The sequence below is a fragment of the Foetidibacter luteolus genome (genome assembly GCF_009650435.1).
In the GTDB taxonomy this organism is placed as follows: domain Bacteria; phylum Bacteroidota; class Bacteroidia; order Chitinophagales; family Chitinophagaceae; genus Foetidibacter; species Foetidibacter luteolus.
Window position 1 is genome coordinate 288,358 of record NZ_VVIP01000043.1, and the last position, 49,159, is coordinate 337,516.

Annotated in this window: 38 protein-coding genes (1 of these 38 cut by a window edge); 18 read left to right on the forward strand and 20 right to left on the reverse strand. The window is 44.3% G+C overall.

All coding sequences use genetic code 11. The annotated features are described in order from the left end of the window. Together F0364_RS13820 and F0364_RS13825 are read right to left on the reverse strand one after the other, a co-directional pair. Positions 1-305: the 5' end (the start) of a response regulator gene (locus F0364_RS13820; protein ID WP_153798372.1), read on the reverse strand. 751 nt of this gene lie to the left of the window's left edge; the window shows 305 of its 1,056 coding nt (coding positions 1-305); the start codon lies at positions 303-305; its stop codon lies beyond the left edge, outside the window. After that, positions 302-1,567 carry a sensor histidine kinase gene (locus tag F0364_RS13825; protein ID WP_153798373.1) on the reverse strand — a complete coding sequence of 422 codons (1,266 nt, stop codon included), beginning with the start codon at positions 1,565-1,567 and terminating at the stop codon, positions 302-304. Before F0364_RS13825 ends, F0364_RS13820 begins: the two co-directional genes overlap by 4 nt. A 250-nt stretch (positions 1,568-1,817) precedes the next feature. Here F0364_RS13825 and F0364_RS13830 point away from each other — a divergent pair, with 250 nt between their 5' ends. Continuing rightward, complete coding sequence (locus tag F0364_RS13830; RefSeq protein WP_153798374.1) at positions 1,818-2,267, forward strand: DoxX family protein; 450 nt, start codon at positions 1,818-1,820, stop codon at positions 2,265-2,267. Positions 2,268-2,404: 137 nt separating this feature from the next. Here the strand turns inward: F0364_RS13830 and F0364_RS13835 are convergent, their stop codons facing one another. From F0364_RS13835 to F0364_RS13845, 3 genes are all read right to left on the reverse strand, one after another. Continuing rightward, positions 2,405-2,815 carry a hypothetical protein gene (locus F0364_RS13835; protein ID WP_153798375.1) on the reverse strand — a complete coding sequence of 137 codons (411 nt, stop codon included), beginning with the start codon at positions 2,813-2,815 and terminating at the stop codon, positions 2,405-2,407. 678 nt (positions 2,816-3,493) lie between these two features. Next, positions 3,494-4,255, reverse strand: a complete 762-nt coding sequence (locus F0364_RS13840; protein ID WP_153798376.1) for a glucose 1-dehydrogenase — start codon at positions 4,253-4,255, stop codon at positions 3,494-3,496. A gap of 33 nt (positions 4,256-4,288) precedes the next feature. Beyond that, entirely contained in the window at positions 4,289-4,666 is a 378-nt protein-coding gene (locus F0364_RS13845) for a hypothetical protein (protein WP_153798377.1), read from the reverse strand. Between the two features lie 201 nt (positions 4,667-4,867). On the opposite strand from F0364_RS13845, the gene F0364_RS13850 reads away from it, so the two are divergent. The 3 genes from F0364_RS13850 (at position 4,868) to F0364_RS13860 (ending at position 7,987) form a co-directional block, all read left to right on the forward strand. Further along, a complete protein-coding gene (locus F0364_RS13850; protein ID WP_153798378.1) occupies positions 4,868-5,341 on the forward strand; it encodes a pyridoxamine 5'-phosphate oxidase family protein in 474 nt (157 codons plus the stop codon). A gap of 45 nt (positions 5,342-5,386) precedes the next feature. After that, complete coding sequence (locus F0364_RS13855) at positions 5,387-6,226, forward strand: putative universal stress family protein (RefSeq protein ID WP_153798379.1); 840 nt, start codon at positions 5,387-5,389, stop codon at positions 6,224-6,226. Between the two features lie 306 nt (positions 6,227-6,532). Further along, positions 6,533-7,987, forward strand: a complete 1,455-nt coding sequence (locus F0364_RS13860; RefSeq protein WP_207632668.1) for a c-type cytochrome — start codon at positions 6,533-6,535, stop codon at positions 7,985-7,987. Positions 7,988-8,139: 152 nt separating this feature from the next. On the opposite strand, the gene F0364_RS13865 is transcribed toward F0364_RS13860, so the two are convergent. Then, positions 8,140-9,228 carry a DUF3784 domain-containing protein gene (locus F0364_RS13865; protein WP_153798381.1) on the reverse strand — a complete coding sequence of 363 codons (1,089 nt, stop codon included), beginning with the start codon at positions 9,226-9,228 and terminating at the stop codon, positions 8,140-8,142. A 170-nt stretch (positions 9,229-9,398) separates the two neighbouring features. On the opposite strand from F0364_RS13865, the gene F0364_RS13870 reads away from it, so the two are divergent. The 3 genes from F0364_RS13870 (at position 9,399) to F0364_RS13880 (ending at position 10,842) form a co-directional block, all read left to right on the forward strand. Next, positions 9,399-9,842: an Hsp20/alpha crystallin family protein gene (locus F0364_RS13870; RefSeq protein ID WP_153798382.1), complete on the forward strand. Its 444-nt coding sequence runs from the start codon at positions 9,399-9,401 to the stop codon at positions 9,840-9,842. A gap of 140 nt (positions 9,843-9,982) precedes the next feature. Continuing rightward, on the forward strand, positions 9,983-10,627 hold the full coding sequence (locus F0364_RS13875; RefSeq protein WP_153798383.1) for a hypothetical protein: 645 nt from the start codon (positions 9,983-9,985) through the stop codon (positions 10,625-10,627). A gap of 17 nt (positions 10,628-10,644) precedes the next feature. Beyond that, positions 10,645-10,842, forward strand: coding sequence for a YgaP family membrane protein (locus tag F0364_RS13880; protein ID WP_153798384.1), 198 nt, complete (start codon positions 10,645-10,647; stop codon positions 10,840-10,842). Between the two features lie 18 nt (positions 10,843-10,860). Here the strand turns inward: F0364_RS13880 and F0364_RS13885 are convergent, their stop codons facing one another. After that, a complete protein-coding gene (locus F0364_RS13885) occupies positions 10,861-12,282 on the reverse strand; it encodes an Ig-like domain-containing domain (RefSeq protein WP_153798385.1) in 1,422 nt (473 codons plus the stop codon). A gap of 378 nt (positions 12,283-12,660) precedes the next feature. Here F0364_RS13885 and F0364_RS13890 point away from each other — a divergent pair, with 378 nt between their 5' ends. Further along, positions 12,661-15,837, forward strand: a complete 3,177-nt coding sequence (locus F0364_RS13890) for an ATP-dependent helicase (protein WP_235921104.1) — start codon at positions 12,661-12,663, stop codon at positions 15,835-15,837. Positions 15,838-15,840: 3 nt separating this feature from the next. Here F0364_RS13890 and F0364_RS13895 read toward each other — a convergent pair whose 3' ends face one another. The 3 genes from F0364_RS13895 to F0364_RS13905 form a co-directional block, all read right to left on the reverse strand. Then, positions 15,841-16,602 carry a TIGR02757 family protein gene (locus F0364_RS13895; protein ID WP_153798386.1) on the reverse strand — a complete coding sequence of 254 codons (762 nt, stop codon included), beginning with the start codon at positions 16,600-16,602 and terminating at the stop codon, positions 15,841-15,843. A gap of 521 nt (positions 16,603-17,123) precedes the next feature. After that, the gene (locus F0364_RS13900; RefSeq protein ID WP_153798387.1) at positions 17,124-17,384 is read right to left on the reverse strand and encodes a hypothetical protein; all 261 of its coding nucleotides are present in this window, start codon (positions 17,382-17,384) and stop codon (positions 17,124-17,126) included. Positions 17,385-17,637: 253 nt separating this feature from the next. Continuing rightward, positions 17,638-18,288: an MBL fold metallo-hydrolase gene (locus F0364_RS13905; protein WP_153798388.1), complete on the reverse strand. Its 651-nt coding sequence runs from the start codon at positions 18,286-18,288 to the stop codon at positions 17,638-17,640. A 64-nt stretch (positions 18,289-18,352) separates the two neighbouring features. Here F0364_RS13905 and F0364_RS13910 point away from each other — a divergent pair, with 64 nt between their 5' ends. Then, entirely contained in the window at positions 18,353-21,802 is a 3,450-nt protein-coding gene (locus F0364_RS13910) for a hypothetical protein (RefSeq protein WP_235921105.1), read from the forward strand. A 205-nt stretch (positions 21,803-22,007) separates the two neighbouring features. Here the strand turns inward: F0364_RS13910 and F0364_RS13915 are convergent, their stop codons facing one another. Next, on the reverse strand, positions 22,008-23,081 hold the full coding sequence (locus tag F0364_RS13915) for a serine hydrolase domain-containing protein (protein WP_153798389.1): 1,074 nt from the start codon (positions 23,079-23,081) through the stop codon (positions 22,008-22,010). Between the two features lie 62 nt (positions 23,082-23,143). Further along, positions 23,144-23,581 (reverse strand): hypothetical protein, encoded by a 438-nt coding sequence (locus F0364_RS13920; protein WP_153798390.1) that lies wholly within the window; start codon positions 23,579-23,581, stop codon positions 23,144-23,146. 377 nt (positions 23,582-23,958) lie between these two features. Here F0364_RS13920 and F0364_RS13925 point away from each other — a divergent pair, with 377 nt between their 5' ends. Next, positions 23,959-24,780 carry a carboxylesterase family protein gene (locus F0364_RS13925; RefSeq protein ID WP_153798391.1) on the forward strand — a complete coding sequence of 274 codons (822 nt, stop codon included), beginning with the start codon at positions 23,959-23,961 and terminating at the stop codon, positions 24,778-24,780. Positions 24,781-25,072: 292 nt separating this feature from the next. Here F0364_RS13925 and F0364_RS13930 read toward each other — a convergent pair whose 3' ends face one another. The 4 genes from F0364_RS13930 to F0364_RS13945 all read right to left on the reverse strand — a co-directional run bounded on the left by F0364_RS13930 (position 25,073) and on the right by F0364_RS13945 (position 27,979). Further along, positions 25,073-25,957, reverse strand: coding sequence for a hypothetical protein (locus F0364_RS13930; protein ID WP_153798392.1), 885 nt, complete (start codon positions 25,955-25,957; stop codon positions 25,073-25,075). A gap of 17 nt (positions 25,958-25,974) precedes the next feature. Further along, positions 25,975-27,120: an anti-sigma factor family protein gene (locus F0364_RS13935; protein ID WP_153798393.1), complete on the reverse strand. Its 1,146-nt coding sequence runs from the start codon at positions 27,118-27,120 to the stop codon at positions 25,975-25,977. A gap of 77 nt (positions 27,121-27,197) precedes the next feature. Then, positions 27,198-27,683 (reverse strand): RNA polymerase sigma factor, encoded by a 486-nt coding sequence (locus F0364_RS13940; RefSeq protein WP_153798394.1) that lies wholly within the window; start codon positions 27,681-27,683, stop codon positions 27,198-27,200. Positions 27,684-27,766: 83 nt separating this feature from the next. Beyond that, entirely contained in the window at positions 27,767-27,979 is a 213-nt protein-coding gene (locus F0364_RS13945; protein WP_153798395.1) for a hypothetical protein, read from the reverse strand. A 584-nt stretch (positions 27,980-28,563) separates the two neighbouring features. Here F0364_RS13945 and F0364_RS13950 point away from each other — a divergent pair. The 3 genes from F0364_RS13950 to F0364_RS13960 are packed head-to-tail and all read left to right on the forward strand — an operon-like array spanning position 28,564 to position 35,823. Continuing rightward, on the forward strand, positions 28,564-31,857 hold the full coding sequence (locus tag F0364_RS13950; protein ID WP_153798396.1) for a toxin-antitoxin system YwqK family antitoxin: 3,294 nt from the start codon (positions 28,564-28,566) through the stop codon (positions 31,855-31,857). A 47-nt stretch (positions 31,858-31,904) separates the two neighbouring features. Beyond that, positions 31,905-33,839 (forward strand): transglutaminase domain-containing protein, encoded by a 1,935-nt coding sequence (locus tag F0364_RS13955; RefSeq protein ID WP_153798397.1) that lies wholly within the window; start codon positions 31,905-31,907, stop codon positions 33,837-33,839. Positions 33,840-33,858: 19 nt separating this feature from the next. Beyond that, positions 33,859-35,823 (forward strand): DUF3857 domain-containing protein, encoded by a 1,965-nt coding sequence (locus F0364_RS13960; protein ID WP_153798398.1) that lies wholly within the window; start codon positions 33,859-33,861, stop codon positions 35,821-35,823. Positions 35,824-36,099: 276 nt separating this feature from the next. On the opposite strand, the gene F0364_RS13965 is transcribed toward F0364_RS13960, so the two are convergent. Then, positions 36,100-36,681: an adenylate kinase gene (locus F0364_RS13965; protein WP_153798399.1), complete on the reverse strand. Its 582-nt coding sequence runs from the start codon at positions 36,679-36,681 to the stop codon at positions 36,100-36,102. Positions 36,682-36,852: 171 nt separating this feature from the next. Between F0364_RS13965 and msrB the strand changes: the two genes are divergently transcribed. After that, positions 36,853-37,419, forward strand: coding sequence for a peptide-methionine (R)-S-oxide reductase MsrB (gene msrB / locus F0364_RS13970; RefSeq protein ID WP_153798400.1), 567 nt, complete (start codon positions 36,853-36,855; stop codon positions 37,417-37,419). A 145-nt stretch (positions 37,420-37,564) separates the two neighbouring features. On the opposite strand, the gene F0364_RS13975 is transcribed toward msrB, so the two are convergent. After that, positions 37,565-38,080, reverse strand: coding sequence for a ferritin (locus tag F0364_RS13975; RefSeq protein WP_153798401.1), 516 nt, complete (start codon positions 38,078-38,080; stop codon positions 37,565-37,567). Positions 38,081-38,140: 60 nt separating this feature from the next. After that, positions 38,141-40,267: an NAD-dependent DNA ligase LigA gene (gene ligA / locus F0364_RS13980; protein WP_153798402.1), complete on the reverse strand. Its 2,127-nt coding sequence runs from the start codon at positions 40,265-40,267 to the stop codon at positions 38,141-38,143. 354 nt (positions 40,268-40,621) lie between these two features. On the opposite strand from ligA, the gene F0364_RS13985 reads away from it, so the two are divergent. After that, positions 40,622-41,947: a ComEC/Rec2 family competence protein gene (locus tag F0364_RS13985; protein ID WP_153798403.1), complete on the forward strand. Its 1,326-nt coding sequence runs from the start codon at positions 40,622-40,624 to the stop codon at positions 41,945-41,947. A gap of 7 nt (positions 41,948-41,954) precedes the next feature. Here F0364_RS13985 and F0364_RS13990 read toward each other — a convergent pair whose 3' ends face one another. After that, positions 41,955-42,350, reverse strand: coding sequence for an MGMT family protein (locus F0364_RS13990; RefSeq protein ID WP_153798404.1), 396 nt, complete (start codon positions 42,348-42,350; stop codon positions 41,955-41,957). A gap of 415 nt (positions 42,351-42,765) precedes the next feature. On the opposite strand from F0364_RS13990, the gene F0364_RS13995 reads away from it, so the two are divergent. From F0364_RS13995 to F0364_RS14005, 3 genes are all read left to right on the forward strand, one after another. Next, positions 42,766-45,204 carry a PKD domain-containing protein gene (locus F0364_RS13995; protein ID WP_153798405.1) on the forward strand — a complete coding sequence of 813 codons (2,439 nt, stop codon included), beginning with the start codon at positions 42,766-42,768 and terminating at the stop codon, positions 45,202-45,204. Between the two features lie 310 nt (positions 45,205-45,514). After that, a complete protein-coding gene (locus F0364_RS14000) occupies positions 45,515-46,897 on the forward strand; it encodes an IS4 family transposase (RefSeq protein WP_153798406.1) in 1,383 nt (460 codons plus the stop codon). A gap of 28 nt (positions 46,898-46,925) precedes the next feature. After that, positions 46,926-48,473 (forward strand): ArnT family glycosyltransferase, encoded by a 1,548-nt coding sequence (locus tag F0364_RS14005; protein WP_153798407.1) that lies wholly within the window; start codon positions 46,926-46,928, stop codon positions 48,471-48,473. Positions 48,474-49,159 lie beyond the last annotated feature (686 nt).

The window sequence follows — 49,159 nt, forward strand, 5'->3', positions numbered from 1 at the left end:
ATATAGTCATCGGCGCCCATTTCCATACCCTTTCTAAAGTCTCCTTTTTCAGATTTTGCGGTTAGAAAAATAAACGGGATGGCATTTGTTTCAACCCGTTTGTTAAGCAGGTGTAATACGCCATAACCATCCAGTACAGGCATCATGATATCACAAACCACCAGGTCAGGCAACTCACGCAACGCCGTTTCCACACCTTCCTTTCCATTAGGGGCGGTAAAAACTTTGTAATTGGATAGTTCCAGTATCTCGGCAATATTTTCCCGCACTTCATCATTGTCTTCTATTACCAGTATCTTTTTCATGGTAAGGCGTTTATTTTTTGTGGTAGGTGTACGGTAAAAGAAGTTCCCTCATTCAGCTTACTTTCAACGGCTATGTTTCCATGCATCAATTCAAGATACTTGGTTATAATGTGCAGCCCAAGCCCGGTGCCCTGTATGTTAACGGCATTCTTTGCACGAAAGAAACGGCCGAACAAACGCTCCATATCATCTTCAGCAATACCAATGCCCTGGTCTTTTACAACAAGTGTAAAAAGCCTGGGTTGCAATATGGTTTTTACTTCAATCACGGCACCCTCGCCAGAAAACTTTATGGCGTTGGATAGCAGGTTGTTTAAAATATTTTTCAGCAGGTGCCTGTCAATTTCCACGCTGGCATGGCCCTCTTTTACAAATGTTACCTGCTGGTCTTTTTTAAGGCCCTGTTCCATTTCATGTATCGCATTCTGTATTTCTGCAAAAAGCTCTTCGGGCGTTAAAACCTGCATGGTGGCGGTAACCAATCCTTCTTCCAGCCTGCCCAGCGACAGAAAATCCTCCAGTATATTCTTCATATCGCTGACAGCCCCTTTTATGCGGCCGATATGCTTTTGCGTTTTGCCGCTTTCTTCACCTTGTGTATATTTTTCAAGCAGGTAGGTGGATGAAAGGATGGTGCTTAATGGCGTACGGAATTCATGGGAAGCCATGGTAACAAACCTTGATTTCAACTCTCCCAATTGCTTCTCTGTTTCCAGCGCTTCACTTAGCTCTTCCTTGGATTTTTCAAGGGCACTCATCGTTTCCCTGAGCATATTGGTACGGGCTTCTACCTTTTCTTCCAGCAAACTGTTAAGCTGCTTTATTTCCAGTGTAATTTTTTCCAGTTCGGCCTTCTGCTGCAGCACCAGTTGTTCCTGTTTTTTACGTATGGTAATATCTATGATAAAAGCTATAACAAACATTTGCCCCTGCAGCTCGTAATTGCTAAGGCTTATCTCCACCGGAAATTCAGTACCATCTTTACGTTGGGCAAACAGGTCACGCCCTTCACCCATTCTCCTGGGCGCAGGGTGTTGGTAATAAACATCCCGCTGCCTGTGGTGCCCGTGCTGAAAACGGTATGGCACCAGCATGTCAACCGTTTTGCCCTGTAGCTCCTGTACAGTGTAGCCAAATTGCTGCTCAGCATAGCTGTTGGCATTTACAATAATGCCATTGCGGTTGGTAACAATCATACCCAGCGTGGCATGATTGAACAACGCTTCAAACTGGTTGGCATTATCTGTATGTTCATGTTGCATGTTTATATGGAGGTTGAGCGTTAGCCGGAGGCGGCCATAAAAATACATTTGTATACCCAAAGGCTAAAGTATTTAAGGACGGTTTTTGCATATTGATGAACATCAGTTTTGCAGATGATTGCAATCACTGTAAAAGTGTTATAGCTGCGGGGATAATTTTTGCATTGCTTTATGTTGCAAAGTACTTGTAATTAGCTACATTCATAATACAGAGAAAAAAACAGGCAAAGAACACCATAACCAAGGCATTATGAAACCAGGAAAAAGCCCCTTTGGACGTTACCGGAAAAGGCCCGTTTCATTGTACATCATGTCAGCATTGTACGTGCTGGCCGGCCTCAACCATTTTATTAATACAGATGCTTATCTTTCTATGATGCCGCCTTATCTGCCCTGGCATAAAAGCCTTATTTACCTGAGCGGCACGCTGGAAATAAGCTTTGGGCTTTTACTGATACCTTACAGCACCCGCCGTTTTGCCGCGTTGGGTATTATATTTCTGCTAATTACGGTTTTTCCTGCCAACATACAGGTAATGCTGAACTATATGGACCACCACAGCCCTTACACATGGCTTACTGTTGTAAGATTATTCCTGCAATTGGGGCTTATATGGTGGGCCTACCAATACCACAAGCGCCCTTTAAAAACATACAAAGGCTTCGATATAACAAGGCAACGGCTGGAAATTAATCAATAAGATTTTTGCAGAAAGAGAAGGATATTATGGGCCCGGCAGCAGGAACGCCCCCGTCCCCTGAAGGGGTGTTTTATGAGCCCGGCAGCAAGAACTACTATGGGGCTTTACTTGCGTCGCACTCTTCAGGGCTTTGTTCTTTACCGGGCAGGCATAGCGTAACCGGCAACAGGCTTTTTGCGCAGTGCTTTACTCTTTATGCTTATGCAGGCTTCACAGCAAAGTTCACCCAAAGTATAATAAGCTTTGTTCTTAACAGCAACCCAGTTATCGCCCTGTTTGCAACACAACTGTGCATAAGGGCCTAACAGTGCCTGCATATCTTCTTCCACCTGGTTTACCTGCCTGTGTTTACTGATATCAATTTTCCAGTTACAGGTATAGCCGTCATAAAAGCGCAGAGATTGTACAGGCTTTAAAACAACATCTGCCGGTATAGGCTGCTTACGTTGCGGAAAGCGGAAGAACTGCACCTTAAGTAAAGGATAAGCCTGCTGCATCTGCTGCTGTATGCTGAATACTGGGTTCGCTTTTTGAATAATCAAAAACATAAGGATGCTTTAGAAATAACTATTTATTACTTTATACCACTTTTACATTCAAGTTGTTTACGTAGTATAAGCCTGCCTGCACTATAGGTGCTACCGTATGTACACATTTTTTGAAGAAAAAAAAGGAACACGGATGACACCGATAAAATGGATTTTCACTGTTTGTTTTCGCATTTGCGAAAACATCCATTAAAAAATCAAATCTACACACCAGGAAAAGCATGGATTTGCACGACTAATGCTGCATTGCAGCATTAAAAATCCTGCGTATCCGTTCCATCCGTGTCATCCGTGTTCCATTTAATATATGTGTACACACGGTAGCTATGGGTGAGGGATTGAAGCGGATACCCCGGTGAGGCCATGGCGGCGGGACTCTGTGCCGGAGGATGAACACAAGCGAGGAAAAGCAACTAAATGTTGCTTTGACGAAGGTTGCGAACGCAGCTCTGTCCGACCCCTTGCGATAGCTTGGGGGCACCCCCAAAACCCAAGTACGAAGGTAGAAGTACGAAGTACCTTTTCTATGTAAGATGTTAGATGTGGGGTGTACGATGTAAACAAGTACTGATTTACGAAATACGTAGTACTTTTTTATGTTAGATGTGGGGATGTATGATTTAAAACAACCCACTCACCATTCACCACTCACCACTCACGAAAAACACTCCACTCACCCTAGCGGGCAAGATAACCACCATCAACAGGATAGTGACTGCCTGTTATAAAAGATGCTTTATCCGAGCTTAACCACACAACCAGCTCGGCCACTTCGTTTGACTCGCCCAGGCGGCCTATGGGATGCAGCGGCACCAGCAGGGAATTTTTCACCTGGTCATCCATGCCCGCGGCAGAAAGCAGCGGCGTATTAATGAAAGCCGGGCCAACCGCGTTTATACGGATGCCTTTGAATGAGTATTCCAACGCTGCTGTTTGCGTTAAACCTATAACACCATGCTTGGCCGCCACATACCCGGCAGACCCTGCAAAAGCTACAGCGCCAAGAATAGATGAATTGTTTACAATAGCACCAAAACCCTGTTTTTCCATTTGCTGCAACTGGTACTTCATGCAATAAAACACGCTATCGAGATTAACGGAAATAATGTGATGCCAACCTTCAATACTCATCTGGCCAACAGGATTAATCTCTCCGCCTATGCCAGCGTTATTAAACGCTGCATCCAGCCGTCCGTAATTATCTACAGTAGCTTTTACCAGCAGGGCGCAATCTTCCGCATTACTTACATCGGCCTTAACAAATATGGCTTTACCACCCTGCTTTTGTATAGCATCCGCAACCTGTTGCCCTGCCTCCCCATTAATATCCGATACCACCACCGAAGCGCCGTAAGCGGCATACAGCATGGCTGCTGCCTGGCCTATGCCAGAAGCGGCGCCTGTAACGAGGGCTGCTTTACCTGTAAAATATTTTTCCATGCGTACCTGTATAGCTGTTGTTATTAAACTTGTTTACGCCAGTAAATAAGAAGCTAAAGAAAAAAGGATAATGCCGGCATTTACTGCCCATGCAAGAAACAGGGCTGGCAAAGTAACTTTTGTCGGCTGGGCTGCCAGTGTTAAAGCAAGTGAAGGCACGTTAACTACACAGGCCAGTATCCATAAAGCGAAGTTGTTACCGCCAAAATAAACAATTGAAAACAGTGCGCAAGGCAGGGCCAGGCCAATTTGCCCCAACAATGTCAATGCTGCCCACATAAACCTTTTGTCTTCCTGCGTTGCGAACCAGCTAAAAAATCTTTTAACCGCGCCAGCTTCTGCAGTGTTTGTTTTTTTGTATGTGGCCGGAACAAAGCCGGTAACTTTTTGAGTGGTTAATACATTCTGCATATACGAATCATTTTAGAACTGCAAAGCTTAAGATACAGGCGATGTTAAAACCTGACCGTGGCAAGGTACATGCATGATTATTATCATGTTCTGGATAGCTTCCTGTTTATGCATACCGGCCTGACGAGCATCAGTAACCATGCTGACAGGCGTCATTGCCACGGGCCGGCTGCATTTGTATTTTCATTAAAATTATTTGCCATGATAGGAATGCTTGAAGACGCCCAGATAGAAGATGTGCTGAGAAAACAGCTTGTCGGGCGCATTGGTTGCCATGCGGATAACCTTACTTACGTGGTACCAATCAGTTATGCTTATGAAAACGGTTTTATTTATGCACACACTTATGAGGGCCAGAAACTTGACATGATGCGAAAAAACCCATCTGTTTGCTTTGAAGCAGATACCATGGAAAATATGGCCGCCTGGAAAAGTGTTATATGCCAGGGTTATTTTGAAGAGGTTACTGATGAAGCCGAACGTATTAAAGGAATTCGCCTTTTGCTTGACAGGGAGTTGCCATTCATTTCCAGCGAAACCGTTCATCTTACACCTCAATGGCCATTTTCCTCAGATGAATTTGATATGGTGAAGGGTGTTATATTCCGCATTAAGCTGCTTGAAAAAACAGGCCGTTACGAAATACAGGCCGCTACCAAATATTATGCTTCTTAAAGCGGTGCGGTACAAAATATTTAAACAAACTTTCAAAGCCATTTTATGGAAAAAATATTAGTTGCTTTTGACGGCGTTAAATTAAACATGCCGGCCCTTGACTTTGCCGCCTTCCTGGGCAGGCTTACCGGCTCCGCAGTAACAGGCATTTTCCTGGAAACCATTAATGATGCAGAAAGGTTAAGCATGGAAGAAAGAAACAAATATAATTACCTGAACCCTGGTATAGACGAAGAAACGGTGGCTTACCGGGAAAAAATTGACATAGTAAGCCACAACATTCTTTTGTATAAAGATGCCTGCCAAAGCAGAGGGGTGCGTTGCAATGTGCACCGCAACAGGGCGTTTCCTGCACAGGAAATAATTAATGAAAGCAGGTATGCCGATGTTATTGTGATGGACGGCGAAACTTCCTTCCGTGAAAAGTTTGAAGGCAGCCCCACTAACTTTATAAAAACGGTTTTAAAAGAAGCGGAATGCCCTGTAATTATAGCGCCAGAAACATTTGATGAGATAAATGAAATTGTATTTACTTATGATGCTTCCGCATCAAGCATTTTTGCCATTAAACAGTTCACCTACCTGTTTCCGGAATTGAAAGACAAAAAGATTACTGTGCTGCAGGTACAGGAGGATGACACTACGGCTACCCTGGAAAAATATAATTTTAAAGAGTGGCTGAAAAAGCATTATAACCTGACAGTATTTGAAATCATCCGGGGCCAGGCAGAAGCAGAGCTGTTTTCTTACCTGTTTAAAAAGAAAAACACTTTTATTGTAATGGGCGCTTACGGCAGAAGCAGCATTTCGAGGCTCTTCAGCCCCAGCCATGCAGATTTGTTAATCAAGACTTTAACCCACCCATTTTTTATAGCGCACCGGTAAATAAGATACTTTTTATGGGGGGAATATGTATGGATTATTAGTGGCTTCTTTAAAAGAAGCCATTTTTTGTGAAGTTAGGTGTAGGAATAACTTTCAAAGCTATCTTTATGCATAGAAGTATATTCTTTTGATACCCATATGATCATGAAACAACTCCTATACCTGGCTTTGCTTTCTATTTTTACCTTTTTTGCCTGTAATACCGGCACTAACAAAAACACCCTGCTCTCACAGAAAAGTCTTCAAACTCAAACTTTCATAATTAATACGGCCAGGGATACAGTTGTGCAAACGGCAAACGGCGCCATGCTGAAAGTACCTGCTGGCACTTTGGAAAATAAAAACGGAGCAACCGTTACGTTACTGGTAAAAGAAGCTTTTACTCTTCAGCAGATCATCAAAGCTGGGCTTTTTACAGCATCAAATAGTCAACCACTAAGCAGCGGCGGCATGATTTATATAGATGCAAAAGAAAGCTCACAAATAATTTTCAAGCAGCGCATACAGGTAGCAATACCATCTGATTTTCTGCAACCCGGCATGCAGCTTTATAAAGGTGCGCAGCAAGCTAATGGACAAATAAACTGGGACAGCCCTGAAAATTTACCAGAAAACAAACAGCTTAATAATCTGGAATACGGGAAACAAATATTCGTGAACAACTGCGCAAGCTGCCATGCCGTTGGCAAATGTCTGACTGCCCCTGATCTTGCGCATTTTATGAAAAGATTTCCGCCGGATGAAAGTAACTCCATATACTATTTTCACTACACAGAACTTTATAGGATGTTTTCTGAAATGGGCGCACAAGACACAGCGAGGCATGCACATTATGATTTGCCCGATAACTACAAATGCAATCTTCAAAAACTGTCTGGTATGGCTGCAGGCGTACCATTTCCAAGTTTGTCATTCTCAGATAGGCTTGCCATTATGAAGTACGTGCAGAATGAAAGCGACAGGCGTAACCTTAGACTTCCTGAGCATGCATACCTGAAAGATTGTGTGGACAGTTGTGAAACTTATATAAGGCTAACCGGTAAACTGAATAAACTAAAAAACCTCTCCATAAGCGAACGGCAGAGGTTATCAAGTGAGAATGGTCCAATGTTTTCGGATAACAATGAACCCGGCGCTGCCCCACCTACAACAACTGTTGCAGATTTTGATGAAAAAGTGAGTCCCCAATATTTTGGAGCCACATACTACCAGTTTTCTATTGAGAATTTTGGCTGGTACAATATTGATATATTGTTGAAGGGGATTGAAGGGGTTAGTGAGAGCAAATTATTGGTAAGAATAGTTGGTGAATACCGCAAAAGAATAAGCATTTCCCTAATTATACCATCACGCAAGGTATTTGTAGCAGGTGGCCCCGCAGGACAAAATACTGATTCGTACGCTTTCTACAGTACAAACGGTAGCATACCCCTCCCGCAAAAAGAAAAGGCCTTTGTATTAGCTGTAACTGAGGAAAATGAAAAAATCGCTTTTGCAGTACATGAATTTGTAATAAAGCCTAACCAGGAATTTAGCATAGAATTAAAAGAAGCGTCAAAAGAGGCGGTTGAAAATGCAGTTCAAAAATTAAATATAGAAAATTTTACCGTCAGCGTCAGCAAGACTGAAAATGCAGATTCCATAATTCTATTAGATAAAGAAATTAAAGACATAGAACTGCAGTTAAAAAAGGCGGAAAAGCTAAAACCCGGAAATTGCGATTGTGATTGTGGTATGCCCGTTGCTGAAAGAGCCTATTGAAATAGAATACAACAAAGGATACATTACCGGTTAGCTCAGTAAGGAAGCGAACGTACAAGAGTGCGACGCAACGGAAGCTCAATAGTAATTCCTGCTGCCGGGCCCATAAATTCTTGTCTCTGATAACGGATAGTGGTTGAAAATGCTCACATTCACTTATTAAACACTAATTCCGTCACCTCAATATTGGCCCAGTTAAAATCGCCGGTTTTCAATTTCCAGGTCACTTTGTTCTTATGTGGTATGCGCATACCATTAAACACTTTGTAATCCGTCATTTCAACCAGCCATTTCTCAGGTTTGGCGTCTTTGCCGCTGCCCATGTAACGCCAGGCCTCAAAGCTTTTGATATCTCCACTGGGTTTAAATTTCATGATACCAGAAACCGTGATGCCTTTGTATGTCATTACCGCCCTGGCTGCAGTATCGTCAATAACCTGCCAGCTAATGTAATTGCTTAAGGCCGCTGTGGGAAACCAGGTAATTTCTGCCAGGTAGCGTAACATAGTAGCTGTATTTGTTTTATCATCGCCGGTTGCGGAAGCAACGTTGATTAACGACCATAACTTTATATCCATTTCACCTTTGCCATCACAAAACCTGTCACGCCCGGTAAGCGTTAACAGCGGCATCATCCGTGCCTTTACCTGCCAGTTAAACTGCGGTTGCTGTACAGTAAAGTATTGCGTAGCTTCAAAAGGCATCCAGCGGCTGCCGGGTTTGGTACGCATTTCACCAACCTGCCGCAACCATACTGTACTGGTTAACTGCTTGCCTACAACGCCGGAATGCCGCAACCATTTTTGTACAACAGCGGGCAAGTGTGCAAGCATTTCAACGGTAATCACAGTGTCCGTTTCATGTGCCTGCAAACGCATGGCCGATACTTCCTGCCTTATTTTGGCTGTAAAACGCTGTTGCGCAAATGCCGGTATGGCCACAAGGAGTATCAGAATGTTTACAAGCGTACCGGCCGTTGCATCTTTCCACGAAATAATTATCAGCGCCTGCGAAGCAACAACCGCTACCAATACCGGTATTAGCCAGCTATCTTTTTTAAACAGCCATAAAGTACCGGCTGCAAAAAACAGAACAGCAGCCAGCAGCCATCCAACACCTGCCGCCCGGGAAATACTGGCTGTTACCCGTAACAGTTGATGATAACTAAAAGCAGTGGTAAAGCCTGCCAGGTGTATAAACCCATGCAGGAATAAAATAAAGGCAAAAACATAACGAAGCATAGAAGGATGATTTTATAACCAGTGTGTAATGCAGTTAAATTAAAGGCTTTCGCAAGTTCAAAAAGCTGATTTATCTCAGCAACAGTAATGACTGCCATTATTTTTACAACCTCTCTGCAACAATAGCTTTGTTCCCTCATCAATCATCAACAAAACAATAAGGAGGTTTTATGGCAACACAAGCTTTATCCAGGTTTTCAGAAGGCATGCCCTCTGTATTTGAGGATTTTTTCAGACCATGGAACGAATGGTTTGAAAACGGCAGCCTGTTAAACAAGACCCTGAAAATACCTGCCGTAAACATTACAGAAACCGCACAGGCCTATAACGTTTCGTTGGCAGTGCCTGGCTTCAAAAAAGAAGATTTCAACATAACCCTTGATGGAGGTATGCTAACCATTAGCAGCAGTAAGGAAGAACGGAAAGAAGAGAAGGAAGAAAAAGTAACCCGCAAAGAATATAATTACGCTTCTTTCAGCCGCAGTTTTTCTTTACCGGAAGAAGTAAACACAGACAATATTGAAGCTGGCTATGAAGATGGCATCCTTAAGATTTCCCTTCCCAAAAAGGAAGAAGTTAAAAAAGCATCTGCCCGGTTGGTAACCGTAAAATAACTGGTTACCCTGTGAGGATATGCCCTGCCATAACCGGCAGGGCTTTTTTGCAGGCTATACCGGCAGCATGATGGATATCCTGCCTGTGCCTGATGCAAATCATACCGCCCTGAGAAGCATATTAATACTTTACACGGGTTATGAAAATCATTTACAATTTACTCATCCTAACAGCCGTACTGGCAACAGGTTGCAGGCCATCCGCAATAACAACTTCATGGAGAACCAAGGATAGCCTGCCATTGCACTATAACAGGATACTGGTAATGGGCGTCGCACAAAACAGAAACGCCAATAACGCAGTGTTGGAAGAAATGGAGAGTCATTTATCAGGAGACCTTAAGGATCTCGGGTATAATGCCGTAACCGCTACAGATGAGTTTACCGGGCAGTCTTTTATGGGATGGGATGAAGAACAGATTACAAGCCAGCTTAACAGCCGCGGAATTGATGCTGTGCTTACCGTTGTTTTGCTCGACAGCAAAACAGAATGGAAGCACCTTCCCCGCGATATGGACTATGCCGCCAACGACTACTATTACAGCAGTTTTTGGGGTTACCGCAACGCCTTACAGAATATTCTTGTAAAGCCGGTTGTAAGCTATGCAAATACGCAGTATTTCTGGGAAAGCAGCCTGTACAACCTGCAAACCAAAAAACTGGCATGGAATGCCACAACAAAGGCTTTTGACGAAGAAGACACTAACCAAATGGCCCACCGGTATGGCCGCCTGGTGGTAAAACGAATGGTAAAAATGCAGGTACTTAAACAACAAATAAATTAACCATAAAAACAATTGTTATGAAGTGCAACGTTGGTAAAACAGACAGGAATATACGCATATCCGCAGCCATCCTTATAACCGCCATTGGTGTTTATTTTACATCCTGGTGGGCGCTGGTTGCCATTGTACCCTTAATAACCGCATTTGCGGGCTTTTGCCCATTGTACGCATTACTTGGCATTAATACCTGCCGCAGAACTATAAAGGTGAACTAACAACTATCAGCACGCCGGTTAAAAATTCAACTGGTCTTCATTATCCCAGTTGGCACGTATGCTTAGTTTTTTGGGTATGGTCTGCACCAGCTCGGGCTGTTTTTTCAGCTTATAATTTCCGGGGTCCCATTTGCCGTTTTTGTTGTCGTCAAACAAAATACGCATTTCGTATTCGCCCGGTTCGTACAGGCGCTGCCGCCATTCTTTTCCGGTTAATATGATGGTTTGAAAAAGCTCTTCTCCTTTCATTACCTGTAATACGGGGTTCTTCGCCAGGTCAATATTATTAAACCGCAGAAAGATGCTGCCATAATCGCTTTCCCGTTTAGTGGTAAAAGATAAAGTATCCGCTTTGGGCAGGTTAACGCCGGCACTGTCTGCAACAGCCGTTTTGGCCAGTATCAACTTAAAGGGGGTATTCTCCGGCCAGGCATACGCAAGGGTTAATTTGGTGCGGCCGGTATCTAACGAAAAACTTACGCCGCCAAGTGCAGTATAGTTGGTGTCGGTAAGCTGTATTTGTGTGGAATCGTACGTACTTAGTTTGCGGCTGAAAGTAAATTTCAGGCTATCCAGCAGCCCTTGTTCATTGCCGCTGAGGTTGGTGGTAAACTTCAGTCTTTTATCTTCCTGTTCCTGGTCTTTATCCTTTTTTTGGTTGTTACCGGAAGATGTTGCAGCCGGCCTGGGTTTTTCCTTCTCTTCCTGGTAGGCATACAGCGTAACATCCCCTGTTGTATCGTTTACAAAAACCGGCCTGTTGATGAACGCGAACATTTTGGTGGAGTCGTCGTAAGTTTTGCTGTAATCATTGGGCAGCACGAACACATTAAACGTATCACTCGGCAAAAACCTGAACCTGAAGTTGCCCTTACCATCCAGGCGGGTAAAATACCGCGGCCTCAATTTTTCCACGGCCGTATCGTTAAGGTTGTTGTGCAATACAACAATCAGCGTACTGTCAACCTTTCCGTTTTCGGCAAGTATCACCTTGCCGCCAAAACCATTCTCGTCCAGCTTATCCCCTGTTGAAAATACATACGTGAAATTCTTAAATGGCGTGCCTTCATTAACATCCTTAATGGAATTGCCAAAATTAATGGAGTAAGTGGTATTGGCTTCCAGCGAGTCCCGGAGTTTAATACTTACGGTTCTTAGCCTGCCCTCAATATTAGGCGGGTTTACCGGCATGGGCGAAACCACCAGTTGTTCTGTATAAGCCTGGTCAAGCTGCACAAATTCATCGAAGGTTAAAACAATACGGTTGGTTTTAAAGTTAAGCGCCGAATCTTTGGGGTTGGCCGATACAAGTTGCGGTGGCAACGAATCCCTTGGCCCCCCTCCCGGCGGTATAATTACGGCGCAGCCCGGGCCGCTTACCAGTACCATTGATACAAACACAGAAACAATAAAAACTGCTGAATATGCTATCCGCTTCATATATAGATTGTGCAAACATAGGGAAGAAAAAGTACGGGTTATGAAGTAGGAAGTACCTGGGCCCAATGGTTTACTTGTTTTAACAGGATGATAGGGAACAAAACAGGGGCAGACCAAAGCAGATTAGTTTTTCTAATGGCTGCCCGTTATATGAATACAGGAATTTTTTGGGCCCGGCAGGAGGAATTACTATTGAGCGTTCGTTGCGTCGCACTCTTATACGTCCGGTATTTCTATTCGCCATGGTGGGGCAGCATTGTTATTGGTAGCAGGCTTAGTTGCAGGTAGCGGATAGTTTTTGTAATGGCATCGTTTCCATAACAACATTGCGCTTTACACATTTAACAGCGCAGCGATCGCATCCGGTAACCGGCAATCATGTCTATAAACATTTACCTTTGGCACATGCCATCCAAACAGTACCATGTAGAAAAATTCAGGGAAATTTACAGCAACCTTAATGAGCAGCAGCGCCTGGCCGTTGATACCATAGACGGGCCTGTTATGGTGATTGCCGGGCCCGGAACAGGCAAAACGCAGATACTTTCTGCCCGCATTGGCAAAATACTGCTGGATACGGATGCCCTGCCTGAAAACATTCTGTGCCTTACCTATACCGATGCCGGTGTTGTGGCCATGCGCAAAAGGCTCACAGGTTTTATCGGGCCGGATGCCTACAAGGTTAACATCTACACTTTCCACGCTTTTTGCAACGATGTGATACAGGAAAACCTTTCGCTTTTTGAAAAGCATGTACTTGATCCTGTGTCGGAACTGGAGCGTATTGATTTTTTTAAGCAGCTTATTGACAGCTTTCCTAAAAACCACCCGCTGAAGCGTTACCGTGGCGATGTGTATTTTGAAATCAACAACCTGCAGCACCTGTTCAGCACTATGAAGCGGGAGGGCTGGACGCCGGAATTCATCAATGCAAGAATTGATGAGTATGTCAATTCTCTGCCGCAGCGGGATGAGTTTGTTTACAAACGTGCCTATAAACAATTTAAAGCCGGCGACCTTAAAAAAGACAAGCTGGAGGAAGAGCTGGAGCGCATGGAAAAACTGCGGGCCGCCGTTAATGAATTCAACCGCTTCCAGCAAATTATGCGCAGCAAAAACCGGTACGATTTTGATGACATGATCACCTGGGTAATAAAGGCTTTTGAAGAGAACAAAAACCTGCTGGCACGTTACCAGGAGCAGTTTTTGTACATACTGGTGGATGAATACCAGGACACCAGCGGCACACAGAACAGGCTGGTGCAACTGTTGATTAACTATTGGGAAAAACCGAATGTTTTTGTTGTGGGCGATGATGACCAGAGCATTTACCGCTTCCAGGGCGCCAACGTAGAAAATATGCTGGCTTTTGCGGATAGCTATAAAAAAGATTTGCTTACCGTGGTGCTTACCAATAATTACCGCTCCACGCAGCCGATACTGGATGTATCTAAAAGTATTATTGAAAAAAACAATGAACGGCTGGTAAAGCAAATTGATGGGCTTAGCAAAAACCTGCTGGCCTCCAACACAAAAATCAGTGCCCTTACCCACTTGCCTGTTATTAAAGAGTATGAAACAGCCAGGCAGGAAATGATAGACATTGCGCTACAGGTACAACGCCTGCTGGCAAATGGCACTGAGCCTGGCCGTATTGGCATTATTTATAAAGAGAACAGGTATGGCGAGGAACTGGCTAAGTATTTTAAACTGGCTAACATACCGGTGTACAGCAAGCGCAGCATTAACCTGTTTGAAATACCGCTGGCCGCTAAAATAATACTGCTGCTGCGCTACCTGGCCGCCGAACATGATGTACCGGATGGCGGCGATGAAATGCTGTTTGAAATACTGCACTTTGACTGGTTTAACATTCCTCCTGTAGAAATTGCCAATCTTACCATAGAGGTAGCGGGCAGGCAGTTTGGGGAGAACAAAACTTCAGTAAGAAGATTGCTGTACGAAAAGAGCAACCAGCCACCCAGGGATTTGTTTTCGCAGGGCATAAACGCTAACCTTAAAAAGGCAGGTGAAATACTTGAAAAGCTGATGGGACTGGTGGCTAATGAAACACTGCTGGTACTGTTTGGGCGTATTATTACCGATACAGGCCTGTTGGGTATCATCAGTAAAAGTGAAGACAAAATTTGGCTGATGCAGGTGCTTACCGCCCTGTTTGATTTTGTGAAAGAGGAAGCCCACAGAAACCCATCCCTATCCTTAAAAAGCCTGGTGGGCATGTTTGACCTGATGGAGAAAGAAGGCATACCACTACCGCTGGTGCAGGTAAGCGGCAGCGAAAAAGGGGTTAACCTGTTAACAAGCCATGGCTCTAAAGGGTTGGAGTTTGAATATGTTTTTTTTGCAGGCTGCAATGCAGCCTACTGGGAAAAGAAGCGAAAGCCCGGCGGCGGTTACAAACTGCCCGATACCGTGTTTTCATCAGCCGCTGCCACTGCTGAAGACAGCGCCGAAGAGCTGCGCCGTTTGTTTTATGTAGCCATCACCCGGGCAGAGCAATATCTGACCATTTCTTACAGCCGCTTTAAAAACGATGGCAAGGAAATGGAGCCATCTATGTTTATCGCCGAAATACAGCAGCAGCATAACATACCGGTTGAAAAAATTTTTATAGACACCGCGGTGGTTACAGAATTTCAAATACTGGAGCTGGAAGGCAACCTGCAGCCGGAAATTGAACGGCTGGAAGATGAATTTGTCACCCGCCTGCTGGATAAATTTGTGATGAACGTAACGGCGCTTAACAACTACCTTAAATGCCCGCTGGAGTTTTATTTTAAAAACCTTATCCGCATACCGTCGCCCCGCAACGAGGCTACGGAGTTTGGCTCATCCGTACACTATGCCCTGGAGCAGTTGTTTAAAAAAATGCTGGACAACGAAAAGCAGTTTGCACCCAAAGATGACTTTATTAAAGATTTTACCTGGTACATGCACCGCCACCGCGAAAGCTTTACCAAAGAACAGTTTAACCGCCGGCTGGAGTATGGCGAGGAAGTGCTGGCCAATTACTATGACAAATACATCAACACCTGGAACAAAATAGTTACCGTTGAGAGAAACATCCGCAACATTGTAGTAAACGGCGTTCCGCTAAAGGGCAAGCTGGACAAACTTGAGTTTGAAGGTAAATCTGTTAACGTGGTAGATTACAAAACCGGCGACCCCGATAACGCCAAAGACAAGTTGCTGCCCCCCAGCGATAAATACCCCAACGGCGGCGATTACTGGCGCCAGGCTGTTTTTTATAAAATTCTTATTGATAATTACGAAACCAAACAGTGGAATGTTATAAGCACAGAATTTGATTTTATTGAGCCAGATAAAAAGAAAAACTACCAAAAGCGCAAAGTGGTAATTACCCCTGAAGATATTACCACCGTAAAGCAACAGATAACCAGCGTTTGGCAAAAAATTCAGGACAGGGAGTTTTACCAGGGCTGTGGTAAAGAAGATTGCCACTGGTGCAATTTTGTAAAAACCAATAACCTGGCTATAGCTTTGCATGAAGTGGCAGAAGAAGAAGAGGAATAAACATCAATGATACTTTTCAATCACCCCCAGGCCAAACAATGCAAAATCATATTTAACAGGGTCAAGCGGGTCAAGCTGCTGCAGGTAAGCTGTTAATTCCAGGGCTGCGTTCCAGTCTGTTTGTTTGCGGTGCAGCAGGTTAAAACGTTTGGCCACCCTTGCTACATGCAGGTCAACCGGGCATATAAGCTGGTAAGGCTGCAGGTGGTTCCAAATACCAAAATCAACGCCGGCATTATCCTTCCTTACCATCCAGCGCATAAACATGTTAAGCCTTTTACAGTTGCTTTTCTTTTGCGGGGTAGCTATATGCTTTTTGGTCCTGGCAGGCACATCTTCCAGTGAAAAAAAGTAATGGTGAAAGCCCGTAAGCATGTCTTCCATATTGGTTCCCCAGCGGGTAAAAGCTGTTTCCAGCGAGCTGTTTTGGCCGTAATGATGTTTCAGGAATTCAATAAAATACAACAGGTCGGTAGTATTAAAAGTACGGTGCTTAAAATGCAGCAGGTTTTTTAAATCCTGTGGCTGGTGGGTGGTGCAAAAATCATAAGGGGCCATGTCCATCAGCTTCATTAACTCCCTGGATTTATTGATGATAACAGTCCTGCTGCCCCATGCAAAAACTGCGGCAAAAAAAGCCGCTATTTCAATATCCTGCTTTTTGCTAAACAGGTGCGGAATACAAATGGGGTCATCCTTAATAAACGACGGCTGGTTATACTGCTGCACCTTACTGTCCAGAAAATCTTTCAGCGAAGGAATCATCCTGTAAAAATAAGGCGCAAAAAAAATCCCCGCCTGGAAAAGCAGGGAGCTTGAACATTGAAAATGTATGATGATAATTGTTGAGTCAGGCGTTTTTGATAAGTCAAAAGTAGGGCGCACCCGCCACCGGCAAAACATAGCCTGTAGTGAATTGGCTGTTTTGTGTACTGAACTGTTGCGAAAACCACATCAACCGCAAAAACTTAAGCCGGGTTTGCATAAAACATTGGTTACCATTACGTGCTATAATTTTTAGGGGGTGCCCCCAAGCTGCGCAAGGGGTCGGGCAGAACTGCGTTCGCAACCTTCGTCAAAGCAACATTTAGTTGCTTTTCCTTGGTTGTGCTCATACTCCGGCACAAGGCCCAGCTGCGATGGCCTCACCGGGGTAACCGCTTCAATCCCTCACCCGAAAGCCGGTTGCCGGCTACAATTGGCAGGTAGCCAGCCTGTTGACAGGTAAATGCCTGGTGATGTTTCAGATGATACTCGAACACAGAGAAAGAGGCATCATGCTACAGTTACTCTTCTTCCCATTCCTCTTCTTTCTCGTCAGTAAACAGGTTTTCATATTCTGCTAACTGTTCATCCGTAAGCTCATCCACAATTTCATAAATGCTGTCTTCTTTTTTTCTCCAGAAAGCGCTTTCGTAGTCATCATGGTGCATAACAAGATAGCATGCATCGGTTTCCATAACCGGCTGTACCAATACTATTTCTTCGTTTTCATTTTCTTTTACAAGATAAAAACGGTTTAACTGAAGGGAGGCATAAGTGTTCATGGCTTGCATATTTTGCCATGAACTTAGCTATGTGGTATTATGTTGTCGTAAAGGGAAGGTTAAGTAAATGTTACAGAAGCCCTGAATATCCGCATTGCCAAGGGAAAAGCCTTTGGAAGCGGAAGCACATCTACCCTGCGGGAAAAGCTGCGCAGCGAACAGAACGCACAAGAGTGCGACGCAAGCAAAGCCCAATAGTAGTTCCTGCTGCCGGGCTCATAAATATGCAAAAAAACTGCAAAGCAGTTTATTACTACACCGGCAGGGGCCTTACATAAGGGTTGTGCGCTTTTTCGTGCCCGATAGTGGTTGCAGGGCCGTGGCCGCAATAGACCACCGTATCATCCGGCAACGTATAAATTTTTTGCCTTATGCTGGCTAGCAATTGTTCTGAGTTACCTAACGGCAAATCTGTTCTGCCAATGCTCTCGTAAAGCAGTACATCGCCGCCTATAAGAAAGTTTTGCCGGGGGCTATAAAAGCAAATGCTGCCGGGTGAATGGCCCGGCGCCAATATTACCTGAAGCTCGTCCTCATCAAGTTGTATGGTATCGCCTTCGTTTAAAAAATGCAGCGGGCCTTTGTAAGTATCAAAACCAAGGCCATAGCGTAATGCAAAAGTGCCGGCACCCTGCAATATTATCTCCTCTTCGGGATGAAGATATAGCTCAAGGTTATAATATTTAGCAGCCCATTTAGCGCCGAACACATGGTCTGGATGGCAGTGAGTAGCCAGCAACTGCACCGGCGTAACACCCAGCCGTAGAATTTGATTTTTTAACGTTTCCTGTTCAGCGGAAAAATAGCAACCGGGATCTATAATAATCGCTTTGCCTTTTTCGTTGTGGAGCAAAAAAGTATTTTCCTGGAAAGGGTTAAAAGTGAACAACGATACTGTGAGCATAAACGTATATTTTACAGACCTTTTTAAGTAATTATGCTAATTTTAAAATTCTAAAGATCGGATAATGAAAGTGAAACGCCTCTTGACTGGCCCGTGTTTTTTATTCATTGCTGCTATCGTTCCTTTTATCGCCCACGCACAGGTTAACAGCGTGGAATTCGGCAAAAACCGTATCCAGCACAAGAAATTCGACTGGAAGAATTACCAGAGCCCCAACTTTAATATCTACTTTAACCAGGGCGGCCTTGAACTGGGCAAGTTTATTGCACAGCTTGCGGAGGATGAACTGCCGGGCATTGAAGAGGCTATTGAATACTCCTTACAACGCCGGGCCAATATTGTTATTTACAACACTTACGACGACTATAAATCCAGCAACATTGGCATGGGTATAGACTGGCAGAATGCCGGCGGCCTTACCAAACTGGTAAATAATAAAATGGTGCTGTATTTTGATGGCAACCATAGCACGCTAAAGCGGCAGATACGGGAAGGTATTGCACGCATATTAACCGACAACCTTTTATTTGGCGATGACGTGGGGGAGTTTGCCAGCAACCAGGCGCTGCTTGACTTACCCAAATGGCTTACTGATGGTTATGTTGAATACATTGCCGAGCCGTGGAGCACACAAAAGGACGATGACCTTAAAAGCGCTGTACTCAGCGGCAACTACAACACCTTTTACCAATTTGCTTTTGACAAGCCCATTCTTGCTGGTCATGCCTTTTGGTATTATATAGCAGAGCGGTACAAACCTGAAAATGTTACTTATTTTTTATACCTCTCCCGCCTGTACAAGAATATCAACACCGCGGCGCAGCGCATTTGCAAAAAGAAATTTAAAGAAGTACTGGCTGAGTTTATGGATTTTCAGCAACAACGCTATTTTGCTGATATTAAGCAGCGCCGTAATGCACCACGCGGCCGCCTTACAATTGTGGAAGAAACCAAAAAAAGCGATTTCTTTCGTTTTACGGCCAACCCCAACCCCCGCAATATGTCTTACGCGGTGGTTGAGTTTACCAAGGGCGTTTACAGGGTGAATTATATTGACAACTTCTCAGAAAAGAAAGTATTGCTGAAGTATGGCGTAAGAACCTACACCGGCGACATTAACCCCAACTATCCCTTACTGGCATGGGATGGCAAGGGATCCCGCCTGCTGGTTATTTACTGGAAAGAAGGTAAGATAAGAATGTTTGTGTATGATGTTATTGCCAACATCAAGCGCTTTCAGCAGGAGATTACCGGGGTTGACCAGATACTTGATGCGGGCTTTATGCTGGATGCCAATACTATTTTGATGAGTGCCGTGAAAAACGGACACTCTGATATTTACACCTATAAAATTAACGAGGACAAATTCAAACAAATTACCAACGATGTGTACGATGATCTGGACCCATCGCTGGTAGCATTTCCCAACAGAACAGGCATCATCTTCGCATCCAACCGGCCCGGCCCCAATGCTGCCAAGGGCGATACTGTTTTACCCAGCCGCTATCCTTTCAACATCTTTTTGGTTGACATTAATAACAATAGCGAAGTGAAGCAAATTGCGCAACTAAGCAATATTAAAATGGGTAATGCACGTTACCCTATGCAGTACAATACCAACCACTTTACGTTTGCCAACGATGAGAACGGCATTAACAACCGGTGGGCTGGCTTTTTCAGCACACAGCGGGATGGGCTGGATACCTTATACTACATAGGCGACGAAATTCTGCGTAACCCGGTTGACAAGGAACTGGACTCCACCCTGCAGGCCTGGCAAAAGCCCGAGCCGGACAGCATCAGCTACTTCCAGGTGTTTAAAGATTCTACCTATACTTTCCCCATTACCAACTACCAAAGCAGCCTGCTGGAAACAAAAGTAGCCGGCAACAACGGGCAGGTAACCGAAGTAAGAAGAGAAGGGGACTATAAGTTTTTGTATAAGCTGCGTGTAGATTCAACCACGTTGCGTAAGCGCAATGTAAACGCAAGGCCTACCGCCTATGCAAAACGGGTAATGCAGGAGCGGAAAGCCGCTACAGGCGAAGCCATACAGGTAGCGCCCGCCCAAAAGCCTGATGAAGCGGATGCGGACAGTACAAAACCAAAGCAGAATGTTTTCCAGGATGAATTTGAAGAAGAAAGAAAAACAGATACATCTGCACAAATGCCGGGCATTTCGCCGGAAACGCAGACGCCTGCAAAACCATCGGTACTTTCTAAAACATCCCTGTTTAATTACAGGCTTAAGTTTAGTGCGGATTATGTGCTTGCCGGTATTACCAACAACATTCTTGTTAACCGCTACCAGCCTTACGCCGGCGGCAGTGGCCCCATACAGCTAAACAATGGCAACGATATCAACTGGTCTTTCCGCGTAGGCGTAAGCGATTTGTTTGAAGACATTAAATTCATTGGTGGTTTTCGCTTTGGCAGCAGCCTTAGCGACAAAGACTTTTTCTTCTCTTTCCAAAACCTGAGAAAAAGGGTTGATTGGGGGCTTACCTACTACAGAAGCAATATCAAAAATTACTTTGGCTTTTTTGGCAACCCCGGCGACCCCAATGCCGATCCAAAATCCCAGTACGAAAACATGCTATATACCAGCCTTTACCAGTTTAATGTAAACCTGCCATTTAACGAGGTTAAAAGCCTGCGGTTTACCGGCGGTTTAAGAAGGGATAGAGGTGTAGTAAGGCCGTACAATATATTCAATGGCCAGCCGGATGAAACTGGCCTTACTTACAAAGATTCCACCGCTTCAACCGTGCTAACACACCTGGAATATGTGCATGACAATACCATTAACCCTACACTTAACATATGGAACGGCATCCGCTGGAAAATATACTTTGATTTCAATATGGCTTTAGGCAGCGCTGCAACAGAAAGATTTGGCGGTAAAAACACGTATAACGTAGGTTTTGATGCCAGGCATTATTTGAAAATATACCGCAACTTTATATGGGCCGTAAGGGCAGCAGGCGATGCTTCCTTTGGCGATGGCAGGATCAATTATTTCCTGGGTGGTGTTGATGGATGGATAAGCCCCAAATTTATTAACGAAAACCAGCCAAAGAATACCAATTACGCGTTTCAGTCGCTGGCCATTAACATGCGTGGCTTTCACCAGAACATAGCCAACGGCAACAATGCCCTGGTTATCAACAGCGAATTGCGCTTACCCGTGTTTACCACCCTGCTTAACAGGCCGGTAAACAATGCATTCCTCCGTAATTTTCAACTGGTGCAGTTCTTAGACCTTGGTTCAGCATGGGAAGGTGCAATTACCAATATTGCCAGGCCAACACAAATATTCAGTACGGGCGATGGAAATAATCCTGTGCAAATGCGCTTGAGGGCAGGTGGCATAGGGCCTTTTGCAGGTGGTTACGGTTTTGGCGCCAGGAGTACGCTACTGGGCTACTTCCTTAAGGTTGATGCCGCATGGCCCATGAGCGGTATATTCCGTGGCAAGCCCCTTTGGTATTTTGCCTTAGGCCTTGATTTTTAATATCACTACCTCATTTTTACCATAAATAGCTCCGCTCCGGCGGGGCTTTTTATTTGAAGGCGGGTTTTTTATGTTCATGAGAAGATGCGGCGCTTCCTGTTTACCCCAGGCAAAAAATTGTACAATGAACCCAGAGATTAAGTGTTTGCAGCCCAGCCCCAAAGTTTAGTCTTCATAAAAAGACTGCTGGATGATTAGCGGATAATTACAATTTTTCCTGCAAACCATTTATAAACCTGTTGATATAGCTCGGGTACGTCCACCGGTGGCCCAGCCGTACAATAACCAGGTTTTTGGAGGGGTCAACATACACCTGCTGGTTAAGTACGCCCTGCGCAAAATAAGTGCTGCCGGTGCGGGATAGCCACCACTGGTTTTTGTAGCGGTAGCCCTGTATGCTATCCCGGTTGGTGATAGAGTTTACCCATTGCGTGGGAATGAGCTGCCGCCCGTTCCACCAGCCATTCTTCAGATATAGCACGCCCAGCTTGGCAAAATCCCTTGCGGTGGCATTAAGGCAGCAAAAAGCCCGCACTTCATCGCGGCCATCGGTATTCCACGTAGCATCGCTTTCCATACCCAATGGTTCCCATAGCTTTTGCCGCAGGTAATCTTCCGTTTTGCGGCCGGTGGCTTTTTCCAGTATAAACGATAGTATTTGCGTATTCAGGCTCTGGTATTCAAAATCGCCGTTACCATTGTCAAGGCCGGTCTGCAGCATTTTTTTACGCATGTTGTTTTTAAAACCAAGCTGTATAACATCGGATGTTGGGCTGTTGTAACGCTCTGTAAACTTAAGGTTGGTACGCATGTCCAGCACCTGCTGAATGGTAATGTGTGCATAGCCTGTATCGGTTTTCAATAAGTCTGGCAGGTAATTGGTAATGGGCTCAGCCGTGCTTTTTATATAGCCTTCACTAATGGCTATGGCTACCAGGGTGCCTACAAAAGATTTGGCTACGGAAAAAGAGGGCAGCTTGCTTAGCGTATCAAAACCATTAAAGTAACGCTCGTAAATAATACTGTCGTTGCGTATTACCAAAAAAGCGGCGGTTTGCGTACCGGCCAGGTTGCTGTCTAAAAAATTACCCAGGCCCGTATAGTTGCCGGCAGCAGGTTGTATAAAACGGTAGGGGCTGTCACTTTTGGGTATGGTTACAGAGGCAAGTTTTTCATGGTCCTGCAGGTTGAACTTCCTGAACTTGTAGGCCCGTGCCAGGTAGCAGGAGCTGAACAGGCAAACAGCAAAAACAAGCAGCAGGCCATTTATCAGTTTCATACTATTAAGATAAAACCTTACCTATTGTCAACTTCGCCAGTTACTCTCTAATTTTTGTTAAACTATTCATTACTGTTAAACATCTTTTTCATTTTGGCGGCCTGCCTTGCCGCCAGCAGGCCTTTTACCAGGTACACGATTATAATGAGTTTGATGATGCCACCGCTAATAAGCGCAGAGGGGTTTTCAATTACATCCACAGTAACCAGCAACACATAAAAAATAAGCGTGATTAATATAGCTGTAAAGGGGTAGCGTTTACATAACAAAGCCATGGCAAAGAAAAACACGGCAACCCCGCCAAAAACAAACCCCATCAAAAGCCTTCTTTCTGCGGCGGACAGGTAAATAACAACAACACCTGCCAACAGTTGTACCACCGCCACAATGTAAATGGTATTTTCAGCAGACCTTATTTTTCTTTCATAGGCGGCAGTATCAAAAACGTCTTCCAGCAAATTTTTCTGCTGCCCTGTTTTCTGTGTTTCCTGCTGCTCCATAACCGTGTTTATAGTATTTAATATTACGATTTTTTTTATGGGCCCGGCAGAAGGTTTGTTATGGAATCGTTCCTTGCGTCGCACTCGTGTACAGCAAATCTATGTGGAGCAAAGCCCCGCACACCGCTGTCATGTATGCCGTAACAATCACGGTTTATCATCTCGACCTGTCCAATGTTGAATATGTAACCATACCGGATTATAAACCTCGCAAAAAAATAAATTTTAATTGGCATATTTAGCTTCTCGTGTTATATTGCCGTATATCCTAAACCATTATCCTCCAGGCTTTTGTGAAGTTTACAAATGCTAAACTCATTATCGTTCCGGTTGTGAAAAACCAGCGGCTCATCAGCTAACTTTTTAATGCAAAATGTATGATAAACACCCCCGCATGCTACCTGGTAGCTATTATCCTATTGTTGGCTTCCTGTTCAAAGCAACAAGCTGCTTCGCCGGAGCCAGAGCCTCTGCCAACTGAACAGTACGCATTACAGGCAAAAGCTGTTTCCATCGGCGATAACATTGGCGGCTTTTATGAAGCACTTCCGCCGGATTATGAAGGCAGCAACAAAAATTTTCCGCTCCTGCTGTTTTTTCATGGCTCCGGTTCGCAGGGAAATGGTACCACAGAGCTGGATAAAATTCTTCGCTTTGCTTTACCCCAGCTTATTAAAGAGAAAAAGCTGCCGGTTTCTTTTACTGTTGATGGTTCGGCCCATTCATTTGTTATACTAATGCCGCAATTTAAAGCATGGCCCAAACCAAGCCAGGCAAACGAATTGATAGATTATGCAGTGAACAATTACCGCATAGAGCCAGGCCGCATTTACCTGGTAGGAACAAGTATGGGTGGCGGGTTAGTGTGGGATTATAGCAGCCGCAGCGCCGATTGGGCTAAAAGAATTGCCGCCATTGTACCTGTTTGCGGCGCAGCAACCCCCGATGCGGACAAAGCCTCAGTTTTGGCCGAAAACCATGTTCCGGTCTGGGCTTTTCATAATAAAGACGATCAAAATATACCGTTCCAGGACTCTCAAAATTTTATAAGCTGGATAAATGGATATAACCCCCTTATACCAGCCAGGTTTACCATTAGAGACAAGGGCGGTCACGACGCATGGACACTTGCCTGCAACCCGGGCTACAAGGAAAATGGGCTGAATATTTATGAGTGGATGTTGACATTTAAAAGATAATGGTTTCATAGCTCTTATCATGGTACATGAAAGCTCAGCATAAAAAGCAACCGGCTATACCTTCGTGTGAGGGATTGAAGCGGTTACCCCGGTGAGGAACCGCAGCCGGGCCTTGTGCCGGAGTATGAGCACAACCAAGGAAAAGCAACTAAATGTTGCTTTGACGAAGGTTGCGAACGCAGTTCTGCCCGACCCCTTGCGATATCTTGGGGGCACCCCCCTTAACCGAATTATTCAAGCACAAAAAAGCCCCGTTTTGTACAGGGCTTTTTTTTAAACAGATGTAGTAGAATTACCAGTTACTTAATCTTATGCCAAAAGCATAAGGGTATTGCTTAAGCGCTTCTTTATGAAGGGGGTTGATGCTGTAGGTGCCATACAACCGTACGGGGCCCAGGCCAAGCTCGCCAATGTAAGCAAAGCGCCAGGTGTTTAGGCCAATATTGCCTGATATTTTTTGTGTTCCCCGTTCGTCGCTGCTTTGTTTGTTGCGGCTGCTGTACATCCACCCGGCGCTAACACCAAAGCTAAAACTCAATCCTTTTCTTCTTCCGCCGGAGGGGTCTATGTTTACCATAAAAGGCACGGTTATATAATCCGCTGCCAGTTTGTTTTTTGAGAAGAGTACGGTATCCCGCCAGATGCTGGCCGGGCCTTTGGTGTAGCTGGTGGTTAATTGCTTTTCGTAAAAGAAATTGTACATGTTAATGCCAAGGCCATATTTAAGGTTTACCACATGGTCAACCACATTTAGCTTTTGCATAAACAGCCAGATGTTTACATTCATGGAGCGTACACTTCTTAACGTAAAATCTTCTTTGGTAAAACCTGGCTGGTTACCGCTGGTAACCAGGTAATTTCCGGATAAGCCGCTGCCATAGTTGGTCCTGTCATTCCAGTTGTTAAAGCCAAAATCGAAAATGAACCAATTGGTGCTGATGTTATCGCGGTACCTTCGTCTTTCCCCACCCGGTTTGCCTATCTGTATGTTGAAGGAGCTGTCTGTATCGCTGTTGTAATTGGTATCATCGTTCCTGCTCTTTTTCTTGTTTTTCTTTACGATGATAAAATTGCCTACCCTTATGGTATCCGGCTCATTCTTCTGCGTACTATCTGACTGGGCCAGGGTTGCGTGGGCAAAAAACATAGCTGCTGCAATAAGTAAAAGCTTGTTCATGTAATTTGGTTTGATCGTTATTTGTTTTCCTTGTCTATTTCAAAACTGGCAATCTGCAGCTTGCCGTTATCAATGTCTTCTTCGTTTTTATTTCCAAACAGGCGGGATGCCTTTTTGAGTAAATTTTTTACTTTGGATTTATTCAGTTGCATGGAGCCTACATACACGGTTCTTTGCTCCGCATCTATATCGGTATCCAGTTCTTTGTAAGTAGTAGCAACTGGCGTTGCATTGTTACTGCCGGTTGTTTCTGTTGTAATGGAAGGTTTTACTGTTATGCTGCTCTCCCGGTTAAGGTTACCCACAATAATGGGTGCATCTTCGGGTTGCTTTACAACAGGTATAACCACAGCATCATTCGTTACCGGTTTTGCAGTTTCAACCCCGGCAATTTCTTCATCCGGTAGGGATACGGTATTGGCCGGTTGCCGTTGCTTACTGTTTTCTTGAGGCGTTTTAGTGTTAGCAGTTACAGGCGCCTGCTGCGCTTCCTTTCCGGGTTTTCTGTCTGTACCTGTTTGTTGTGCTGGCTGTGCTGATTGCTGCGCAACAGCAGGCTGTTCGTTTGCTTTTTGCTGTACCTGTGGCTGTGTACCGGTAGCTGGCTGTTGACTCTTATCAATGGTCACCAGGCCTTGCTCCTGGCTGCTTTCTTTTTCACCGGCATACCATACAACTGTGCCGGATATTGCCAGTACTAATACAGCGGCCGCGGCCAAACGCCACCAGCGCATAGCAATTATCCTTCTTTCCTTCTTGCGCCTGTAAAGAACGTCTTTTTGTTTAAACTCAACGGTTTCCGGTGGCAAGGTTGTTTGCTGCAGCAGTGTAAACTCCTGCTGCAACTGCGGGTGCTGCAATACAAATTTTTCTACATCTTTTCTTTCATCGGCAGATAGCTCATTATCTATGTATAGCAAAAAGTATTCTTCGTAATTGGCCAGGTTAATATGGCTCTGTGTTATTTTATAAAGATTGGCTTTATTACCAAAGCCCAGCTTTTCATCTGGCAGCAGCCGGGCCTGCTGCAACAGCTCCAGCTCTGCCGCAAGGTCTGCGTTTTGCTGTACAAACCACTCCACTTCCATACGCTGATGGATGCTCAGTTCATCATCAACATACAGCAGAAAATACTCTTCGTAATTTTGCCTGTTTACTGCCACGGTTGTTTTTTTAGCAAATGGTAAATTATATTTTGCGGGCAAAAGCCCTGCCATTAACACCGGTAATTGTTTACAACTTACATTACATTTTGCGGGCTTACCAGGTAGTTGCGCAGGATAATCCTTGCCCTGTGCAGGTAAACTTTAACCTGGCTGCTGTTTAAGCCTGTAATTTGCCCAATTTCATCGTAACTGTACCCTTCGTAATCTTTCAGCATAACAAGGCTTCGTTGTGTTTCGCTCAGCCTATTCAACGCTTCATGCAGGGTTTTCCTGGCGTTGTTCACCTGTGTTTGCTGAACTTTGGCTTCGTCGTTAAATTCTTCTTTCAAATGTATGCGTTTTACCTTTCTTATGTGGTCTATCATCTGGTTATAGGCCACTGTGAAAAGATAAGATTTGCATTTTGCCGGGTCTACCATTTCTATATTCCGCCAAAGCTTTTCGAAAGCCGTTTGAACAATATCCCGTGCGTCTTCCTCATGCCGCAGGTTTTTCACAATAAAGCGAAAAACATTGTCGGAGTAAAGGTTAACACAGTCGTTAAATTCTTTTTCTGTCATAAACAGCGGAGATTGTTCAGTTATTGCCTTGCTGGTTGTTGTACGATGTTGTTTTAAAAAAGTTACAGGGTGCTGTAAAAAAGTTACCGTAAAGTGGTGTTAATGCGAAAGAAGCTTTCGTTAAACAGTGAACCGCCGCCGGGAGTGTTTGTGTTGGAATCCTTTTTTTGGCTGGCCTGTTGCTGGTTTTGGCTATGACGGCCACCTGCCTGGTTTTGCCGGGGAGACAATACCCATGCTGCCGAAAAAATCGCAGCTATCATTAAAAAAGGGATGATGTTTCGTATGGGCTTCACTGGTTATAGATTTGTTCTACGAAGATAATCGTATATTGGATATTCAACAATTTTTTCTTGCGGGTGCTTTTTATTTCACATACCCTTAACTGAACGTAAAAACAGTTTGATTGTTACACCAATACGCCAGTATTTTTAAAATTTGACGCAAACACAACCCCACATAACTAATTGTTAGCCAGTAAGTGCCTGAGTAAGGGATAAGAAAACATTACGGATTATTTTTTGAACCGCAGCGTATAGGAGGAGCAGTTGAAGATTAGTTAAGAAGCATTTTCTGAGCCCGTTTCAAGTGCTAAAGTGCCGCACTCAACGTGTCATTGATTGCCGTATAGAACGGCAATGATTTACTATTGCCCATTCCAGCAACAGCACTAACTACCCTGGCTGAAAAGCCGCCAAAAGAACAGAACGATGAACGTAATGCGACGCAACAGGCGATGCCATGAAATACCGTCGCTGGTAACCAAATACAGTTTTCAGTTCCTTAAAAAATAATCTAATACCGCTTAAAATTTTACAGCCACGCTTAATATCAAATCCGTAACATATTTTTACTTTTCCTATAACATTGAACATAACATATGCTTAAACCCTTAACACTACCGGCACTGCTGGTGCTTGTATCCGTATTTGCCTGCCCCGCTTTAGCACAGGAACGTATTAACAGCGGCGAACTGCTTGACAAAGGAGTTGCCCTTTACGAGGAACGCAAGTACAAAGAAGCCATCGCCCTTTTCAGTAAAATTTCCCGCAGCGATACCAATTACAGCCGGGCTTTGCATGAGCTTTCGTTAGCCAGTTACTCAGACAGTAATTTTACCGCCAGCAAAGCTTACGCTGAAGAAGGAATTAAGCGCTTTCCTGAGCAAAAAGACAAATGGTATAACCTGCTGGCCAATACCCTGGATGAACTTGGCAAAAAGGATGAAGCCATTAAATACTACGAAGAAATAATAAAAATAAGTCCTTACAACTACCTGGCCTGGTTTAACAAAGGGGTTACCCTTATGGGCGAAAAGAAATATACAGAAGCAAAGGCCTGCCTGCAGCAAACCGTTTTGATTAACCCTTACTATCCATCTGCCCACTACTTTTTGGGTGTGATTAACTTTGATGACGGACGTATGGCGCCCGCCATGCTTAACTTTACCACCGCTTTGCTGATAAACCCCGAGCACAAGTATGCCGGCCGTATTACACGCTACCTTTCCAGCATAGCCAACGCGACAGATGATGTGGCTAAAAACACCGCCAAGCGCAAGGCTTTAAGCACAGATGATTTTGAACTGCAGGAAGAAATACTGGCCAGTAAAGCGGCGCTTGACAGGGGCTACAAACTGCAAACCTCTCTTGAAGACCCTATTACCCGCCAGTTACAGGTGTTGCTGGAAAAACTGGAATTTAACCCCGCGGATAAGGGCTTTACCATGCAGTATTATGTACCGTATTTTACCGCTCTTTACCAACAGGGAGACCTCAACAAAGCTGCCAACTATATGTTCAGCGGGCTGGATATAAAAGATGTTCAGTCTTTTGTAAAAAAGAATAAAAAAGAACTGCAGGCTTTTGCAGATAAACTGGTTACCTACTTTAATGAAATTAAAGAAACCCAACTGGCTGATGCTGCTGCCCGTAAAACGGCCAAAACCCGCTTTTACTGGTCTGATAACTATGTTGCCGGTAAAGGCGAGTGGACCATAATTAACGATGAAAAGAAGTTTACCGGCCCCTGGGAGTTTTATCACAGTAATGGCGCATTAAAATCCAAAGGCATGCTGAATAACGAAGAGGGCAACGAAGGTGAATGGGTATTTTACTATAACAGCGGCCAGTTAAAGGAAAGATCGAATTTTAAAGCGGATAAGGCGGATGGTAAAAGTACGTCCTGGTTTGGCAACGGCATGCTTATGAGCGAAGACAATTATGCCGCCGGCGAACTGAACGGAGAATCGAGAGATTATTACTACAACGGCCTTTTGAAAAGGGTTACCCAATACAGTAATGGCAAAAAAACCGGAACTGAAAAAAGCTATACCCTGCGTGGAACTCTTGATTATGTGTACAACTACAAAGATGATGTACAGGAAGGAGAGCAGTTGCACTATTATGTAAACGGGCGGTTGCTTAGCCGTACCATTTACAAGGATGGTAAGGCAAACGGGTTGTTTCAAAAATATGAAAACAACGGTGTGCTTGTTATGGAAGGCAATTTTGTGGATGACCAGCAGGACGGCGCCTGGAAAGAATACTACTCAGATAAAACATTGCACAAGGAATATACTTATGTAAACGGCAAAATGCAGGGAGAATTTAGAGAATACCACCTCAATGGCAAACTGAGTGAAAAATCAACTTATGAAAATGGCCAATTGACAGGTAAATCTGAAGACTACACAGAGGATGGAAAACTGTTTACCGAAAGCACATTTCAGAAAGATCGCTTTAAAGAAATGAAGTTTTATGACTATGAAGGAAAAGTTATCGGTAGCAATGCATCCAGAAACGGGGGTGGTAACATTACTTATTACAACCAGGATGGCACAAAATCAAGCGAGTTTATTTTTACCAAAGAAGGCATAAGGGATGGGGCTTTTAAAGGATATTATAAAAACGGCCAGGTTAAAATGAGCGGTATTTACAAACAGGGCCGCCTGCAGGGAGAACGTACACTTTACCATAGCAACGGGGCATTATCTGAAAAGATAAATTTTGTACAGGATGAAGAAGATGGATGGTACGAATCTTACCATGATAATGGTAAACCCAGGTACCTGGGCTGGATGTCTGCAGACAAAAAAGAAGACAACCATATTGAATATGATTATGCAGGCAACAAACACGCCGAAACGTATTACAGCGATAATGAGCAGCATGGCTATACTGCTTATTTTTATCCTAACGGAAAAAAAGACTACGAGCAACTGTTTACTTATGGCTGGTTAAAGCATATTACACAATTCGACTCTACCGGAAAAGAGGTGGCAGATATTGATATGCCCCAGGGAAAGGCTTCTTTTACATTTAAACATTTTAACGGTAAGGATTATCTGAAGGGCAGCTATGAAAATTATGCCTTGAACGGAAAATATGAGGCTTTCTTTTTTGACGGCAGCCTTAATACTTTGCAGTTCTACAAACAAGGTTACAGGGACAGCCTCTTTAAATCTTATTATTATGGCGGCCAACTGGAAGCAGAAGGACGTTATGCGGACGGCAACCCCGATGGGTTGTGGAAGCATTATTGGCCCAATGGCAAACTTGAGTACCAGGAAAACTATATTTATGGGCAGCAGGATGGCGATTACCTGGTGTATAATGAAGATGGTACACTGGATAAGAAAATGCTGTATAAAAACAATATGCTACATGGCCCTTACAGCATTTATGGGGATAACAACCAACTGGCGGTACAGCTTAACTACGAGTTTGACAGGCTGGTTAGCTATACTTACCAGGGTAAAGATGGCAATATGGTGGCGCCGATACCGGTTTTATACGGTACAGCCATGGTAACTGCCTACTATAAAAATGGCAACAAAAGCGCTGAAATGAATTTTGAAGACGGTGTTATAAACGGCATCCGTAAAATATATTTTACTAATGGCCAGCCTTATATTGATGGGACCAGGGCAGAGGGCAGGGAATCCGGCATTAAGAAAATTTATTTTACCAACGGCCAGTTAGAAAAAGAAGAAAACTACCTTGCCGGTAATAATCACGGCCTGCAAAAATATTATCATCCTAACGGCAAACTAAAAGCTGAAGAAAACTGGTATTTAGGTAAGCAGAATGGCCTGTGCAAATACTACGATGAAACCGGGAAGCTCAAGCAAACAAGGCTGTATTATTACAATATGTTGCTGGAAGTAAAATAAACCCCTTTGCCCAACGGCATTTAATTACATAAACAAACTCAACATACATGAAAACATTTGGTACGCTATGGATATTGATGGCGGCAGTGGTGGCCTGGCCTGCCCGGGCTTCTGCCCAAACCATCGAAGAGCTTGCCGCAAAATATCCCAACAATTATGCGGTATTCCTAAACTACAACCGCGATACCCGCATTTTCCTGAAAGACAATGTGCCACAGGCAGAGACCAAAGAATACATTGAAATTGCCGTGCTTGACGACAAAGCAAACGGCTTGTATAATAAATACAAAGTCTTTCATGGTTCCTTTGACGAACTGAAAGAACTGGAAGCCTATACCCGCTACCCGGATGGCAACCGTTATAAAAAGATAAATGTGCCGGAAATAAAAACCCAAAGCTCACGGAGCAGCGGCGTTTTTTATGACGATGTAAAAGAATCCGCCTTCGATTTTTCCTCGCTTGTAAAAGGAGCTTATGCCGTTGTAAACAGTACGGAATACAACAAAGACCCACACCTGCTTTCGCCTTTTTATTTTGCTTCTTACCTGCCGGTGGTAAACGCGAAATTCACTATCAGTTTTCCTTCTGACATGGAGATAAAATACAACATCAGGAACGATGGGCAGCAAAAAATTAAGGTAAAGGAAGACAATAAGGGCAGGGAACATTCTTATGAATTTACAGCCAATGATGTAAAACACCTGGATCGTTTTGGCGATGCGCCCTCCATGTCTTATTACGAGCCTCATGTTATTGTGCAGATAGCATCTTATAAAAACGATAATGGAGAAAATGTAAACTACCTGCGCAACCTGGATGACCTTTACCAATGGAATTACGCCTTTATCAAAAACCTTGACAATACCAAGGGCGAAACCATTAAGCACCTGGCAGATAGTTTAACAGCCGGCATTACCACACCCAAAGAAAAAGCCAAGCGCATTTACCAGTGGGTGCAGCAGCATATTAAGTACGTGGCTTTTGAAGATGGGCTGGAGGGTTTTGTACCACGTAAGGCTGAAGCCGTATGCACACGCCGCTATGGCGATTGCAAGGATATGGCCAGCCTGCTTACCGCCATGATGCAATTGGCCGGTTTGGATGCACACTTTACATGGATTGGCACCCGCCATATTCCTTACGATTATACCGAAGTATCGCTGCCCATAACGGATAACCACATGATATCTGCCGTAAAAATTGGCAGCGAGTGGATTTTCCTGGATGGCACCGATCCGGGTTGCATTTTTGGTTTGCCCAGCAATGCCATACAGGGCAAGCAGGCTTTAATTGCCATCAACGAAAAAGAATACAAGGTAGAGCGTGTTCCAGTAATTGAAAGCGATAAAAACGCGGTGGTTGACAGTACATTTATTTCCATTGCCGATAACGGCATCAAGGGCCGCAGCAGTGTATATTACCAGGGCTACTTTGCAACAGATATCAACAACGGCCTTATGTACCGGGATGCCAGGGATACCCGGGACTTTGTTAAAAGCCGCATGGGCAAAGCCAGCAACAAATTCATACTGGGAGATTACACCATTAACAACAAGCAGGAAGATAAAAGCCTGGTAAACATACAAGCAGATTTCCATGTGCCAGATTACGGTAAAAAAGTTGCGGACGAACTGTACATTAACCTTAACCTGGAAAAGTTCTTTGCATCCTCAGTTATAGACACCGCCAAACGCAAAGTGGCCATGGAAAACGACTATCATTATGTTATTACCCAATACACCATACTGGATGTTCCGGAAACATACAAGGTAAATTACTTGCCCAAAAACTTCAATCTTAAGAACGATGCTGTATCATTCGATATACAGTATAGCGTGCAGGGAAACAAAATAATAGCAAAACAGGAAATAAGGAATAACTTCCTGCTAATGCAGCCAAAAGACTTTGCTACCTGGAATAGTGCCATAAAAGAACTTCAGAATCAATACAAGGAACAGGTAGTTATTACAAAAAGCAATTAAATTTTACAGATACAGTTGTATGAGAAAATTAATTTTTACAGCGGCATGTTTGTTAGCAGCTTATGCCGTTAATGCCCAACGGTATACTTACAGTCCGCTTACACGCTGGCAGGAAAAACCAGTACTTCATAGCATTGCCGATTCTTTTAAAACCGAAAGCGCGGTAGCCATTCTTGATGAAAGAAAGATACACTACCGTAAAGAAGATAAAGACATGTTTGTCTACACCACCTATCACAAGATCATCAAGATAAACGATGATAAGGGTATAGAAATGTTCAATAAAATATATGTACCGGTATATTACAACGCCGCCATACAGGATATAAAAGCCAGAACACTTACAGCCGGCGGCAAATTGTACACCTTAACAGAAGACAAGATCAAAGAAATTGAGGAAGATGAACGCAGATACAAACTCTTTGCCCTGGATGGCGTTGAAAAAGGCGCCGAGGTAGAGTACAGCTACAGCATTAAAAAACCACTAAGTGTTTTTGGAATAGAAATCTTCCAGGACGGCTCGCTGCCTGTTCAGGAGGCCGTATTTACCCTTATAGCTCCTAACCATTTAAAGTTTGATGCAAAAGGCTATAATGGTTTCAACGTAAGCGCAGATTCTGTTATTGGCGAAGAACGTTTTATTGACGGCAATGCCGCCAACATACCCACGCTGGAAGATGAAAAGTACAGCATGCGTGATAAATATCTTAAACGTGTGGAGTATAAACTAAGCTATAACCTTTCCAATAATTCTGACGTTAGGTTGTACACCTGGAAGGAGTTCGCCAAAAAAGCCTATGGCGTTTATACCACACGCACACCCAAGGAGCAAAAAGCCGTGGATGGACTTTTCTCAAAAATGAAAATTGCAGATGGCGATGAAGCGCATACAATCCTGGCAGTAGAAGATTATGTAAAAACCAATTTCAATATAGATAAAAAGCTTATCTCCGAAGATGGCGACGACCTGGAAAAAATCATCCGTACAAAAGCCTGTAACGATGGGGGCTCTCTGCGGCTGCTGACTGCCCTGTACGATAAATTAAACATTAACTACCAAATCGTCTTTGCTTCAAGCCGCGGAGATTATCCGCTGGATGAAGAGCTGGAAAACTGGAACCGCATAGATGATATGCTGCTTTATTTTCCCGGTACCAAAAAATACATTTCCCCGGTTTCTGTAGAGCTTCGGTATCCCTACATTTCTCCCGTTCTTGCCGGGGGCAGGGGGCTGTTCCTAAAAACTCTTTCCATCGGCAACCTTAAAACGGCCATCGGTTCTTTTGGCGATATTGCTATGGAGCCTTTTGAAGAACACGCCATTAACCTGCAGGCCAGCCTGCGTTTTAATGAATCGCTGGATACCCTGCTCATTACCAGCAAGCAAATTTTAAAAGGTTATGGCGCTACCTCTTACCGCCCCATTTATGTATTTCTGCCTAAAGACAAACAGGACGAAGCCACCAAAGAAATTATTAAAAGCGTAGGTGGAGAAAGCACCGATGTTTCCAATATTAAAATTGAAAACACCCTGCTGCCGGATTACTTCGACAATAAACCACTCATTATTGGCGGCGATATTAAAAGCGCCGATATGATGGAACGTGCAGGCAACAAAGTGCTGTTGAAAATTGGCGAAATAATCGGCCCCCAGGTGCAGATGTACCAGGAAAAACCCCGCCAGTTACCTGTAGAATTGCCTTATCCGCATGTGCTGCAACGCACGGTACAATTGCAAATACCCGACGGTTACAGCATAAAAAACCTGAAAGATGCGGATATGGATATTTCCTATAAAGATGGCGATACAGTTACCATGGGTTTTACCAGCACGGCAAAGCAAAATGGCCAGCAGGTTGAAATTATCATTAACGAAACCTACCGCAATCTTACCTATCCGCTTTCGCAGTTTGAAGACTTTAAAAAAGTAATCAACGCGGCGGCAGATTTTAATAAAGTGGTATTTGTGCTGGAGAAAAAATAAGTTGCCAGTTAAACGGTTTAAAAAGGCGCCCGGCGGGCGTCTTTTTTTGTGACTACAGTTTAGGGCGCCCCCGCCAAAATACAGGGCGGGCCGGGCTATCCGCTGCAAGTCCTCACCACCTCCGCTAAGGCTGCGGTGGTTGCGGGCTTTCCGCTTCTATCCCTGGCGCGGTGGTGACGCTTCGTAACATTCTGCCAGCCCGCTGCCGTTCAGCACATTAAAAAACCCCGGCAATGCCGGGGCCTGTTGGTTGGTTTTGGTTTATAAAGAGAAACTTTAATTTTTCTTCCTTTTATCTATTTCGGTGCATAACGATGCAAAGATATCCTCTATATTGCCTTCTCCGTTAAGGTTTACCACTTTATCAAACTGGCTGTAATAAGCCGCAACCGGCAAGGTTTCTTTCTTGTACACATCCTGCCTCTTCTTTTGAACTTCCACATCCGCATCATCCAGCCTGCCGCTGGTCTTGGCACGGTTTACCAGCCGTTTAACCAGTTCATCCTCGTTTACCTGTAATGCCAGCACAACACCAATAGAAGTCTTTTTCAGTTCCAGCAACCTGTCCAGCGCCTCCGCCTGTGCCACTGTGCGTGGAAAGCCGTCAAACAAAAAACCTTTGGCGCCGGGGTTGGCATCCAGCGCTGCGCTTATCATGCCTATAACTACTTCATCCGGAACCAGTTGCCCCTTTTCAATCAGGCCCTTGGCCTCAAGGCCCAGGGGTGTTCCTTCTTTCATCTCTTTCCGCAACAAATCACCTGTGCTAAGGTGAATAAGACCGTATTTAGCTATTAAGTTTTCACTTTGCGTACCTTTACCACTACCCGGAGGGCCGAATAAAATAATATTGAACATATTGCTTGCTGTGATTAGGTGAGTGGCAAATATAGCAATCGCTTTTAAAAACCTTTAACAAATGGCCCCGCTTTTTGAGATTTGTTCACTCAAATCTCAAAAATGAGTTAAACCATTCAAGCCTTTAAACCGTTAAACAACAATAACCGTATTTTTCTAAAACGTTTATATATGAAATGGTTAAGCCTGCTATTTATCTATGCATTTGTAATACAGGGCTGTTATGCTCAAAACAATAAAAAACAAGATAAGAAGATGGAAAATACAGACAAAAACGCCAAAAGCACTGTTTATTCAAGAACAGATACCGCTAAAGTGGCCATCGCAGATGAGGAATGGAAAAAGATTTTGTCGCCCGAAGTTTATTATATAGCCCGTGAAAAGGGCACAGAGCGGCCATGGACAAGCAAGTTTGAAGACTTTAAAGAAGTGGGCACGTATTATTGTGCCGCCTGCGGCAACGCACTTTTTAAAAGCGATACCAAGTTTGAGAGCGGCTGCGGCTGGCCCAGTTTTTACCAACCCATCAGCAAGGCGGCTATCATATACACGCCAGACAATACCCACGGCATGACAAGGACTGAAGTGCAGTGCGGCCGTTGCAAGGCCCACCTGGGGCATGTATTTGAAGATGGGCCGCCGCCAACCGGCCTGCGTTATTGCATTAACGGCGTAGTGCTTGATTTTGAGAAAGCGCAGGAAGCAGAAAAAAAGTACAACGAAGAAAATAAACAATAATAAAAAAACGGGGCTTCACTTTGCAAAGTGAAGCCCCGTTTTTTTATTCTACCCTGCGGGAAAAGCCGCGTAGCGAACCCGGAAGTACAAGAGTGCGACGCAACGGAAGCTTAATACTTGTTCTTCTGCCGGGCTCATAAAAATTCTAATGTCTTTTCTTTTCTCCCTGGTTGCGGAAGAGCATAATATCCCTGTCAAACAAATAAATACCGCCCTTGTCTTCGCCCACCAGTTCCAGCTTATCATTAAGCGTACGTGCCAGGTGTTCTTCTTCTATCTGCTCGTTTACATACCACTGTAAAAAATTGTGCGTTGCATAATCTTTTTCAGAAAGAGATAAATGCACCAGCTCATTAATGCTTTCGGATACGCCTATTTCGTGTTTTAGAAATTCTTCAAAAACCCTTTTAAGAGAAATGAAAGTTATAATGGGCTGTTCAAGTTTGGGCACCACCGCAAAGCCGCCACGCTCGTTAATAAAGCGTATCAGTTTCAGCATGTGTACCCGCTCCTCATCAGACTGCGTATAAAAAAAGTTGGTAACACCGTCAAGGCCTGGCTGAATTTCTGCCCAGCTTGCCATGGCCAGGTAGGCCTGTGAGCTTTCCGCTTCAAGCTGAACCTGCTTGTTTAGCGCTTCCTGCATGGGTTTTGATAACATAATGAATGGTTTTAGTGTTTCAAGATAGATAATTTAACGGTATAACAGAAGTATGGTGTTTTACTTTACAATATCCAAAAACTCATCCTCGGTAATAATTTTTATAGTGTTTATTTTTTTAGCTTTTTCCAGTTTGCTGCCCGCATCTTCGCCCACTACCAGGTAATTAAGTTTGCTGCTCACGCCGCTTACAATTTTACCGCCATGCTGCTCAGCAAGCGCTTCTGCCTCGTTACGTTTAAGCTTTGCCAGCGTGCCTGTAAATAAAAAGGTTTGCCCGTGCAGTGTATCTGTACCGGTTTTTTCTTTCTTAACGTTCTTAAGCTGCAGGCCCAGTTGCTGCAGCTCTTCCAGCATAGCAAGGTTTTGCTGGTTGCTGAAGAAGTTATAAACGCTTTGAGCAACCTTAACACCAATGTCTTCCAGTTGCTGTAGCTCTTCCTCGCTCATTTTGGCCAGGTCCATCAGGTTTTCCACCGCATTAGCCAAAGTTTTTGCGGTTGTTTCTCCCACAAAACGAATGCCCAGCGCATATACCAGGCGGTAGAGCGGTTGTTGCTTGCTGGCTTCAATAGCGCTGCTGAGGTTATCTATAGATTTTTTTCCAAAGCCTTCCAGTTGGCCGATTGCATTAAAATCAAGCTTGTAAATACCGGGAACATCTTTCAGCAGGCCCAGGTCGTAAAATTTTCTAACGTTGGCCTCGCCAAAGCTTTTAATATCCATGGCATCTTTACTTACAAAGTGTATAATGCGCTCTACCGCCTGTGCGGGGCATTCTATATTAATGCACCGCCAAACGGCTTCTGTTTCTTCCTTATACAGTTCGCTTTTGCAAACAGGGCATTGCCTGGGGTAAACAATTTCTTTCTCCTTACCGGTTCTAATGTCCGGCATTGATTTTACAATTTGCGGTATTACATCCCCTGCCCGTTCTATTAAAACGGTATCGCCAATTTTTAAATCTTTCTCTTTTATATAATCCTCGTTGTGTATAGAGATGCTGCCCACCGTAACGCCGCCCAGAAAAACAGGTTCCAGTTTAGCAACAGGTGTAACAGCGCCGGTACGCCCCACCTGGAACTCCACAGCACGCAATTTGGTGGTAGCCTGCCTGGCTTTAAATTTAAAAGCTATGGCCCAGCGTGGGTGGTGGGTGGTCATTCCCATTATATCCTGCAGGCCAAAATCGTTCACTTTAATTACCATGCCGTCAATTTCGTAAGGCAGGGTATCACGCATGGCTTCAAAATCCTGTACATGTTTTATTACTTCCTCAATACCCTTTACTACCATTTTTTCTTTTTTAGGAGAGCGGAACCCACATTCCCACAACATATCCAGCGAGCCGCCATGCGTTGCCAGGAATTTGCTCCTCGGCAGCTCATCATTCTGTTCCCCGTCTGATGAAAAGGTAAATCCATCTATGGTGGTGTAATAACTAATGTGGTACAGAAAAGCATCCAGGTTTCTTTTGGCAACCGCTTTAGGGTCTTTTTGGCGCAGGCTTCCGCTGGCGGCATTGCGAGGGTTGGCCAATGGCGGCAGGCCTTGTTCTGCAAGGCCTTCATTGTATTTGGCAAATGCTTTCTTGGTCATTATTATCTCGCCACGTATCTCCACCTGCTGCACCCCATATTTTGAAAATGGGGCAGATAACGGTATAGATTTTATCTGCTTTATGTTGGTGGTTATGTCTTCACCTTCCACGCCATTGCCACGTGTGGCGCCCCTAACCAGTATATCGTTCTCATATATCAGGGATATGCTGGCCCCGTCAAACTTAGGCTCAATACAATATTCAATAACATCCAGGTTAGTAGCTTCACGGGCTTTGCGGTCAAAGTCAAACAGGTCTTCGGCGTTGTAGCTGTTATCCAGGCTAAGCATGGGTACCAGGTGCTGCACCGTTGGAAAGTTTTGGTTAAGGCTGCTGCCCACACGCTGGGTGGGGGAGTCTGTTGTTATCAGCAGCGGGTTACCAGTCTCCAGTTTTTCCAGTTGTTTGTACAGTTGGTCGTACTCGGCGTCAGAAACCAGCGGATCGTCTATTACATAGTACCTGTATTCATGAAAGCGCAGCACATCTCTCAGCGCCTGAATATTATCTGCCGTAATGCTTGCTGTATTTTCAAGAAATGACTGGGTTTGCTCCTGCAATTTTTTAGAGGTGGCCGCACTATACATAAACGGTAATTTGTGGCTAAGATAAAAGTTACATCGTACATCACACACCTAACATCTTACATTGTTTACATCGTACAGCCCACATCTAACATCTTACATAGAGAAGGTACTTCGTACTTCAAACTTCGTACTTGCTTTTTGGGGGTGCCCCAAGCTGCGCAAGGGGTCGGGCTTTCCGCTATTACTCCGCCGCAACATCCGGCACACAAGGCTTCAGCGGGGTAGCCGCTTCAATCCCTCACCCGGTAGTGCAACAGGCTGCTTATTTTGTAAACATGCTGCACTCTCAATTTATTATTATGTTATGTTTTAATAAGAAAAAATTGGTAAATATGTACCCGCCAACTTTGTTGTATGAATACCTGCATGCTACCCGGCAAAAATACCTTTGCAACCTTTTTAGTACTGCTGTTCTTTTACCAGTCAATAGCCCAGGTGGTAGAGCCTGGTAAAGCCCTGCCCGCATGGCAGGAGGGCTTCCTGGATCTGCACCATATCAATACCGGGAGGGGCAATGCCGCATATTATATTTTTCCAGATGGTACTACCATGCTTTTTGATGCCGGCGAAATGAACCCAGCGGATGACAGGGTTTTAACCCCACGCAACTCAGTTATAAGGCCTGATAACAGCAAGCACCCGTATGAGTGGATTGCGCATTATATTCAACAGGCAGCGCCTAAAAGCCACAAGGCTGTACTGGATTATGCCGCCATATCTCATTTTCACGATGACCATTTTGGCAGCATGTACCCAAACACACCGGTTGCTGCCTCAGCCAGGTATGCGCTTACAGGTATTACCGGTGTTGGAGATATAATACCAATAAAGACTTTGCTGGACAGGGGCTATCCGGATTATTGTATACCTGTAGATTTAAAAAAACTGCTGGCATCTTATAAATCAGAGGGAACTTTTTACGAGAAGTCTTTTTACAATTACCTGGATTTTATAAAAGCACAGCAGGCCAACGGACTTAAAGCGGCCAGGTTTAAAGCGGGTTCAAAAGAGCAAATAAAAATGCTGTACCAACCGCAGAAATTTCCCGGCTTTTATGTTCAGAATGTAAAAGTTAATGGTGATATATGGACTGGAAAAGATAGCTCCACCCTTCAACACTTTCCACCCGTTGATACGGCTAACCGTAAAACCTGGCCGGATGAAAACAGTCTTAGCCTGGTATTTACCATCAATTATGGCCCCTTTGTTTATTACACCGGTGGAGATTGCGGCGGCAACATATTTTACGGCGATGCGCCCTGGCGTGATGTGGAAACACCTGTAGCCAAAGCCATAGGAGAAGTAGATGTAGCTACGCTGGACCACCATGGCAACAGGGATGCGGTTAACGAATTCCAGGTAAAAACCTTTAAACCCAAAGTCTGGATAGAACAGGTTTGGAGTGCCGACCATCCCGGCCACGAGGTGTTGATACGGTTAACCACCAAACATTTATATAGTGAAGAGCGGGATTTATTTGCCACCAATATGCTGGATGCTAATAAATACGTAATAGGCCCATTGATAGACCGGTCATATAAAAGTACACAAGGCCATATTGTGGTGCGGGTTTTACCGGGCGGAAAGGAGTATTACATTATTATTCTGGATGACAGCAGGAAAGACATGCCGGTTAAGCAGGTTTTTGGCCCATATCTTTCAAAAAAGGGTACTCAATAGGTTCGGGCTACAAGCCAAGTTCTTTGGCCGGGTCCCAGAAAAGGTTTTTAAAATCCACCACCTTATCGTTTTCCACTTTTACTTTTTCTTTCTCCAGCAGTTCCTGCATGCGTGTAGGTGATTCAAAATGCATTTTGCCACTAAGCATGCCGTTCCTGTTAACCACACGCTGGGCCGGTACTTTGGGCTTTGCAGCAAAAGCGCCATTCATAGCCCAGCCTACCATACGGGCAGATAATTTGGTACCCAGGTAATTGGCAATAGCACCATAAGAAGTAACCCTGCCCTTGGGTACCTGGCGGGCAACATCCCACACATCTTCAAAAAAAGAATGCTGCTTTTGTTTGCCGGCAACCGGCAAACTTTCTTTATTTTTTTCTGTAGTGGTTTTACTTTTCTTCATGCTTTATAACTATTACCTGTAAGCTTTTTATTGTTGTCTACAAAACAAGACAAATGCTGTGTAACAACAATACTACAATGCTGATTTATTATAATCTGTTGATTTTGTTCACTTTACAATAAATGAAACAGTTTTGTGAGCCTTGGTTTCCTGTAATGTAACGCGCTACACCGGTCTTCAGAAAATATTACAATTTGTAGTATGTTTTCTACCTGTGTAGTTGATAACCAGTACCTGCGATATACTTTTCCTTCTATTTTAAACGGCCCCGCGCTGTTGTTTCTTTGTGTTATCAAATTAATCAAAAAACAAATGATTAAAGAAGATAACACAAATTAAAATAAAGCGCAGCGGCTTCATCTACCTCCGCCCGTTTTAAAATTCCAATCATCCATTATCTAAAAATCCTTTTCAAATGAAAAACCAATTTTTCATCAAGGGCATAGTATTGCCCGTTTCAAAAGCAATCTTAGTTCTTACGGCCTTCTTCGCGTTCAGCTTTTCACAGGCCCAGACGCACACTCCCATCACAAAAACAGTTGACACCTACATCAAAGGTTTTTGGGAGTATCTTCCGGCAGATTATGCCACTTCTACCAAAAAGTACCCTCTAATTATTTTTATGCACGGCATTGGCGAAGTTGGTAATGGTTCACAGGATGCCTTACAGAAAATTTTGAAAAACGGCATCCCCAAGCTCATCAACAACGGTACATTCCCCAAAACGTTTACTGTAAACGGCAAAACAGAATCTTTCATCGTTATCTCTCCGCAAATTTCAACTACCGCCAGAAATACAGCAATGATCAGGAATATGCTTGATTACTGTATTGCAAACTACAGGGTTGATGCCAGCCGCGTTTACCTTACAGGCTTAAGCCAGGGCGGTGGTACTACATGGCAGTTTCTGTTTGGCAACTACTACAGCAAGGCTACCGGAAATGTTATCCTGGGCAGCAGGCTTGCAGCAGCAGTGCCTATCTGTGGCAACTATCCCTCATCTGAAAGCTCTGCCGCAACAGTAGCAAAAACAGGTTTACCGGTAAACATATTTCACAATAACGGAGACCCTACTGTTGCACCAGCAAACAGTATTGGCTGGTACAATAACCTTAACGCGGCCAACATTAGCCCCCGCGCTATGTTAACATTGTATACAGCAAACAGCCATGACGCCTGGACAAAAACCTACGATCCGAACAATAAACAAAATGGCCTTAATATTTACGAATGGATGCTGCAATACTATCGCACCAGCAGCACAAAAGTAGAAAGCGTGTTTACCAGCAGCGCCCCTGCCCCTACAAATGAAGCCCCGGTTGCAGCCATCAGCGGCAACAGCAGCACTACTTTACCTGTTGATTCAGTAGTACTCAGCGGTACCGGTTCTAAAGATAATGACGGCAGCATCAAATCTTATAGCTGGAAATGTACGGCTGGTACCTCTGGTTATGCTTTAAGCGGCGCAACCTCTTCTTCTTTAAAAGTTTCAAAACTGTCAGCAGGTTCTTACACCTTCCAGCTTACTGTTACAGATGATAAAGGCGCTTCAGGTACTGCAACCAAAAGTGTTACTGTAACTGCGTCTCAAAACAATGCCCCCAAAGCTGTTATAAATGGCGTTAACTCCATCACCTTACCAACAGATTCAATTGAATTTGACGGCGGCGCATCTTACGACACTGATGGATCTATTAAAACCTACAGGTGGGACAGGGTTTCCGGCCCGGCAAACCATACCGTAAAAGGCTCCGGTATTTCAAAATTCAAAATCACTTACCTCTCAGAAGGCTCTTATGTTTACCAGCTTAAGGTAACTGATGACAAAGGCGCAATGGACAGCACAACCATAAGCTTTGTGGTAAATGCCAAACCAATAAATGTGGCGCCCAAAGCTGTTGTAAATGGCCCTTCTGCCATCACACTGCCTACCGATTCTATTCAATTTGATGGCAGCTCTTCTTACGATGTTGACGGAACTGTATCAGCATACAGGTGGGACAAAGTTTCTGGCCCTTCAGGACAAATTGTAAAAGGTTCTAACATTTCAAAATATAAAATCACTAACTTAAAAGCTGGTAACCATGTTTACAAGCTAAAAGTAACAGACAACAATGGTTTAACAGATAGTACAATATTCAGCTTTACGGTAAATGAAGCCGCAGCAGCCACTTCTTCTGCTGTATCAGCTTCAAATGACTTACCAACCGCCATAGTAAAAGGCGCAAAAAATATAACACTTCCTGAAAACAGCCTTACACTGGATGGCAGCTCATCAACAGATGCCGACGGAAGCATCAAATCTTACTACTGGATGTTTATTTCCGGCCCTGGCGGTTATGCTTACACTAACCCGTATTCATCCAAGATAACTATCAGCAACCTGGCCCCCGGTACACGCACATGGCAGCTAACAGTTACAGATAATGACGGTAACGCAAACTCTACCCAGGTAACTTTTACTGTAAGTAAAGAAAGCGCAGCAGCAGCCAAAACAGTTTCTGACACAGTGATAAACGCTACAGCACCGCAACAGGCTGGCGCTGCCGCAGCAGAAAGCATTAACAAGGCTCTTTACACCAAAGCGCTGACTGTTTTACCCGGCTTAAAATTAGCTCCTGTGCCAGCGGTAAGCAACATGACCATTACACTGAATGATGAAGTAACCGGTAAAGTAACCATAGCTATAATGGACGCCAGCGGCAGGACAGTTATGATGAACAGCAACAATAACAAGGATGGCAAAGTATTTCAGACCACAGTAAATGTTTCAAGATTAGCCAGGGGCGCTTACTACTGCACAGTTATGGTAGGTGCTAAAAAATATGACAGCAAGTTTGTAAAGGTAGATTGATGGATGATCAAGGGCCGCCCTTAGATAAGGCGGCCCACTTTTCAGAGACTATCGAAAAAATAAGTTTGTAAAGGTAGATTGATGGATGACCGGGCCGCCCTTAGATAAGGCGGCCTTTTTTATACGACAAAGGAAGCGGCATCCCGCTTCCTTTGTCGTTATAATTTACCACATAATGAGGCTTGATATTTATAAGCGTGCTGCACTTTGCGCCAGGGATTGAAGCGGATACCCCATAGCCGTCAGGTTAAGGTATTATTATTTGATAATCAATTATTTAATATGCCACAGGAATAAGAAAGAACTGAATTTGGGAGCCCGACTGCTCCGTGATTTTGAACAAGGGCTGGGCCAAAAGGTTTTGGAAGTCTTCAGTGCCGGGCATTTAATGCAGGTAGCCCGTGAGACGGGGTTTGCCAAAAGAAGCCCCCGGAAGCTGACACCCCATTGTTTTTTGAATATGGTATTGTTCAGCCCCTTTGATAACAAAGAGGTAAGCCTTAATGACCACAGTGTACAGTTGAGGATGAATCACGAGATAGCCGTATGCAGGCAAAGCATTGATGAGCGTTTTAACGAAAATGCGGTTGAGTTTATCCGGCATCTGCTGGCAAAACAGTTATCCCTGCAGATAATACAAAATATAGCCCCCCTTGCGCTGGAAAATTTCAGCAGTGTAAAACTCAAAGACTCCACCCGGTTTCAGTTACCCGATAGCCTCAGGGATGCTTACCGGGGGTGCGGGGGCTCCGCATCCCGGGCCGGGATGCACATCCAGTTTGAATTTGATTTAAAAACCGGTAAGGTCAATGAGGTGAATGCCACCGATGCCCGCAGGCAGGATAACAGGGATGCCCAGGAAACCCTGGATAAGATAGAGAAGGGGTCGCTGCTGCTACGGGATACCGGGTATTTTTCCATAGAGGCTTTACAGGGGATAGCAGCAAAAGAAGCTTTTTACATAAGCCGCCTGCCACCCAATATAAATATTTATGAAAAAAAAGACGGCCTTTACCGCCAGGTAGACCTGGATCAGGAGCGGCAGGAGATGAAACGGTATGGCATTGATTACCGGGATAAGGAAGTCTATATTGGAGAGGAACAAAAACACCCGGTGCGCATCATCATGGAAGTATTACCGGAGGAAGTGGTTAACCAGCGCATGCGCAAAGCCGCCGCAGATGCCCGCAGGAAAGGGGAAATGCTCAGTGATGGATATAAGGCTTACGCGTCGCTGAATATTTTTATCACCAATGTAACGGTACAGCGGCTGGCAACGGCCCATGTACGCACCCTGTACCGGCTGCGCTGGCAGATAGAACTCCGTTTCAAGTGCTGGAAAGGGCTATGCAATATCCATAAAGCAAAAAAAGCAAAAAGGCACCGGTTTGAATGTTATTTGTATGCACGCCTGCTCTACATTCTAATCTTTTGGGAACTGGCGGTCAACCTTTCCCATATATGCTTTAAAGTGCACAGGGGGCTTTTAAGCATATATAAGTGCTTTAAATCCCTTATCCAAACAAAAGACAGCCTAAAGGAAATACTGTTTTACGCAAGGGAGAAACTGCAACAGTACCTTCAGAAACTCTATGATATGAGTATGGACAACCTGGTACTGGAAAATCATAATATTCATTGTATTACAAAGTTGCGCCAATCATTTTTAAACAGTTTCTGCACTATGCTTTAAATTGCCGCATAAACACCACCCATCATTTATGTATCGCCGGCAATTATTTTTACTGGTTATCATTTCGTCTGTAATAAGGTTATTGGTTGCCGCAACGGTAGAGCTGGGTAATGATGAAGTATATTATTATACCTATGCCTTGCACCTGCAGGAAAATTATTTTGACCATCCGCCCGGCGTAGGCCTGCTCATATGGTTATTTTCAGCAAATCTCTTTTTTAAAAGTGAGCTTTTTATAAGGCTGGGCGCTGTTGTGTGCGCTGCTTTGGGCACTGTTGCCAGCTACGGCATAGGTAAAGAACTGCGCAATGCAAGAACCGGCTGGTTTGCCGCGCTGTTATACAATACCAGTATTTATGCCTGCATTATAGCCGGTACTTTTATATTGCCGGATAGCCCGCAAATATTATGGTGGTTGCTTTCGCTTTGGCTGTTGTTGCGGCTGGTAAGCAAAAAAAACATGACCGTTTACCGCTGGATGGCTTTTGGGGTTACTGCCGGCCTGTGCATTATGTGTAAAGTGCATGGCGGTTTTTTGTGGATTGGCGCCGGCCTGTATGCCTTGTTGTACGACAGATCTCTTTTTAAACAGCCCGGCTTTTACCTGGCCGGTATTATTACGGCCATCATCATCAGCCCCATTTATTTCTGGAATGCTTCCAACGATTTTATCACCTGGCGCTTTCATAGTGAGCGGGTGGAAGTGCATGGTTTTTCCATTGACAAAGACAGCTTTATACAAACACTGCTGGGCCAGGTATTTTACAACAATCCGCTTAACGTGGTGCTGATAGTAATGGCGCTACTGGGTTATCAACGGTACCGGTTTACCGCTAAAAGCAGTTACCGGCTGCTCTCTTTGTGTGCCTGGCCGCTGATACTTTTTACCACCATCATATCGCTGTTTAGAACGGTATTGCCACACTGGAGCGGCCCTGGTTTTGTAACGCTTATTTTCGTGGCAGCCGCTTACCTTGATTATCGCTTACAGGCCAGGCCACAGGCCCGCATAAGGCTGCTTATACCTTATGCCGCCGGCCTAATTCTAATCATACTCACCGGCGGGGCCTTAGCTATTAATTTCTTCCCGGGCACATTGGGTAAAAAAGAAGAGGCCCGCTACGGCGATGGTGATTTTACCTTGGATATGTACGGCTGGCAATCTTTTGGCCAGCAGTTCCGTAGCTGGAAACAGCAGCAGGTTAAGGCCGGCCACCTGCCCGCCGGTATTGCCACTGTTTGCGATAAATGGTTTCCCGCTGCGCATATAGAGTATTATGTAAACCTGCCCGAAAGCGGCCATGTTACCGGCGTTGGCAAGTTAACAGATCTTCACCATTATGCCTGGTTAAACGAGTATAGGGGTAAGTTGCCCCTTACCAAACAGGCGCTTTGCATTGTGCCCAGCAATTATTACCAGGATGTAAACAGTACCTACGGATTGTATTTTCAAAAAGCCGTGTTTCTTAAGCGCTTTGCGGTAAACCGTGCCGGTAAGCCTGCCCGGTATTTTAATGTGTACCTGCTGGATGGCTACAAGGGCAACGATGAGCTTTTCTCCAACCAGTTTAACTAAGGTTCCTTATATATTATTTTGGGGGTGCCCCCAAGCTATCGCAAGGGGTCGGGCTTTCCGCTCATACTCCGGCACAGAAGCCCTGCTGCGACGGCCTCACCGGGGTATCCGCTGCAATCCCTCACCCGAAAGCCGGTTACCGGTTGCCAGTTACAAGTTGCCGGTCTGTTGAAGTGCAAAAGGCTGATAATTTGTTTAGCTGCGTAAGCGCAGAAGCACTACGTGCCGTCAACATTAAACCTTGAACAGTTGCCGGTTACAGGTAGCTGGATACTGGTCTGTTAAAGGGTAAAAACCTAATGGTCTGTTCAGTTGATAAGCTACAGAAGAAAACAAACTCCCGCTGCTGACATTAAACCTTGAACAAAAGAACATTGAACAGTTGCCGATTACAGGTAGCTGGACAATGTCATTAAGTTAAGAAGAAAGACTTTGTTCTCTGCGCCGTAGGCGCTGCATGTTTGTAGAAATAGCATACAATATGGGAATTATGCCGCATAGCGGCTACCCTTAAGCGACGATTAGGTAGCCACTACGTGGCATCCGTTCATCTAAATCATTTTGTTTCTACAAACAGCAAGCCCCGATGGGGCTTAACTTAATGACATTGGGTAGCTGGATACTGGTCTGTTCAGTTGATAAACTACAGAAGAAAACAAACTCCCGCTGCTAACATTAAACTTTGA

Excerpts from the sequence above, each read along its gene's own strand:
- F0364_RS13825 (WP_153798373.1), bottom strand. The coding sequence starts at position 1,567 with ATGCAACATGAACATACAGATAATGCCAACCAGTTTGAAGCGTTGTTC.
- F0364_RS13830 (WP_153798374.1), top strand. The coding sequence starts at position 1,818 with ATGAAACCAGGAAAAAGCCCCTTTGGACGTTACCGGAAAAGGCCCGTT.
- F0364_RS13835 (WP_153798375.1), bottom strand. The coding sequence starts at position 2,815 with ATGTTTTTGATTATTCAAAAAGCGAACCCAGTATTCAGCATACAGCAG.
- F0364_RS13840 (WP_153798376.1), bottom strand. The coding sequence starts at position 4,255 with ATGGAAAAATATTTTACAGGTAAAGCAGCCCTCGTTACAGGCGCCGCT.
- F0364_RS13845 (WP_153798377.1), bottom strand. The coding sequence starts at position 4,666 with ATGCAGAATGTATTAACCACTCAAAAAGTTACCGGCTTTGTTCCGGCC.
- F0364_RS13850 (WP_153798378.1), top strand. The coding sequence starts at position 4,868 with ATGATAGGAATGCTTGAAGACGCCCAGATAGAAGATGTGCTGAGAAAA.
- F0364_RS13855 (WP_153798379.1), top strand. The coding sequence starts at position 5,387 with ATGGAAAAAATATTAGTTGCTTTTGACGGCGTTAAATTAAACATGCCG.
- F0364_RS13860 (WP_207632668.1), top strand. The coding sequence starts at position 6,533 with ATGCTGAAAGTACCTGCTGGCACTTTGGAAAATAAAAACGGAGCAACC.
- F0364_RS13865 (WP_153798381.1), bottom strand. The coding sequence starts at position 9,228 with ATGCTTCGTTATGTTTTTGCCTTTATTTTATTCCTGCATGGGTTTATA.
- F0364_RS13870 (WP_153798382.1), top strand. The coding sequence starts at position 9,399 with ATGGCAACACAAGCTTTATCCAGGTTTTCAGAAGGCATGCCCTCTGTA.
- F0364_RS13875 (WP_153798383.1), top strand. The coding sequence starts at position 9,983 with ATGAAAATCATTTACAATTTACTCATCCTAACAGCCGTACTGGCAACA.
- F0364_RS13880 (WP_153798384.1), top strand. The coding sequence starts at position 10,645 with ATGAAGTGCAACGTTGGTAAAACAGACAGGAATATACGCATATCCGCA.
- F0364_RS13885 (WP_153798385.1), bottom strand. The coding sequence starts at position 12,282 with ATGAAGCGGATAGCATATTCAGCAGTTTTTATTGTTTCTGTGTTTGTA.
- F0364_RS13890 (WP_235921104.1), top strand. The coding sequence starts at position 12,661 with ATGTCTATAAACATTTACCTTTGGCACATGCCATCCAAACAGTACCAT.
- F0364_RS13895 (WP_153798386.1), bottom strand. The coding sequence starts at position 16,602 with ATGATTCCTTCGCTGAAAGATTTTCTGGACAGTAAGGTGCAGCAGTAT.
- F0364_RS13900 (WP_153798387.1), bottom strand. The coding sequence starts at position 17,384 with ATGAACACTTATGCCTCCCTTCAGTTAAACCGTTTTTATCTTGTAAAA.
- F0364_RS13905 (WP_153798388.1), bottom strand. The coding sequence starts at position 18,288 with ATGCTCACAGTATCGTTGTTCACTTTTAACCCTTTCCAGGAAAATACT.
- F0364_RS13910 (WP_235921105.1), top strand. The coding sequence starts at position 18,353 with ATGAAAGTGAAACGCCTCTTGACTGGCCCGTGTTTTTTATTCATTGCT.
- F0364_RS13915 (WP_153798389.1), bottom strand. The coding sequence starts at position 23,081 with ATGAAACTGATAAATGGCCTGCTGCTTGTTTTTGCTGTTTGCCTGTTC.
- F0364_RS13920 (WP_153798390.1), bottom strand. The coding sequence starts at position 23,581 with ATGGAGCAGCAGGAAACACAGAAAACAGGGCAGCAGAAAAATTTGCTG.
- F0364_RS13925 (WP_153798391.1), top strand. The coding sequence starts at position 23,959 with ATGATAAACACCCCCGCATGCTACCTGGTAGCTATTATCCTATTGTTG.
- F0364_RS13930 (WP_153798392.1), bottom strand. The coding sequence starts at position 25,957 with ATGAACAAGCTTTTACTTATTGCAGCAGCTATGTTTTTTGCCCACGCA.
- F0364_RS13940 (WP_153798394.1), bottom strand. The coding sequence starts at position 27,683 with ATGACAGAAAAAGAATTTAACGACTGTGTTAACCTTTACTCCGACAAT.
- F0364_RS13950 (WP_153798396.1), top strand. The coding sequence starts at position 28,564 with ATGCTTAAACCCTTAACACTACCGGCACTGCTGGTGCTTGTATCCGTA.
- F0364_RS13955 (WP_153798397.1), top strand. The coding sequence starts at position 31,905 with ATGAAAACATTTGGTACGCTATGGATATTGATGGCGGCAGTGGTGGCC.
- F0364_RS13960 (WP_153798398.1), top strand. The coding sequence starts at position 33,859 with ATGAGAAAATTAATTTTTACAGCGGCATGTTTGTTAGCAGCTTATGCC.
- F0364_RS13965 (WP_153798399.1), bottom strand. The coding sequence starts at position 36,681 with ATGTTCAATATTATTTTATTCGGCCCTCCGGGTAGTGGTAAAGGTACG.
- msrB (WP_153798400.1), top strand. The coding sequence starts at position 36,853 with ATGAAATGGTTAAGCCTGCTATTTATCTATGCATTTGTAATACAGGGC.
- F0364_RS13975 (WP_153798401.1), bottom strand. The coding sequence starts at position 38,080 with ATGTTATCAAAACCCATGCAGGAAGCGCTAAACAAGCAGGTTCAGCTT.
- ligA (WP_153798402.1), bottom strand. The coding sequence starts at position 40,267 with ATGTATAGTGCGGCCACCTCTAAAAAATTGCAGGAGCAAACCCAGTCA.
- F0364_RS13985 (WP_153798403.1), top strand. The coding sequence starts at position 40,622 with ATGAATACCTGCATGCTACCCGGCAAAAATACCTTTGCAACCTTTTTA.
- F0364_RS13990 (WP_153798404.1), bottom strand. The coding sequence starts at position 42,350 with ATGAAGAAAAGTAAAACCACTACAGAAAAAAATAAAGAAAGTTTGCCG.
- F0364_RS13995 (WP_153798405.1), top strand. The coding sequence starts at position 42,766 with ATGAAAAACCAATTTTTCATCAAGGGCATAGTATTGCCCGTTTCAAAA.
- F0364_RS14005 (WP_153798407.1), top strand. The coding sequence starts at position 46,926 with ATGTATCGCCGGCAATTATTTTTACTGGTTATCATTTCGTCTGTAATA.